We start from the raw sequence: 53,895 nt of genomic DNA on the forward strand, positions 1-53,895 counted from the left end.
TGGTTCAAGCACTGATGCCTCCACTCTTGGTATCAGCGTCACGGCGGTTGACGATCCTCCGGAAATTATTCTCTCTGGTGATGAGTTAACTGTTTATGAGCGTAATCTGGATGAGGGTACAGATCCTGATCCCTTAGGGCTGACTTGCTCGGGCACCTTTACCCCTAGTGCGCCTGATGGCTTTGTTTCACTCCTTGTCAATGGCGAGCCAGCTATAGCTATCGACGAGAATGGCGACATTGTCGAATCTGGTCCGTTTAATTCCTCTTCTGGGCAGTTAACTATTGTCGGCTATGACAAGATTAGCGGCGTTGTTGACTATCTTTATTCTCTCGACAAAAGCTCCGGCCATCCTGATGACGGCATAGATAGCCTCATTGATTCTTTCGAGCTCACGCTTGAAGACGCGTCGGGTAATACCGCTACTGAGTCTTCGGAGATCACTGTAGTCGATGATATTCCTCTTGATAGCGGTGGTAATATTGAGGTGAGCTCCGGAAATCGCAACGGTGCTCTTGATCCAGCCATCATTTATGACTGGGAGCCTGGTGCGGATCGTGATCCCATTGCCTCGCTGGAAAGCCTGAAGCTGACTGTGGATGGAGTGTTCTTGGATCTGGTGCGTGTGCAGGGCGCCGAGAATCGTTGGATGGCTGATGCTGGGGATGTCGATTGCTTTCTCGAGCTTTCCAGTGACTTGCTGAATGATGGCCGGCTCACGTTTGCCCTTTATCAGGTTGCAACTGGGGCCCCGGTTAATGATTCCAGTCGTGTTGATGTAGCCACGATCAAGCTCGATGCTGATGGCGAGGACTCCGTTGAGATCAAGGCGCGTGCATTTGATTTCACCAAGTTGGATACAGTTAGCGATGAAACCACGCCAGGTGCTCCAGTTGGCTCTATTTATTTGCCTGCTGGTGACTCCGCCGATGTGCTTGTTACGGCTCTGATTGGAGAAGACCCTGCCGGTGTGAACACGTCAGGGCAGGGCTGGGGTGTCAAATCCTCTACTGGTGGTGGTAATCCGGCCCAGACCGTGGATTCTGGTGAATCCATCATGATCCGCTTTTATCAGAATAATTCTCTTGGTGGTGAATCTCTTCCAGGTGAAGACAAGCTTGGCGGTGTCCAGGATTTCCGCTTTGTGCCTTCGGGTTTTACCGGCGGTATGCAAACGGCAAGCCTGTTTGTCACCGTTGTTGTCGTGAATGAATCGGGAGAATCGCAAACCTGCGATTTCGCGCTTTCCGATTTGCTCGAGGATATCCCTGTCGTGCTTTCTGACTATTTGGATCAGATTGACTTCGGATTCGCCGATGGTTATTTGATCCAGTCAGTCGTGATACTAAACGATGCTTCTTCTGGTGGCCTTCGGATTGATCAGCCTGCTTATCCCGAATATTTGGGCGATGTTCCGCCAGCTCTTGAAGCCTCCTTCACGTTGTCTATTGCCGATCGCGATGGTGATTTCGTGTCCACTGATTTTCAGCTAAGTGTTGCCGGTGAGGTGGGGGATGATCTCGATGTCGTTGTTATTCCGGATTCTTCAGCTCAGGTTCCAGAGGGATCTGTTGCCATCGCGCCCATCGTGGTCGATCTTGATGGTGACGGCTTCGGCTTCCTCTCTCGTGAAGCCGGTGTTCAATTTGATTACACCGGCTCGGGAGAATGTCAGGCCACTGCCTGGGCTGGCGCTGCAGTTGGTCTCTTGGCCTATGACCTCAATCAAGACGGGGCGATCACCCTTTCTAGGGAGTTTGTGTTCACCCAATGGGCGCCACAGGCTTCGACTGATCTTGAAGCGCTTGCGCTTGCCTTTGACTCCAACGGAGATGGCTTGTTGAGCTCGCTTGATTCCGAGTGGGGTAAGTTCGGTCTCTGGTCGGATGCCAACAGCAATGGAATCAGTGATCAAGGGGAGTTTCTTTCTCTTGACGATCTGGGGATTGCCAGTATCAGCCTTGGCTATCAGGTAGGCAGCTCCTCAGTCGTTGGGGCCGATGGTGATGTGATCGTTGCAGGCACATCCCTTGTCACCTGGGATGACGGCAGGGTGACCCAGGCTGCTGACGCCAGCTTTATGGCCGATGCTCCAGTTATGTCGGATGGACCTTCCCAGAAGGATCCCTTGACTGGTATCCCCGAGGATTGCTCTGTTCCCATGGTCAACCCAGATGGGTGGGGGTTCTCACTCCCAGGCCTTCTTGGTGACTGCGATTCCTCACCGGTTTCGCTTCAGGATATGTTGTCCAGTCTCCCCTTCGATGCTGATTGGCTGGCCATCCTCGGTGATCAGTGGTGTCTGGGTTCGTGTGACGCAACCGGCCTGATGGTTAAAGCTCCTCCGGAGCTTCTATCGATGACGTGTTTCACCTCTGGTGATGGTAGTCGGGTGATTCACGACGAGATGTCGCTCATCCCATGAGCGCTTAATTCGCTTGACAACAGTGGGTTGCGGAAACCGCTCGTCTACGTGGCGAGCGGTTTTTTATGCGCTCAGTGCGTCACTGCTTCAACCCTTTGTTTCATGCCGAGGTCATTTGCCTGGGCCTGGGCGGCCTCGATCAGTCCGCGGAACAGGGGGTGGGGCCGGCCGGGGCGCGAGAGGAATTCGGGGTGGTACTGGCAGGCCGTGAAGAAGGGATGGTTCTTCAGCTCGATCAGTTCCACCAGGCGGCCGTCGGGGGAGGTGCCGCTGATCTCGTAGCCCGATTCCAGGAACAGGTTGCGGTAGGCGTTGTTGAACTCGTAGCGGTGGCGGTGGCGCTCGTACACCACCTCATCGCCGTAGAGCTCGTGGGCCATGGTGCCGGGGGTCAGGCGGCATGGATACACGCCCAGGCGCATCGTGCCGCCTAGGTCGACCACGTCCTGCTGCTCGGGCAGCAGGTGGATCACAGGGTGGGCCGTCTCGGCATCGAGTTCGGCACTGGTGGCGCCTGTGAGGCCCGCCTGGTTGCGGGCCCACTCGATCACGGCGCACTGCATGCCCAGGCAGAGGCCCAGGAAGGGCACCCGCTGTTCGCGCGCCCAGCGGATCGCGGTCACCTTGCCGTCGACGCCGCGGTTGCCGAAGCCACCCGGCACCACCACCGCATCCATGCCGCGCAGCAATACATCGGCACCCTGCTCTTCGATCTGTTCGGCGCAGATCCAGTGCAAATCCAGGCCGGCCCCCAGGTCGGTGCAGGCGTGGCGCAGAGCCTCCACCACCGAGAGGTAGGCGTCGTTGAGCTGCACGTATTTGCCCACCAGCGCCACCTTCACCGAGGGGCCGGGGTTGCGCAGCTTGGCCACCATCTCCGCCCAGCGGGCCATGTCGCTGTCGTGGTCGGCCAGGCCGAGCAGATCGAGCACTTCGCGGCAGAGGCCCTCCTGCTCGAGGGTGATGGGCACGGCGTAGATGCTGTCGGCATCGAGGGCCGGGATCACAGCGCGGCGGGGCACGCCGCAGAACCCGCCGATCTTGCCCTTGAGGTCTTCGCTGATGGGCCGGTCGCTGCGGCACACCAACACATCGGGCTGGATGCCGATCGAGCGCAGCTCCTTCACGGAGTGCTGGGTGGGCTTGGTTTTCAGTTCGCCTGAGGTGCCGATGTAGGGCAGCAGGGTTACGTGCACGTAGGCCAGGTCGTTGCGGCCTACGTCGCCACGGAATTCGCGGATCGCTTCGAGGAAGGGCAGCGACTCGATGTCGCCCACGGTGCCGCCGATCTCTGTGATCACCACATCGGCGCCGGAGTTGGCGGCCACCCGATGGATGCGTTCGCGGATCTCGCCGGTGATGTGGGGGATCACCTGCACGGTGCCGCCGTTGTAGTCGCCGCGGCGCTCCTTGTTGATCACCGACTGGTAGATCGAGCCGGTGGTCACGCTGTTGAGGCGCGACATGGCGGTGTCGGTGAAGCGTTCGTAGTGGCCCAGGTCGAGGTCGGTCTCGGCGCCGTCTTCGGTGACGAATACCTCACCGTGCTGGAACGGGCTCATCGTGCCCGGGTCCACATTCAGATACGGATCCAGCTTGAGGATCGAAACGCTGTAGCCCCGGCTCTTGAGCAGGCGCCCCAGGCTGGCGGCCACGATCCCCTTGCCGATGCTCGATACCACGCCACCGGTCACGAAGACGAATTTGGCCATGGCATCCGTAGCGACCCTTCAATTTACCGGCCGGCTCGGGGCGCCTCCAGGCCGCTAGCTCGAGGGTTGGTCGTTGTCGAGGCTGCGCATGTAGTCCTGCACGCGGCAGCGGCGTTGAGGTTGGCGCAGCTTGAGCAGGGCGCGCGATTCGATCTGGCGCACCCGCTCCCGCGACAGGTGCAGGTCTTCGCCGATCTGGGAGAGGGTCTGGGGGGTGTCGTCTTCCAGGCCATAGCGCAGCCGGATCACGGCGGCTTCCCGGGCGGTGAGCTCCTCCAGGAGCGACTCGAGGTCATCGTGCAGGGACTCGCGGGTGAGCTCCTGCTCCGGGGTGGCGTGGCTGTCTTCGAGCAGATCGCCGAGTTGGGTGTCCTGGTCGCGGCCCACCCGCGTATCGAGTGACACCGAGCGCGGCACCCGCATCAGGGTGAGCCGCACCACCTCCTCGCTGAGGCCCAGCTCGCGGGCCAGGTCGCTCACCGAAGCCAGGCGGCCATGTTCGGTGGCGATCTGGCGCTGCGCCTTTTTGATGCGGTTGAGCTTCTCGGTCACATGCACCGGCAGCCGGATCGTGCGGCTCTGGGTGGCGATGGCGCGGGTGATGCCCTGGCGAATCCACCAATAGGCGTAGGTGCTGAAGCGGAAGCCGCGGGTGGGGTCGTATTTCTCCACGGCCCGCTCCAGGCCGAGGGTGCCCTCCTGCACCAGATCGAGCAGCTCCATGCCCCGCTGTTTGTATTTCTTGGCTACGGCCACCACCAGGCGGAGGTTGGCTTGGATCATGCGGTCGCGGGCGCGGCGGCCGTGATGCAGCGCTTGCTTCAGCTCGGCCACGCTGAGGTTGCTGTGCTCGGCCCAGGCCTGTTGCTTCTGGCGGATCTGTTCCCGTAGCTCGCTCACCGTGCACCGCTGCTGTTCAGCCCACTGCTGCACGGCTGGCCAGTGGCCCAGCTGCGACGCCAGGCGCTGTTGGTCGTCTTCCAGATTGATCAGCTCTTGCAGCGCTGGATGCGTTGCCGCAAGGCGCCGCCGCTCCCGCAGCAGCCGTTCCCGCCGCTGCACCTGGCGCGCCAGGGTGAGTTCCTCCTCATGGCTGAGCAGATCCACCCGGCCGATGTCCTGCAGGTAGAGGCGCACCAGATCCGTGCTGCCGCGCCGGCTGCCGGTTGAGGGCTTGGGGCTGGGAGGGCCCTTAGACACAGGCTTCGCCCGCAACAGCACCCTCACGATCGAGTCTCAATTGAGATCGACCCTCAAATCACGCGTTTCTGTTCGGGATTGCCGGCGAGGAGCTCAGCCTTCGGCCTCCTCCTCCACCCAGGTGCTGGCCACGTGCAGCTCCTCGAGCTGCTTGGTGGCCACACCGCCAGGGGCGCCGGTCATCAGGCAGCGGGCTTGTTGGGTCTTGGGGAAGGCGATGGTGTCGCGGATGGATTCCTCACCGGCCAGCAGCATCACCATGCGATCGAGACCAAAGGCCAGGCCGCCGTGGGGCGGGGCGCCCATGTCGAGCGCTTCCATCAGGAAGCCGAACTGCTGATTGGCTTCCTCCAGGGGGAGGCCAACGGTTTGGAGCACCTGGCGCTGCAGGGCGGAATCGTGGATGCGCAGGGAGCCGCCGCCCAGCTCCAGGCCGTTGAGCACCAGGTCGTAGGCCTGGGCGCGGGCGCCCGGCAGGGTGTCGGCCCAGGCGGCCGGGTCGTTGCCCAGGTCGCCTGCGTTGGGGGCGCAGAAGGGGTGGTGCAGCGCCTCATAGCGGTTCTCGTCTTCGTTGAACTCGAACATCGGGAAATCCACCACCCAGAGGAAGTTCCAGCTGTCGTTCTCGCTGTCGGGCTTCACCATGTCCAGCTCGCGGGCCAGGTACTGGCGCACCCGATCGAGGGCCTTGTTCACCGTGGCGGTGTCGCCGGCGCCAAACAGGATCAAGGTGCCGGGCTCGGCGCCGGTGCGCTGCAGCAGCTCGGCCTTCTTCTCGTCTGTGAGGTTGTCTTTGATGGCGCCGATCGTGTCGATCTCGCCGCCCTCGCGCACGCGGATGAAGGCCAGGCCACCGGCACCAGCTTTCTGGGCCTCGCTGAACACATCACCGCCGGGCTTGATGCGCACGTTGCTCACCGCATCGTTGCCGCCGGGCACGGCGATGCACTTCACCGAACCGCCGGCGGCCACGGCGCCGCTGAACACCTTGAAGCCCATGTCAGCCACCAGGTCGCTCACGTTGGTGAGCTCCATGCCGTAGCGGGTGTCGGGGCGGTCGGTGCCGTAGCGCTCCATGGCGTCATGCCAGGTGAGGCGCGGGAAGGGGCGGGGCAGCTCCACGCCCTTCACGGTTTTCCAGATGGAAGCGATCAGGGATTCGTTGAGCTCGAGGATCTGCTCCTGGTCCATGAAGCTCATCTCCATGTCCAGCTGGGTGAATTCCGGCTGGCGATCGGCGCGCAGGTCTTCGTCGCGGAAGCAGCGGGCCACCTGGTAGTAGCGCTCGATGCCGCCCACCATCAGCAGCTGCTTGAACAGCTGGGGGGATTGGGGCAGGGCGAACCATTCACCGCCGCAGACGCGGGACGGCACCAGGTAGTCGCGGGCGCCCTCGGGGGTGGAGCGGGTGAGCACCGGGGTCTCCACCTCGATGAAGCCCTGGTCTTCGAGGAAGCGGCGCGCCGCCTGGATGGTTTGGGCCCGCAGGCGCAGATTGCTGTTCATGCGCTCGCGGCGCAGGTCGAGGTAGCGGTGGCGCAGCCGCAGCTCTTCGCGGGTGTTCTCCTCGTCGTGCACCGACACGGCGAAGGGCAGGTTGCCCTTCACGCTGTTGAGCACCGTGATGGCGCTGGCCAGCACTTCCACCCGGCCCGTGGCCAGCTTCTCGTTGATGGCATCGGCGGGGCGCTCGCGCACCTTGCCCTCAACCTGGATCACCGTTTCGTTGCGCAGGTGCTCCGCCACGGCGAACATCTCGGCGCCGTTGTCGGGGTCCACGGTGATCTGCACCGTGCCGCTGCGGTCGCGCAGGTCGATGAAGATCACACCGCCGTGATCACGGCTGCGGTCCACCCAGCCGCACAGTTGCACGGCCTGGCCGGTGGCATCGGGGCGCAGGTCGCCGCATCCGTGGCTGCGCATGCTGAGGAGGGAAACGCAATCGGCGATTGTCCCATTAGGGCGCCTGGATCAGTGGCCGCGCCGCAGCTAAAGGGGTCCAGGGTTCTGTACAGCTTGTACGGGATCTTGGATCGTGTCCGGGCCGATTGATTAGCCCCGATAGAACGGTCGCTTCACCACCTGGGCGGGTTCGGCTTTGCCGCGGATCTCCACTGACAGCTGGCTGCCGAGCTTGGCGGCAGCGGTATCCACCAGCGCCAGCGCAATGCCGGCCTCAAGGCTGGGGGACCAGCCGCCGCTGGTGACCGTGCCGATCGGAGTGCTTCCCGCGTCGGCGCCGCGCGCCAGTACCGGATAGCCGTGGCGGGGGATGGCACGGCCCTGCAGCTGAAGGCCCACCAGGCGTCGCTCTACGCCGGCACTCGTCTGCTGCTCCAGCACCTCACGCCCCACAAAGGGCTTGGGCATCTCCAGATGCACCAGCCAGCCCAGGCCCACTTCCAGCGGTGAGGTGGAGCTATCCATATCGCTTCCATACAGATGCATGGCTGCTTCCAGGCGCAGCGTGTCGCGGGCACCAAGGCCGCAGGGCTGGAGGCCGCGTTCCTGGCAGAGGTTCCAGAAGCTCAGCCCGGCTTCACGCCCCAGCAGTAACTCGAAACCGTCTTCCCCGGTGTAGCCGGTGCGGGCCACGAAGGCCTCGCCGATGCCCGGCAGGATGAGGTTGCGATGGCCGAAGCGGGGCAGGCCGGCCAGGGAGGTGCCGCTGATGGCCTCCAGTTGGGCTGCGGCTTCCGGCCCCTGCAGGGCCAGCAGCACCCCATCGCCTTTGTGGTCGGCCACGCGGATCCCCGCGGGCTCCAGCTGGCTGCGAATCCAGGCGGTGTCGGCCTCGGCGCAGGCGGCATTGATCACCAGCAGCAGCTCGTGGGCCTGGGTGGTTTCATCCCAGCCACGGTCGTAGACGATCAGGTCATCGCGGATGCCGCCCTGCTCGTTGAGCAGCACCGTGTAGCAGGCCTCCCCCGGGCCAATCCGAAACAGATCGGTCGGCACGAGGCCCTGCAGCACGTCTTTGGCGCCGGGACCGCTGAGGCGCAGCACCCCCATGTGGGAGATGTCGAACAGGCCGCAGCGCTCCCGCACGGCTTTGTGTTCTTGAAGGAGGCCGGCGTACTGCACCGCCATCTCCCAGCCCGCAAAGGGCACCATGCGCCCGCCGGTGCTGCGTGCAGCCTCAAAGAGTGGCGTGCGACGCAGGGGTTCAGCGTGGAGCGAAGGGGCCCCCATGGCGGCTTGGCATCGATCTGGATCCTATGGAGCGCGAATCGAGGCGGTGTGATCCACCGCTGGGCTTCAACAGTCCGAAGAGAACCCGGAGGTTCGGTTTCTGCACTGGCCACAGCCTCTGGAGCTGCCTACGTTGAGCCCCCTTGCAGGCCCCCATGGGCAACCGCCCCTGCTGCCGCAGCTGTCGCCACTGCACGCTGTCCAGCGGCGCGGAAATGGGCTGGTGTCAGCTGCGCAAGCTGCCGATTGATCAGGAGCTTGCGGCAGAGCTGTGGTGCCATCACTGGACGGCGCGTCCACCGCGGTTGCCGGTGATGGGCGACAGCCCGGCGGAGCTGCTGCCTCAGCACGGAGAGCGGCAGCTGGCCCTCGCGGACGTGCTGGAAAGCTGAAGAGAAAGGGAAGATTCGGGTCTTGGTGGTGGTGAATGTGTTCCAGCACGCCAATGCACTTGTTGGGCGGTGCCAAGCTGGATCCACACGGCTTCATGGGGACATCGTTGATGGCTGTTGCCGCCGTTGCCAGTCCGATCGAATTGATGGCCACCCAGGTGGACAGCGAGACGGTGTCGTTTGCGACGGGCGCGGTGATCTTCAGCCGCGGTCAGGCGGCGGATGCCATCTACGGCGTGCGCCGCGGCATCGTTGAGGTGATCAACTCTCAAGGCGACAAGCTCTGCTATCGCCCCGGCGAGCTGTTCAGCTACGAAGACATCGTCTGGAACGAGGACGTGCGCCACAACGATGCGGTGGCTCGCACGCCTGTTGAGCTGGTACGGCTCGATCGGCTGCGCTTTCTCAACCTGCTGCACAACCACCCCACCATGGCGATCCTGTTGATCGGCCAGCAGCACGAACGCCTGCGGGAGCAGCGTTCCAGCGGCACCTGCGCCTACTGAATCGCGCCCTGCGCTCAGCGATCCAGCAGGAACAGCAGGCTCCGAACCACTTTTGAGGCGAGCACGCTGCTCACGCCGGTGGGATCGAGCATCGGTGCCAGCTCCACCACATCGGCAGCCACCAGATTGTGGTGGCGCAGCTCATCCACAAGGGCAGCGAAATCGCTCCAGAGGAATCCCCCGGGTTCGGGGGTGCCGGTGCCGGCCATCACGGCCGGGTCGAACCAGTCGAGGTCCACGGTGAGATAGAGCGGCTTGCCGCGCAGGGGCTTGAGCGCCTCGGCCATCCGTTCGATCGCCACCAGCCGGCCCGTCTGCCGCAGTTCGGAGAATTCCTCGCGGGTGCCGCTGCGGATCGCGATCTGCAGCAGCTGTTGGCTCGGCAGCACCTCCAGGCAGCGGCGCATCGCGCAGGCATGGCTGTGGTGCGCGCCGAGCCATTCATGGCGGAGATCGGCGTGGGCATCGAGCTGCACCAGCACCAGATCCGGGTGCTTCTCGGCGACAGCCGCCACGGCACCAGAGCTGATCGAGTGTTCCCCGCCGAGCATCAAGGGTTTGAGCCCCAGGGCCAGCACGGTTTCGGTGGCCTGCTTCACGGCCGCCACCACCGGTTCCGGTGCTCCAAAGGGAATGTCCACGGCGCCGAGGTCGGCGATGGCGAGCTCCTCCAGGTCGCGATCGAGCTGGGGGCAGTAGCTCTCCAGCCCCGGGCTCACCTCCCGGATCGCGGCCGGGCCGAAGCGGGTGCCCGGTCGAAAGGAGGTGGTGCCGTCGTAGGGCACACCAAAGACGCCAACACGGCAACCGGCGGGATCGCGCTGGCTGCCCATGTAGATGGCGCCGTCGGTATCGAAGAGAGAGAGGTCGGACATGGCTTCAGGCGCGGAGGGCGCGTTCGATGGCGGCGGGGATGGCGTCGAAGGCGCCGCGCTGCCAGCGGGGGCTCCAGATCTCGCAGCCCTCGGCCACGGCGGCGGCACGGGTGGGGTCAGGCTGCAGATAGCGGGGGGCATCGGTGGCGGCGAAGGTCCAGCTCCACCAACCGCTTGGATACATCGGCACCCAGCCATACATCGGATCGGCGTGGCCGAACACCTCGCGGATCACCTTCACCGTGTCGATGTGCACCTGGCGGAAGGCCTCGGGTGATTCGCTCTGGGTGGCGAACACGCCGCCGGGTTTGAGGATGCGCCGGCACTGCTCGAAGAAGGCGCGGTTGAACAGGCCCTCAGCCGGGCCGGCCGGATCGGAGCCATCCACGATCACCACGTCATAGCTTGCATCTGGAGCGTTCGCGGCCCATGCGATGCCATCGCCCACGGTGAGGTGGAAGCGCGGATCACTCCAGCAGCCAGCGCCGATGCTCGGCAGGTGCTTTTGGCTCCACTCCACCACCAGCCCGTCGATCTCCACCATGTCGAGGTGCTGCACGCCGGCGTGGCGTAGGCACTCCCGGGCGGTGCCGCCATCGCCGCCGCCGATCACCAGCACCCGCTCCACCTGTGCCGCACCGCAGAGGGCCGGATGCACGATCGATTCGTGGTATTGCCGCTCCTGGCGCTCCGCGGTCATCCAGCAGCCATCGAGCAGCAGACCCTTGCCGTAGCGCTCGCTCTCGATGATCGTGACCCGCTGGAAGGGCGACTGCTCCTCCGCGATGACGCGGCCGGCCAGGCCGTAGCGCACGCCATCAAAGACTTCATCTACCCAGCCGGAGGTGGGGGCGGGTGCGCTGCTCACAGGCCTGGGCTGATCGATCCTTCCAGCTAAGCCTCCCACCCGCCGGTTAGGGCTGCGTTAGGGAAGCCCACGCTGTAGAAGGCCACGCCATCGTTACGCCAACCCTGTTCGAGCCAGTGGCGCCGCTCCTGCCGGGAGGCCGTGGTGGCGTGCTGGCCATCGGGCGAGACCAGCTGCCACACCGGATCAAGGCCCCGCAGGGGCTCTCCATACGCCGTGAACACGCTGCCTTGATTGCGGTAGCCGGCCTGTTCCAGCCGGCTGATCTGGCGTGGATTAGCGGTGTACACCGAGTCGTTGCGCTGGCTGTTGCGCAGCTCCACCACATCGGTTGTGTAACTGTCGTTGGGGTTGGCCGCAAAGGGCACGTCCACCAACGTCCAGTCGCCGGAGCTCACCCAGCGGCTGGCCTGGCTGGAGCTGCTGGTCAGGCGCCATTCGCCGGTGATCGGATCCCGCAGGCGAAAGGCCACCGCCAGGTCGTCGGCGTTGTCGTAGCTGGCCAGGCTCTGATCGGCCCAGCTCACCGTGGCGGGGTCCTTCAGGGCGAACTCCACAGCGAGGGTCTGCCCCGGGGAAGGCTGGGTGTAGCGATAGGCGGGCAGGGGCGCGGTGCCGGGGCCGCCGGGGTTGTAGATGGGGCTGTGGGTGCCCAGGCGTGGATCGGGCAGCACCACGCTCTCCAGGGCCCGGATCGCCTTGGGGCTGGAGGCCTTGATGATGATGTCGAACTGGTTGTCGTGGTCTTCCGCATAGGTGTAATCCGGATCGGCGGAAAGCCCGTTGCCCAGATCGGCGATGCCCTTCACCTTGAGGGTGCCGCCCTTCACCTTCACGGAGCTGCCGGCTTGTTCGATGGTGATCGCCTCGCCAGCAGGGCCTTGGGCAGTGAGCTGGAAGAAACGCGCGAACTCCTGGGGCAGAAAGCCGCTCACGCCATCGGGTGAGAAGCCGCCGGAGGTGAACAGCCGCAGCCGGTAGAGCTTGTCGCTGGTGCCGTAGTACTCCACCCCATGGTTCGCCACCGAGTTGGGGAAGGCCGGTGCGGGGTAATCCCCGGCCAACGACAGCCGGCTGAGCTTGGCGCCCACCAGGGTGGGGCCGTTGAAGGGGTCGTAGGGGTTGTTGCTGGTCTGGCTGAGGCCGGTGCCATCCACGAGACCCTTGGGGGTGATCAGCTGAACAGGGGTGCCATTACCGTTCACCACCTCGAAGCGCACTGGATGCACGGCGTTGGGGTCGCCAGTTGGCAGGCGGTTGGCGAAGTAGCCAAAGGCCACCACGGTCTGGCGCTCGTTCAAGTCGAGGTTGGGGTTCTGGGCCACGTAGAGGGGCGTGACCACCTCACCGGTGTTCAGGTGGATGCGGAAGTTCTCGGGCAGCACCGTGCTCGGCAGCAGCGGGTGGCTGAATTCGATCGGCATCGCATCCATGAAGGTCTGCGTGGCCGTGCTGTTGCTGAAACCAGCAATCTGCACGCCTGCCGGCGAAACGCCTGAGGTGATGTTGCGCAGTGGTGCGGCGGGATCCAGGCCCAGTAGCTCCTGCACCACCCCCGCGCCTGCTGTTTCCGCCAGGCCGATCTGGTTTTCACTCAGCAGGCCAGGGATTCCGGTGATGCCCTCGAAGCCCAGTCCCGCCGCCAGGATCCGTGGTGTGCTGTTGGCGCCGCCATAGATGTCGGCTCGGATCACGATGTTGCGATGGAGCTGGTCGTAGCTCGAGCCCTGGCCCATGACGATCGCTGCAGTGATTGCACTGCAGGCATGCTTGTGGCTGGGCTTGATTTCGGCAACTGGATCTGCGACTGAGTGAGCGCTGGGTGATTCCTGCCTCGGAGCTGCGCTGGCGTTTCTCCCGATCCAGTGGGCCTGGCGGCCAGAACGTGAACACCACCGATTCGCGGGTGGAGCTGCTGTTCGATCTGGCGGCGACGCCGTCGCTGCCGCCCCATCTGCTGGCGCGGGCGTTGCGCCGTCTGGAGGCGCGGCTGGTGGAGGGTTGCGTGGTGATTGCTGCCAGTGAGCACCGCTCCCAATGGCAGAACCGCGTGGCCGCCCAGCGGCGTTTGGTGGAGCTGCTGCAGGAGGCGATCAAGCCACCGCCGCCGCCGAGGCGGGCTACCAAGCCCACGCGTGGCTCGGTGCAACGGCGACTGGAAGCCAAGAAGCAGCGCAGCGCTGTGAAGCAGCAGCGGCGCGGGCGGATTCAGCCGCCGGACGACTGAGCGGCCCGAATCTCAGCTTTTGCTTGCTGCCACAGGCCCTCCAGTTCGCGGATGCTGCGGCTCTGCAGGTTTCCGCCCAGCGCTGCCTCCACGCGGGAGAAGCGATCGAGGAAGCGGCGGTTGGTGCCGGCTAGGCCGGCCTCTGGATCAATGCCGCACCAGCGGGCCACGTTCACCAGGGTGAACAGCACATCGCCGAGTTCCTCCTGGGCGTGGGCCTTGTTGCCGCTGGCCACCGCTTCCTTGAGCTCATCGAGTTCCTCGTGCACTTTCTCCCACACACCGGCCATGTCGTCCCACTCGAAGCCGGCTGCGGCGGCTTTCTTGGAGATGGTCATCGCGCCGGCGAGGGCGGGCTGGCCGCGCACCTTGCCGGCGAGGCGATCGCTGAGGGGGCTGGCGGAGGGCTCACCAGCGGGATTCGCGGCCTTCTCCGCCGCCTTGATCGCTTCCCAACTGGCTTTCACCGCGGCGCTGTCGGCGGCCTCGGCGTCAGCGAACACATGGGGGTGGCGACGAACCAGTTTCTCGCTGATGCCTGCGGCGATCTCGGCCAGATCGAACCGCCGGTCTTCCTGGGCAATCTGCGCATGCAGCACCACCTGCAGGAGTAGATCGCCCAGTTCTTCTTTGAGATGGGCGTCATCGCCATGGCGGATCGCATCGGCCACCTCATGGGCTTCCTCCAGCACATAGGGCACCAGGGAGGCGTGGGTCTGCTCCAGATCCCAGGGGCAGCCGCCCTCCGGGTTGCGCAGCTGGGCCACCACGGCGATCAACTCGCTCAACGCTGCGGTGGTTTCGGGCGTGGCGGCCATCGGTTTGCTGCTCAGGCGTCGGCGCCACCCTCGCACTCCCGGACCAACCGCCGGCTCAGCCAAAGGTGGTTGAACAGGGCCTGCAGCAGCTGGATCGGCGGCTCCAGCCCGGCCTTGGTGAGCTGCTGCTCGAGCCGCTCCGCATCCATCGAGAACACCTTGCTGTTGCGGGATGCCATCACCGCTTCGATCGTGGCGCTATCCATGCCCAGGGCTGCAAAGCGGGTGCGGCCGATGGCCAGGCCCAGGTCCAAGCCCGGTGGTCCTGATTCGCTGTAGCTACTCAGCAGCAGGCAGCCACCTGGTGCCACATGCGCCGCCATCTGCCTGAGCAACTGCTCTTGCGCTGCCGGGGCCAGAACGTGCATCACGTTGTGGCTGATCACCACCTCGAAGGCGCGATGGGCGGCGGCATCGAGATGGTCGGGGCCCCACGCCACCCGTGCGGTGGCGCCGATGCCAGCGAGCAGATCGCTGCAGAAACCGCGCATCTGCTCGCTCGGTTCCACCAAGGTGAACGTGGCCTGAGGCAGTGCCTCCAGCAGCGCCGGTAATTCCGTGCCCGTGCCGGCCCCTACCACCAGCACCCGTTGCGCCTGGGGCTGTAAGGCCGCCGCGGTTGCGGCCGCGAGCTCGAAGATCGCGTCGTAGGCGGGGATCAGCCGGCGGATGCGCGCGTTGTAGGTGCGGCCGTAGTCACCGTCGAAGTCGAGCAGGGCCATGGGCTGCGAGGGATCCGCTCAGCGGAGTCTGCGGCGGCGGCGTCGCTTGCGCTGCAGCAGCCTTGGCAGGCGCGGCAGGGGATCACCGTCTTGGATCAGATGCAGCCAGGCGCTGGCTTCCACGCCGATCAGCACCGCCAGGCTCAACCCGCGCTGCTCCTGCCAGAGCATCTGCAGGCCCCGGCCCAGTTGCAGCGGGCTCGGTGCACCCCAGGGCTGCAGCAGCCAACACGCCAGCCCCACCAGCACGGCCAGATAGACCAGCCGGCCTGCACTGCCCAGAAGCGGTGAATGCGAGATCAGCGAGCGATGGCGCAGCAGCCGCCGGTAGGGCCACCACAGCAGGCGCAGCGGTCCCCAGCGGTGACTGGGGTTGGAGCGCGTGTCGAGATCGGGAGAGAGCCACAGCCCACCGATCAAAAAGGCCAGCCCGGCGGCGCTGATCCCCGCGAGCCCCAGCCAGGGCCCCCACAGCAGCCCGAAGGGCAGGGCCAGGATCCAAGTGGCGCGGTCGTGCTGCTGGCCGCTGGCCATACCGGCTGTAGGTGCTGCATTGCAGAATGGCGCAGCCGCCCGGTTAGCTCAGCGGTAGAGCGCCTGCCTTACAAGCAGGATGTCGCTGGTTCGAACCCGGCACCGGGCATTGGTTTGAGGGTCGAAGCTGATCGATCAGCGCGCAAAAAGCGCGCAAAACACTCTGTTGCTGGTGTTGTTCGGGAAGCCCTACCGCTACATCTGGCGCTGACTTGCCCTAGTTTGACTTGGTCAACCGACGACCACAGCTTCTGATCAGGGCGTGCTCCCAAGCCCCAGAGGTTTACAAGCGATGGATACGGCCTTGCTGCAGGACCATCGGCTCAAGGGAAGAGTGACTCAGCAAGGTTCTTCGGGGTTGGCAAGCCGAGGGGAGACGCCGAACGGAAGACAAGCGCCGGGAGTGGAAAGACCGGCAGCCCTCCTGTTTGTTCGGTATGAACTATTCGACTTCCTGGGCGCCTCAGCCAGAGGCCGCGGCCAAGTTGCACGTATCTGAGCGCACGCTCGTTCGTTGGCGTGCGTCTAATTTTCTTAAGCAAGGGAAGCATTGGCGCCGTGCCTTGCCTTCCGCTCGGGCTCGTGTGCTTTACAACATTGAGCAATGCGAGAAAGACGTAGTAAAAGCATGCTCTCGTGATGCATCATTGCTTGAGCGGGATTTGCATCTTGTTCGTTAGCATATTTGTGCACGCTTAAGCGATGCATGGCTATGGCAATAACGGCATGAAAGACAATCTTGGTGAACCTATTGGTACTCGCTATCTTCCTGAGCAGCTAAAGCTCATTGAAGAGGCGGCCGTGGCCTTGAAAATCCAACGCTGCGAAATCATCAGGACTGGCGCCGCCATCTACGCCAAGCAGCTTTTAGGCAAGATTTATAGCAACTAAAAAGCCCTTCTCCATGGAGAAGAGCCCAAGTTCTTTTTCTTACTTACCATCCCATCATAACAATGGAAGATTCAGCATTTGACCTAGATGAAATGATGGCCTCTTTCCAAGCCTCCGAGCCCTCCGAACCCTCCTTGCCAGAGTCAGTGAGGGAAGGACAGATTGCAATTGAGGCTTTCAAAAAGGATGTAGAGGCTGTAGTCAGTAACGACAGCCTTAAGCAATTAGACAGGCTTCCAATCCTGCGTCAGTTAAAGGACAAATACAACCTTAGGCTTCATGACAGCGACCTGCGCAAGATGATGCACGATGCGCGACGTAAAGGCCGCGCAGCTTATGAGCCAATTACAAGCGGACGTAAGCTGAAACGTGCCAAAAGCAAGTGGCTATGGGAAGGTCTGATTATGGACGGACAAATTAATATCTTCATGGCTCTTGCCAAAACTGGTAAAACACTGCTTGTTCTGCAGTTTATGGCTGCATTGATGAATGGAGAGGAAAGTTTCCTTGGGAGGAAACTTTCTGAGCAGAATCGTCGTCGCCATATTTTGATTTGTGGTCCAGATATGAATGAAGCTGACTGGGCTGAATGCTTAGATACGTCCGGCCTTCTCATTGATGATGAATTAGTAGGTGATGAGCGGATTGAGCTTTTGACTGCCGAAGATGTTTTTAGTTTGGATGATGATGGCATTGACTTTATTGCTCGCAAAGCGCAGCAGTACCCAGGGCTAATTGTTTTGCTTGATAGCTACACCAAGGCCATGGAAGGCATGGGCTATCAAGATAAAGACACGAGTTATGGCGATCCTTTGTCTGCTTTAGCTGATGCTGTGGCTCCCCATGGGGCCACAGTCATAGTCATTCATCATGTGAGTAAAGGTAATCGCAACGCCAGTCCCGTGTTGGCGGGTCGCGGATCAATGCGTATGGCCGAAATTGCTTCTTGGCTGGTCAAGCTTCAATTCTTAAAAGAGGAATCTGAAGATTCCTCTTCTGACGGTTTAATTACTGGCCCTCGCAAAATGACTGCTATTGGCCGTGGCCGTTCAAATGAGCTTGTAGCTGAAATGGATGGCAATGGACAGTGGACGAATGGTCAAGCCTTAGATTTAGTACTTCGGCAAATGGAAGAAGAGCAGCAGAAGGCTGCTCTTCTTAACAGCCTCAATGATCGTCAAAAAGAAGTATTGAAGATCTTGAAGGCTGAATGGTGCGATGGAGAAAAGTCCACTGTTGAGATGGTCGCCGGGAGGTTGTTTGGGGGGCCTCCAAATGAAGACAGCAAGCGGAAAGCTCGGGCAACACTCGATCAGTTGAAGGAGAAGGGTTTGGTCGACAAGGAAATTCTCATTGAAGAGTGTAGGCAATTCACTGTGTATTGGCCAATTGAGGATGTTCAGGCGGAGGCTTCGGAGGGTCCGGAGGCTTCCAGGCTAAAAGCTATCGACGAGGACTCTGACTGTCCTTTCTGAAGACGATCAAGTAGGTGGTGATAGTGGTGTCGATGATTACGACTCCACTATCAGGGATAAGAACAGCTTAAAGATAGTTGGGGGGCTTCAGGATGCTTCGGAGGGTGGTGCGGAGGGTTTTTCTGACTGCACGACAGATGACAACACTTGTCAGTTTTAGCTGTGAGTCACTAGGACATTGTATTTTCAAGAAAATCTAATCTCATTTTGGCCTTGAATTATGCACTCTCCGCATAGCAAATGGATTCACGACGAGATAGAGCTTCCTTGCCTTTCAGGAGGCCTGGACCCAAATTCGGGACCTTGGGCCTACCGAGGAGAAGAACATACTTATTCGCCAATAGACGCTCCCGGCGGCATCTGGCACTACGATAATCGTGGAATAAGAGTAGTTGATAAAGGGCCAGATTTTATCCATCTCGAGACCATTTTCCTCAAGAATGAAATCTCGCGTCGAATTAGGCTTGAGGATATTGCCGCTTTCGATGTATCTTCGGATCAAGGCGAATACATTCAGAGATCCGTCGTCAGCGAGAACTGCCCCATCTGGCTTTCGCGAGTCAACCCTTATCCGACTCTCTTTCTAAGTTTTTATATTTCATACCTCGTACGCGACATAGGCAGAGCCATAGTTGATTTGCATCCTGAAGTTTTAACGGGAGAAAAGTTTGTAGACGGAAGCAGTTGGTCTTCTCGCGAGACAATATGGATCAACAGACGAAAAAGAGGGGTTGTTGTGCAGCCCGGACCCGAGTGGTTTTCCGTTGATCGCCCCGAAGAGCCATATTCAGATCTCGGCATGACTGGGGAGCTGGCGTCCGGGGTGTCACGCATAGTTGCCAAGCTCATCAGAGATTCATCCGTTCCTGGACTAAAGTCTAAGCTTTTTGAGCTATTTCCGGAGTACTGGGAGAAACTTGCTTATAACTTGAGGATCTACAGCATTCGCGATCAGCATCTACCGCAAGGTGCGCCGTGGTTTTCTCTTGGTGCAACCAACTGCTTTGAAACAGTTAGATTCCATGCCTTTCATGCTAAGGATCTTTATTTGTCAGCAGAAGCTGCTTTCGACAGGGAGCTAATTCATCAATATGCAGATGCCTCTTGGGAATTAGCAGAAAAGCTTCTGGTGCTAAAAGAAGTTATCCAAAAGACCAAGGAAGAAAACTGTCTCGACAAGACTAAGGTGGGCAGATTTGCGATAGCCTGTCGCTTTGCACAAGGCGCAAGGGAGCGCATAAGGAAAGTTCAAGGAAAGGAGTATCGCGAGTCTTTTGATAGCGCTTCGTGGATCCAAGCCTATGGAGATATCATTGCTGACAAAATTCTAGAATTTCAAAACAATAATCATGGAGCTCTCTTTCATGTAGACCATATTGTTCCTCTTGCCGCGTTGCCGCGGGAGAGCTGGAGGACCCATGAATCTCTTGCATGGCATCCATCTAATCTTCAGATCTTGACTGCAGAAGAGAATGTAAGCAAGAGTTCCTCGTATCTAGGCAGGCGTCTTACTTATAAGAATTATGATGAGTCAATTGGCGCGCAAGCCCTTGAAGACTTGATTCGGCGCCATCGTTTATACATGCAGGATTCAGAGGGAGGCAGTGCCTAGTAATGACTGCTTGCATGTTTAGTGCATGCAGAGCCTCCTCTCGGGCGCACTTCTGAATTGTGCGACTCGCCCTCACGGCGGCAATACAGGCAAGTCTTCGTCGTTGCGATGTGCACATTTAGGCCAGTATCATGAAGTCGCATTCCAATTGAAAGAGGTTATGCATCATCTCGCTTAGGTGCTATTCCGTGTTATTGCTCTGGAAGCGCTTAGCTAATGCCGAGGCGGGTGATCATCCTTTTGATCTGAGTTGGGCTCAGTGGCTGACCATTACGCGTAAGGAATCCGGCACCAGCAAGGCCACTTGCCATTTCACGCAAGGTGCTGCCCTTAATTACCATTGCTTCCAGAATTGGACGGACGCGCTCAGCACTATCTGTGGCCCGTTGCTTGGCCGCTTCATTGCTTTTGATGGTGCCGGGCCTCACGCCACCCAGTTGCACGCCACGGGCCTTTGCAACGGCCAGACCGGCCTTTGTGCGCTGACTGATCCGTCGGGCCTCAAATTGGGCGAAGGCGGCCATTTGATTGATGAACAGCTCGCCTTCAGCGGTGGCGGGATCGACGTCGGGGAAGTCAGCGAACAGCAGCCCCCCAAAGCCGTTGCGCTCGGTTTCCTTCACCAAGCCGGCGATCAGCTCCACGTCACGGGCCAGGCGATCCAGCTTTGCCACGCATAACACCGCCTTGCGCCTGCGGGCTTCAGCCAGCGCCGCCTTGAGCTGCGGGCGATCCGCCCTGCGCCCCGATTCAACCTCGGTGAACTGGCCCACCAGGTTGTGACCCAGGCGCTGCAGCAGGGCCTCCACCGCCACCTGTTGAGCTTCCAGCCCGTAGCCACTCTCACCCTGGCGACTGGTTGAAACCCGGAAATAAGCGACCACCTCAGCCATGACACCAGCCCAGATCGCAACAGACTACGATCGTTGTGGGTGGTACTGTTAGCGGCTTGCCTAGTCAGTGCTGGCTAGTTTCCGCGTGAGCCGTTGGCTTGAGACCGCGAGATTGGACAAATGTCCAACGCTTATTGCGAATTGCCCATAGCGCCATCGTGCCGTGTTGTCGCTCAGATCGCAGGCGAGCAGGTGACTGATCTCTCTATGTCTTCAGAACGGCTGCAGAAGTTAGACCAGACTTGCATCATGGACAACAACCGGAAACATCAGCCTACTAGCCCCATGCAAGATCTAATCAAGATGCACTAGACAATGCAAGCAGATGAATCACTGAGCGGTAATCGACTCGGAAGACGGACAAGTACTAAGGTCTCCAATGCTCATTTCTCTGTTAGGGCAGTTTGGATTAAAGCTGGCATTGACATAGTCATTACCCCAAGCAAGAGTACCTCGACCCCACATGATTCCCTGATTCAAGGCCTCAGCTCCCCCCCCCCGCATCGGTGACCCTTACCGCCTAGTTCTTTCTGATTTCTTCCAAATATGCCAAGACCCTTGCAAACAACAGAACGGCATCTGCCGCCACCTGCATAACCGTATCCAGCGGGGCACTGATTACCAACCTCGGACAGCAAGCCAGGCCTATTTGTCTGGTCGATCCGTATGTTAGTTGTATTCTCCTTTGATGCTTCTCCAGAGAGCGTCTTGACGCACCCCGCATAGTCAACAGCCTTAAGGCATGAATCGTGATATGGAGGTAGAGGAGTTGCGGTGCTCGCTGGAAGAGAGACAGTAATCAAAAAAGGAACGAGAAAAAGCCCTTTTGCATTGAGGAGTTTCATAAAGAGAAGATCAGAAGAAACGGATTAGGCGAGAGGGTATCAGCCAACATCAGCGGCATTTCCACTAAAGCATGCTTGGCTGTCAGGATAGCAGCACCACGATATCGCATCTATACACATTTGGACCTAAAAACAATAGTTACGTATAGCTTGTTTTAATTCGATGGAATGAAATCAGTATAGTCTGTGTGCGAATGAACCGCTTCACCCAAAAAAACATCGGCAGTTTAATGTGGCTGCTCACAGTGCGATAAGCCGCTTCAATGGCACTAGCAAAGCCCACGGGCGCAGCCTTTCAGTGGGGCTTCCATTGACCACATATATCTGTTGCTAATGTTGTCGGCCACAGCCCTTTCTTGTACGTAACTTGTTCGGATCTGATTACAAACATATCCTGTTCGGCAATTTCTCTCCTGATTGCGGCCACTTGCTCCTCCACGCTTCTGATCTCCTGTTGGATTGCCTTGATTTCATCAAAGCACTTGCCTGTATTCCCGGGGTAGCGATTTAATCTCTGTAGTTCTTCTAAGAAACTTGTAGCATTTTCCAGGCTCCTGCGAAGATCTAAAAGCGCTGGATTCTCAACTTGAACCGGCACGAGAGCGATGGCATCTTCTGAGCCAATGGGTGGATTGAAATGACACGTGCCATTAGCGTATTCTCCTCTACTGCTCTCATCAGAGTGCCAGAAGGCACAATCTGCACATGGCGCCAAAGTACTATGTGATATTGAGTCCATATCATACCCGAGTGCGACCGATAGGCCCTTTAGCGCGGATCGTCTATGTATTGATCAATCTTTTTCGCAGTCTCTATGTAATTCTGGATGTCGTCTGCCAAGTCGACTATCTTTCTGAACGCATTTCGATTTTCAATAAAGAAAGAAAACTCGATATTGCCAAAAAACCGTTCGCTAAAATCAGGATTCATGGCGTATCTCTTGGCTAGCTTCTCTATGACTTCGTCTGATAGATAATCGCTTGCAGCTTCCTCGGTGTATGGAGGCTGAAAAAACTCTTTCGGCTTGGGTTCAGCGCAGAGGTGCTCTACTGCCTCGATTGAGAGTTCATGGTCTCGGCATTCTTCTTCGGTATTGAATTCGCGATTGTCTCTATCCGAGTAATAGCGTTTGTACATCTCTTGTGTGATGTGGTAGGTGGACGGTTATTGTACGGGCCTGCAGAAGTGCCATCTGTATTGCGGGTTCTGCTAGTCGTCGTATGGAGTCTCTTCTGAGGCCCATGCGTAATGCTGTTGATGAGTGGTTATTGAGTGCCCCATTGCAAGGCAGATAGTATTAAGGCGTAGGCCCCTTCTGTGTGCGCGAAAACTGTAAGTATCCCGAAGCGCACCCGGCTTGAGACTTAGCCTCATCTTTGTTTCGTATTTCTCGTTAAGACTCTGCCAGTAGCTCATCCGGGCGAGTCTATTGTTCCAAGCCTGCGGGTTTGTATTTGGAAGTGGTAGCTTCCCTTGGCGCATAGCTTCGACCAGGTCTCCCCACAATGCTGAGGATCCTTCGGGTGGCAACGCCCTCAGCCACCGGGGTTTTGTTCGGTCATTGCCTGATATTTTCTCGTATGCGCAGTACATCTGCCATCCTTTTGTTGGGTGTTCTCGCGGCTCGCAGTGCCAGGGTTCCTCCCTTCGGAGACCATAGGTGGCCACTAGAGCCACGTAGTTTGCCCATTCCGCACCATTCCTTCCTTTCCTGTTCTCTTCGAAAAGTCGTAGAACTTCCTCTTCTTCAAGATGAGCAAGGCTCTTCTTTTTGGCCGGTCTTCCTCTGATCTCTTTTAGTCTTTCTCTGGACAGGAGCCAGCTTTTTGCTGGCGCTCCATGGTGTTCTGTTGCATACTCAAGAAAACGATTAATCGCAATACAGCATTTTTCTAGGGCTCTTGGCTTCTCTCGCCATTTTTCCGCTGTTTGTTCGGCTAGCTCGCCACCGTTTCTCGGTGGCTTTTTGCTGGAGAGTAGTTCAATGGCATAGTCGATGTAAGCCGCGTAATCTTCGCGGTATGTCTGTTCTTTGATCCTGTTTCCGGAGGAGAGTAGTCTGGCTCGGAATGCTGTTGCTGCTGCTTCCCATTGAATCCTTTCCAGCCTGTGGTTGTTGTTGGCAATTAGAGCTGCATCCCGCAGTTCGTACCCGTCGGTCACCAATGCAAATATGTTTCTAGTGCGAGCAAGGATGTCGCCGACATTTCCTCGCGACCAGTCGAAGGGCAGCGTGATTGTTCCCTTCGTGGCCTCTGTGCGGGCTTCGAGCCGCGCTTTCCCGCGATCTTCGCGAACTGTCCAGCCACTGCCCAGTGAGCTGCGCACGGAGGCTCTGAGCCCCCTCTCCCAGTCCGCTGCATTGGTGATTCGGGGCAGGGTAGTAGGTCTTGCGCTCGCTTCAGATTGGCATTCGCGCAAAATGCGCGCAAGGGTGGCCTAGTAGGTCATGGCGCGTCGCTCATGGTCATGGCACAAGCCTTGCTACAACTGAATTATGCATGCAGGGGCCTAGCCGCAGACTTCCCTTACAAGCAGGATGTCGCTGGTTCGAACCCGGCACCGGGCATCAGGGAATCAGACCGCTGAGGCGATTTCGGAAATCGCCTTTGGGCATGCCGCCCTTCAGTTCGCCGTGGATGGTGAAGTCACCTTCTGGATCACTCACCACCAGATAGGTGGGCCAGCCCATGCCTTGTTTATCGGGGTATTGGGCCAGAAGGACGCGGCGGTAGCGGCGATAGGCCTCGATGTCCTGCAGCATCACGCTCACGAAGCTGCAGCCCAGTTCGCTGCACACCGCGGCGTCGTAATGACTCATGCGGTGGCAGGTACCGCAATCTTCTGAGCTGAACTTGAGAACGGTGTAGCTCATGCTTCGGGCTGCACTGCCCGGAAGCTAGCGATCAGGGGTGGATCTGGCTTCGCCTGTAGAGCCGTCGTTCACACAGCTCCAGCTGTTGGTGTGCACCAAATACCAGGCTGATCTGTTGGAAGGCATCGGCGCTGGTGCGGCAGCCGATCTGGAGGCGGAAGGCTCCCTCGGGTAGCCATTCGGGCACGGAGCAGATCAAGCCATCCACGAAGCTGGCTGTGAGCGGGTGAATCGCAAACTGATCTGCGCTGAAGGGTTCGCACGGGGTGAGCCGCTCGTGAGGCCAGCATTCCTGCTCACCGGGCCACCCCTCCAGATCCCTCAGCAGTTGCTCGGGGGTCTGCTCGGGCCGCGCAGGATCCTGCTCCTTGGCATGCGCACAACGAAAGGCGACGGCTCCGATCGCATCCAGGCTCCAGCCACAGGGTTCAACTTCGGGATGCTGTCCCCAGAGCAGCACCAGCATTGAGCGGGCGCGTCCGGCAAACAGGTTCACCTCATGGCCGAAGCGTTCGGTAGTGGCGTCGACGCGGAGACTCGATTGCCCCCCAGCACCGCTGAACTGCCAGCAGTTGCCGCCGTTGTTGTAGCTGGTGCGGCTCAAGGCCAAGCGGCGCCGCCCCTCTGGTGCGAAGAGCAAGCCACGGCCATCCCAGACGCCGTGATCTGGATCGCTGAACTGAATGTCGTAGCAGGTGTCATCGATGACGCGGCTGGGATGCAGGGGGTCGAGGGCTTCGCTGCGGAGGTACCAGTGGCTGCGGCCCTGCCAGCAGCCTTCGAAGTTGAGGCGGTTCAGGTCCCATTGGCGCTGCTGCTGATCCAACACACGCCTCATCGGCTCTCCCTAGCCTCCACCCTGCGCGGGGTCTTGTCGATGCGGGTCACCATCGTGGGCTGCGGCTATGTGGGTGAGGCCTTGGCGCGGCTCTTGGGAGCTCAAGCTCAGAGCCATCTCACCCTCACCACCACGAGGGAGCAGCGCCGTGCTGAGCTCGAACCTCTCGGTCATCGGGTGCTGGCGCTCAAGGCCAGTGACGCTCCGGCTTTGAAGCAGGCCCTGGAGGCTGCGGATGCGGCTGTGCTTTGCATGGCACCGGGAGGAGATCGCCAGGTGGATGCGGGCGTGTACGCCGCCACGTATCGCGACAGCATCACCACGCTGTTGGCGCTGTTGCCCGATCTGCCGCAACTGCGGCAGATCGTGTACACGAGCAGTTGTGGCGTCTATGGCGATGCTGCAGGGGGCTGGGTGGATGAGAGCGCCCCGGTGGTGCCGCGTGATGCCCATGCCGAGGTGCTTGTGGAGAGCGAACAGTTGTTGGCGCAGGCCCGCAGCGAGCAGCGGCGGGTGTGTGTGCTGCGTCTCGGCGCGATCTATGGCCCTGGCCGTGATTGGAGCCCTCGTTTCAAGGCACTCGCTGGTACCACCAGGCCCGGCGATGGCCAGAGCCACAGCCATTGGATCCATCGCGATGATGTGGCCGGTGCCATGGCAGCCGCGCTGGCCGGAGCCTGGGATCAGACCGTGAATGTGGTGGACGATCAGCCCTGGCGTGTGGCCGAGCTGCTCGACCGAATTTGCGCCGCCGCCGAGCTGCCACCCGTGCAATGGAGCGGTGCCTCGCCGGAGGCCACGCCGATGGTGGATCGTCGGATCAGCAATCGCCGGCTGCGCAGCCTGGGTTACGAGCTGCTGCACCCCACCCTCTCCGGCTTTTGAGCCTGCTGGGGCCGGTTATGGCTTGACCCGGCTGGCTAGGCCAAACACCACGGCCATCAGCAAATAGCCCAGGGCCCAGCTGCTGCCCACGCCCCAGCCCAGCTGCAGCACCGTGTCTGAGGTGGTGAAACGCCAGGCGTGCATCACCCCGAGCCAGGCGCAGCCGGAGGCCACCACGGCACAGAGGCTGGCGGCCAGGAAGCGGCGCTCAATCACGTACACCACCATCGCCGCCAGCAACATCGCCGTGATGATCTGGCCCTGCTCCAGGGCAAACGCACCTGCGGCCCACACATCGGCCTGTTGCAGCGGCCGGATCAGGGCGGCGGAAAACGGCTGCTCGGTGCTGCCGGCACCCCCAGCCCGCAGGCCGGCTTTCAGCAGCATGGCGCCCCAGCCGGCCAGGCCGGGCAGCAGTCCCAAGGCCACGGCGGGTGCATGGGCGCTGGGGGTGGCCTGAAAGGCCTGCGCGGCTATCACCAGGCCGATGTAGAGCACGATCGCCATCCCGGCCTCGATCGGCACCAGCTGGGCGATCAGCCCGAACAATCCGAGCAAACAGGCGCCGCCCATCACCAGGCCGTTGAGCCAGGAGTAGCCGATGCGGGCCCCCATGGCTTTCCAGGCGGGATGACCGATGTAGAGGGTGGTGGGGAAACAGCCCCCCAGCGCAGCCGCGGCGATGGTGCCGAGCCCATTGATCAGCAGCGAACTGCGCACCGGGTAGCGATCGCCGGCGGCTTCAGCGCTTTCGATGTTCTGCAGGGAGCCCAGCAGGTTGAACAGGCCCATCGGCACGATCACGCCCAACCAGGGCAGCAGCTGGCCGCGGGCCTGCCACAGCGCCACCAGTTCCAGATGGGGGGGGCGCAGCCCCACCTGACCCAGTTGCTGCTGCCAGAGCACAGGGTCGAGGCGGATTAGGCCCAGGCCCCAGGCCAGGGCCATGCCCACCAGCACGGCCAGCAGTCCACCGGGGATCGGCAGGCGCAGCTGTCCGTAGTAGGTGACCAGGATCAACGCCAGCACCGTGAGGCCCACCACGGGTTGGGCGTAGGTGCGCAGCAGGAATCCCAAGGCGATGTAGCCCAGGGCAATGCCCGCCAGGGTGGAGAGAAGCGCAGCTCGCGGCAGCCAGCGCCGCAGCAGCTGGGCGCTGAAGGCTCCCGCCGCCTCGATCAGGCCGGAGCCGAGGCAAGCCACCATGCCTGCCTGCCACGAAAGCCGCACCGCAGCCGCTGGACCCAGGCCGGCACTGAGGGCGCCCAGCTTCACCGGCAGCATCACCAGAAACACGTAGGCGAACAGGCTCACCGTGTTGATGCCGTAGGGGAGCGCTGTGCGATCGCTGCGCCCCTCCGCCTGCGCCAGCTGGTAGGCCTGCCAGGCATAGGCAAGGTTGCCCAGCAGCAGGCTGATGCCCGTTGCAGGCAAGATCGTGCCCAGCAACAGCTCACTGGGGTAGCCGAGTACGCCAGCGCAGAGCCCCATGATCAACAGGATCTGGATCAGGTTGTCGAGCGCCAGGCCGAGAAAGCCGTCGAGGTCGCCGGCGACAAACCAGCGGGGGCCGGTGGCCAGAGGAGTGGTCATGGCTCCACCATGGCTGTGCTGCGCCCCTAACGCTGCAGCTGCCGCCAAGCGTCTTGGGGATCGATGCCGCGCTGGCAGAGGTTCACCCAGGGGCGCAGCGGGCCGAGCCAGTCTTCGGGGTCAGGGCGGCGCAGCAGTGCAAGCACCGAGGGCGGGGTGGGGTTGAGACGCGGGGGCATGGCGGGCAGTGGCGCACTGCATGGAGCATTCCCCGTGGCTCCACGCTTCAGCCGCGGCAGAGCTCCTCACTCACGTCCCAGAGCCGTGTGCAGGCCGCGGCATCGAGTGCCGCCGGTGCGATGCGGCAGGCCTTGGGATAGCCCTTGAGGTTGCCCAGACCGCCGGGGCCGTAGAAGCCGCCGGGTTTGGCTGCAGGTGCCGTGGCGGCAAACAGCTGGGGTAGGGCGCCCATGGCGGCGCTCTGGAACAGCGGGTCCATCAGGCGGTAGGCCAGGGCTTCCACCCGGGAGCCGCGGGCCGCCACAGAGGTGGGCTGCAGGTTGGTGCGGGCCAGGCCGGGATGAGCCGCGATCGAACGCACCTCTGCACCCTGGGCATCCAGCCGGCGCTGCAGCTCGAGGGCCGTCATCACGTTGGCCAGCTTGCTCTGGGCGTAGGCGGCCCAGGCGTCGTAGCGCTGTTCGCCCTGCAGATCATCGAAGGCGATGCGGCCGAAGTAGCTCGCCCCGGAGCTCACATGCACCACCCGGGCCCCCGGCCGCAGCACGGGCAGGAGCTGCTGGGTGAGAGCGAAGTGCCCCAGGTGATTCACGGCGAACTGCAGCTCGAACCCCTGGGCGCTCAGCTGGCGAGGCGGGGCCATGACCCCGGCGTTGTTGATCAGCAGATCGATGGCGCTCCAGCGCGCGGCGATCTCGGCAGCTCCATGGCGCACGCTGGCTAGATCGGCGAGGTTGAGCTCGAGTGGGATCAGCTCGCCTCCGCCATCGCCGGCCAGGTCCTGACAGGTGGCTTCCGCTTTGGTCAGGCTGCGGCAGGCCACCACCACACGCGCCCCTCGCTGGGCCAGTGCCCGGGCTGTTTCAAGCCCCAGGCCGCTGTTGGCGCCCGTGATCAGGGCGGTGCGGCCGCTCTGATCGGGGATGTCGGCGCAGGTCCAGGGCATGGCGGCGGAAGTTCAGCTCGCCAATCGTGTCGCCCTCACTTCCAGCAGTGTGGGCCCCACCCAAAAGCTGCCGGGATCAGCGGCGGCTGCAGCGATCTCCTCGCTGGCGTCGGCGGCATCACCGCTGTTCCACAACGCCAGTTCCTGCAGGCGCGCGCCGTACACCTCCACAAAGCGCTGCATCCACTGGCCTGCCATCGAGTGGCTGTCGCCGGCAACGGGCAAGGGCTGCAGCGCTTCGATGCGCCAGCCCCGGGCTGCCAGCAGCGCGGGTAGCCGCCGGTTCACATCGGGATCGCCGCCGGCCTCGCGGAAACTGCGCTGGCAGGCCTGGCCGAAGCGAGCGATGGCGCGGCCACCGGGGTGAAGCCCGAAGCTGTCCCAATGGACGTATTCGTGCAGCACCAGCTGGCCGCCGAGGCGGAGGCTGTGCTCCAGCCCCGTGATCAGGGGATCCAGATCGGGAAGGAACATCGCGACCCAGCGGCACCAGGCCAGATCGAAGCCTTCAGCTGGCCACGGATCGCGCAACAGATGGTGTTGACGCAGCTCCAGTTGGGGCAGCTGGTCGCTGCGGGCCATGGCTTGTCCGGCAGCCACATACGCATCGCTGAGTTCCAGTCCCAGCACCCGGCCCGTGGGTCCCACGATCCGTGCCAGATCCATGGCCGCAAAACCAGGGCCGGCGCCCACATCGAGGACCCGCAGCCCTGGGGCGAGGCCGGCGCGCTGCCAGGCCGCCCGGGCCGCGGGCAGCCAGAGCTCGTGCTGGAACCGAAGGCGCTCCAGCTCCTCGGTGTGGGTACCGAGCAGGTAGCTGGAGTCGCCCATCAGGGTGGTGGAGCTCAGTCCTCAGGGAACAGCAGACCGGCCAGTTCGTCGGGATCTACGTCGTAAACGCGGGCCAGGCTGGTTTCAATCGCCGCGGTCACCTCACCGGGCAGGAAGCGCATGGCGCTGAGGGCGTCGTCGGTGATTTCGTCGCTGAGCAGCTTCTCGCCCTCGAGCTTTTCATCGTTGATCACCGCCATCACCCAGCTCTGGTAGGCGTACACCAGATCGGAGAACTCCAGATCGGGATCGTTGAAGTCCAGGGCCATCGCAGATGCGGGCGCAGCTCCCTGCAGTCTGCCGGCCAGTGGGGAGGATGGGCACTATGACGATGCAATCCCCTGACCCTGTGGCCCTCCAGGCCACCCTGGTGGACTTCGCCCTGGCGGAACTGGTGCGTCAGCACCGGGAGAGCTTTCCGCCGCTCTGGAGCCAGGAGAGCTGGGCCAAGCTGCTGATCTGGCTGGCCCTCAATTGCGGCTGCAGCGGAGATGAGGCGGGTTTGAAGGCCTTCGCCGAAGCGATCGGCTCACTGCAGATGGGTCGTCTGCGGCGGGTGTTTTTTGAACGGGAGCTGGGAGACCTTGAGCTGCAGCTCATGGCCGACCCGGCAGAGCAGCAGGTGCTGGTGCTTCCGCAGGGCCCGGCAGAGGAGGTGCTGCAGAACCAGCGCATTGCCCAGGCGTTTGAGCGGGTGGGTCTGACCACCCACCTGCCAGCCGATCAGGCCCGCTGGCAGCAGCTGGATGCGGTGGTGGTGGTGCCTTGGTTGGAGAGCCGCTGATGGAGCTGATCGCCCGATATCGCAATGGCGGCTTTGAAGCACTGGCTGATGGCGTGATGGCCTTCTTTGAGCGCCGCGCTGATCTGCAACGCCCCGGTGTGGCCTTCGGACCGGACGGCGGCGAGCCCGCCAAGGTGTCGACGGATATCAGCCTGGTGGCGCTTGATCGCAGCGACCCTGAGGCCTTCGCCTTGGCCGAGGTGATCCTGCGCGGCGTCAGCGCTGGTTTGGAGCGCTACCTGCAAGAGCGGCCCCTGTTTCGCGACTGCTGCCCTGAGCAGCAGTTGTTTGTGAATCCGATCTTCAATCTGCAGCGCTATGCCCCGGGCGAAGGGTTCAAGCGTTGGCACTGCGACTGGACCATGAGCGACGAGGCCACGGAGCCTGTGCACCGGGTGTTGGCCTGGATTCTCTATTGCAACAGCGTGGACGACGCGGGCACAGAGTTTCACTGGCAGGGCCATCACGAAGCGGCGGAGCGGGGCAAGCTCGTGATCTTTCCCGCCGGCCCCTCTCACATCCACCGCGGCCGGGTGAATCACAGCCACAGCAAAACGATTGCCACGGGTTGGATCAATGCCGGCAGCCGCGACGCATACCTTGCGCGCCTGGCCAGCGGTTAGCGGTGTTCGGTGTTGGGTTTGTGTTGCTCCGGCGGCCACACCATCGAATACTCCACCTGCTGCGGGAATGGGATCTCGATGTTGTGGGCCTTGAAGGCATGCCAGATGGCCTGGTTTACCTCACTGCAGATTCCTACGTTGTCCATCGGGTTGGCGATCCAGAAGCGCAGGGCGTAGTTGATTGCTGAATCGCCGTAGCTGAGCAGCAGTGCTTTGGGGGCCGGGTTGGCCAGCACCCGCGGCACCTGTTGGGCGGTGGCTTCCAGCAGGGCGATCACCTCGGCAGGCTCGTGGTGATAAGCGGCGCCCACGCTCACCTGGCTGCGCCGCATTCGGTCGCTGGCGGTGTAGCTGGTGGCGGCCTCGGTGAAAAAGGTCTGGTTGGGGATCAGCAGCTCGGCGTTGTCACGGTCGCGCCAGAGCAGCGTGGCCCGCAGCCCCAGGTGGCGCACCTCACAGGGGTCCCCATCGAGCATCAGCACCTCTCCAGGCCGCACGGAGCCCTCAAACAACAGCCAGATCCCGCTCACGAAGTTGGAGAACACTTCTTTGATGCCGAAGCCCAGGCCCACGGACAGCCCCCCGGCGACCGCGATCAGGGCTGTGGTGTTGAGCCCTAGTTGCACCGCAACGGCGACCAGCCCGATCCCCACGACCGCGTAGCGCAGCATCAGTTCCATCGCCTTACGGCTGCCATCGCTCAGACCCACGGCCCGCTGCACCAGCCAGGCCAGGGCTGCTGCTGGTGGCCCACAGCCCACCAGCACCAGGTAGATCACCACGACCGCCTTGAACAGTTCTCCAGTGCTGATCGAAACGCCGAACACGTCTCCGAGGCGCGTGACGGCCAAATCGTTCACGCTGTCCACCTCTTTGATCAGAGCCAGGGCCGACACCAGGAGAAACCCTGGCCGAAGCAGTCGGCTTTCGAGTTGATGCACCCGCTCCTCCGGCAGCCAACGCAACAGGAGCGGGTGCAGCAGATGCAGGCCATACCAGCCCAGCCAGATGATGCCCAGCTGCCGGCAGAGGCCATAGGGCTGGCCGAAGGCCGCCAGCGCCAGCGTGACTACCCCCAGCGCGCTGAGCCCCAGAGGCGCATAGGCCAGTGATGGCCAACCGGGAATCAGCCGGCGTCGACGGGCCAGGCGGGTCCCCAGCATCAGCCCAACCACCAACACCAGCTGAAGCAGCACCTCAGGCCGCTCTAGGTAGCCAAGCCAGCCGAAGACCTCCAGCAGTAGTTGTCTCATTGGGACCTCTGAAAGGCGGTCACCAGGGTTGCCGCCACCTCCTCAGGACTGCGTTCGCCGAACAGCAAGATGGTGAGTTCAGCCTGAACCTTGTTCATCCTGGAATCCCCGGCATGGATCGATTCCAGGAACGACGAGATCACATGGCTCTCCTGCTGCGACGTCTCCATGGCCTCCAGCACCTCGGAGCTCTGAACGGGCACCTTGACGAAGCGGTTGGCCGGTAAAACGGTTTGGGATCCGAGGGTCAGCACACGCTGGACCATGGGATTGGTGCTGAAACGGCTGAATGCCAGGGCTCGGGCGCGTCCGGCGCTGCTCGAGCTGCGGCCCAGGGCCAGCACCCGCAAGCGGTTCACCGGACTCGCTGCTCCTCCCACGCCATCGGGAAGGGGGCTAACCCCAAGATGGGGCCCCAGTCGCTGGCGTAGCCGCGGCAGGCTGACTGAGTTGCAGGGAATCCAATCCAGGCGACCAGTCAGAAACTCTGAGATCACGGTCTGCTGGTTGGGATAAAAAGTGACCCTTAGCTGATTGTTGGCGTTTTGCAACCAGGCCAGCCAGCGGATCAGCGTGTTCAGCTCCTGCTGCTCGATAGGGTTCCCTTTCACCACGTTGGTGATGCTCTCCACGGCTCCGAGACTGCCGGCCGTCCAGAAGAGATTGATCACATCGGCGCTCAGGCCGATCCGACGACCCTTCGCGCTGGCAGCCAGCAGCTCATCGAGCGTTGCGGGCGGTGTGGCCAGTTGTTTGCGGTTGAAGCAGGCCACCTGCGTCTGCACCAGCACCGGGATACCCGCCAGTCGGCCGCGACGGTCGCGGATGCGGTCGAGGTCCCCTGGGTTGAACTGGGCGGTGTCCCGCGCGTTGGCGGGGTAGGGGTCCACCAGGCCGTCGTCCAAGAGTTTCAGTGCCGTTGCCCCGTTCAAGAACAGCAGATCGGGGCCGAGGCCTGATTGGGTGCGATCGCGAATCGTTTTGCCGAGGTCGGTTTCGGGATACAGGCTGAACTGAAAACGTGTGGAGGGGTGCAGTTGGCGGTAGCCCTGCTCCAGCGGCGCGAGGCGATCCTGCACCTCTTGATGGGCTTCCCCATCAATCGCCTGATCGGCGCTCATCCCAATCGCCAGGTAGAGCACGTTGGGGAGCTGAGGCACTGCGCTGCAGCCCGCCAGCGCTGCACTGCTGATCAGGCTGGCCCACAGGCCGAGGTGACGGCTTCGCCGGGATCGCAGCGCGGAGAGCAGGCCCATGGAACCCTGTAGCGCGCCCATCATCCTGGCTCTGGGCCGTTTTGCGAGCATGGCCGGACATGCCATCACGCACCACTGTGACCGAGGCCGCCGCTGCTGCACCTGCCACCGCTGCGGAGGCCCTGCCCAAGACCTACGACCCGGTGGGCACCGAAGCGCGCTGGCAGCAGGCCTGGGAAACCAGCGGCGCCTTTCACCCGGATCCCAGTGCACCCGGTGAACCGTTCTCGGTGGTGATCCCGCCGCCGAACGTCACCGGCAGCCTGCACATGGGCCATGCCTTCAACACGGCCCTGATCGACACGATCGTGCGCTTCCAGCGCCTGCGCGGCAAGAACGTTCTGTGTTTGCCCGGCACGGATCACGCTTCGATCGCCGTGCAGACGATCCTCGAAAAGCAGCTCAAGGCTGACGGCAAGCGCAAAGAAGATCTGGGCCGAGAGGCGTTCCTCGAGAAGGCCTGGGAATGGAAGGCCCAGAGCGGCGGCACGATCGTGGGCCAGCTGCGCCGCCTGGGTTATTCCGTTGATTGGCAGCGCGAGCGCTTCACCCTCGACGCCGGCTGCAGCGAAGCGGTGATTGAGGCCTTCAACCGGCTGCATGAGCAGGGGTTGATCTACCGGGGTGAATACCTGGTGAACTGGTGCCCCGCCTCGGGCTCCGCGGTGAGTGATCTGGAGGTGGAGATGAAGGAGGTGGATGGTCACCTCTGGCATTTCCGCTATCCGCTCACGGCCGGCGGCGGCTTCCTGGAAGTGGCCACCACCCGCCCCGAAACCCTGCTGGGTGATACAGCCGTGGCGGTGAATCCCAAAGACCCGCGCTACGCGGCGTTGGTGGGCCAGACCCTCACCCTGCCCCTGGTGGGCCGCGAGATCCCGATCGTGGCCGACGACCACGTGGACGCCGAGTTCGGCACCGGCTGCGTGAAGGTGACCCCCGCCCACGACCCCAACGACTTCGCGATTGGGCAGCGCCATGCGCTGCCTTTGATCACGGTGATGGCCAAGGACGGCTCGATGAACGAAGCCGCCGGCCGCTTCCAGGGGCTCGATCGCTTCGAGGCTCGCAAGGCCGTGGTGGCCGCGATGGAGGAGGAAGGCTTCCTGGTGAAGGTGGAGGACTATCGCCACAGCGTGCCCTTCTCCGATCGCGGCAAGGTGCCGGTGGAGCCGCTGCTCTCCACCCAGTGGTTCGTGAAGACCGAGCCCCTGGCGGCCCGTTGCCGCGAGGCTCTGGAGAACGCCGATCCGCGCTTCGTGCCGGAGCGTTGGAGCAAGGTCTACCGCGACTGGCTCACCGACATCCGCGACTGGTGCATCTCCCGCCAGCTCTGGTGGGGGCACCGCATCCCGGCCTGGTTTGTGGTGAGCGAAACCGGCGGTGCCATCACCGACACCACGCCCTACGTGGTGGCCCGCAACGCAGCTGAAGCCCGCCAGAAGGCTGAAGCCCAATTCAGTGGCGGCACCCATGCCCATCCCGTGGTGCTCGAGCAGGATCCCGACGCCCTCGACACCTGGTTCTCCAGCGGCCTTTGGCCCTTCTCCACCCTGGGCTGGCCCAACGCTGAGGCCGCCGATCTGCAGCGCTGGTACCCCACCAGCGTGCTGGTGACGGGCTTCGACATCATCTTTTTCTGGGTGGCCCGGATGACGATGATGGCCGGCGCCTTCACCGGCCAGATGCCCTTCCAGGACGTGTACATCCACGGCCTGGTGCGCGATGAGAACAACCGCAAGATGAGCAAATCGGCGGGCAATGGCATCGACCCGCTGCTGCTGATCGATCGCTACGGCGCTGATGCCCTGCGCTTCGCCCTGGTGCGCGAGGTGGCTGGCGCGGGTCAGGACATTCGCCTGGACTACGACCGCAAGTCCGACACCTCCGCCACGGTGGAGGCCTCCCGCAATTTCGCCAACAAGCTGTGGAATGTCACGCGCTTTGCGCTGATGAACCTCGATGGCGAAACGCCGGCGAGCCTGGGGGAACCGGATCCCGCCGCGTTGCAGCTGGCCGATCGCTGGATTCTCTCCCGCCTGGCGCGCGTGAACCGCGAAACGGCCGAGCGCTACGGCAACTACGGCCTCGGCGAAGCCGCCAAGGGTCTGTATGAGTTCGCCTGGAACGAGGTGTGCGATTGGTACGTGGAGCTGATCAAGCGGCGCTTGCAGGTGCCGGTTGAGTTGGAGGGCGCTGCCCGCGAGGCGGCACTGGCCGATCAGCGCACCGCCCGCCAGGTGCTGGCCAAGGCGCTCAACGAGTTGCTGGTGATGCTCCAGCCGCTGATGCCGCACCTCACCGAAGAGCTCTGGCACGGTCTCACCGGCGCCAGTGAGGAAACCTTCCTCGCTCTTCAGCCCTGGCCGCAACTCGATGAAGCCGCCCTCAACGACGAGCTCGAGTCGTCGTTCGCCGATCTGATCGAGGCGATCCGCGTGGTGCGCAACCTGCGGGCCGTGGCAGGCCTCAAGCCAAGCCAGAGCGTGCCCGTGCGCTTCGTGACCGGTCGCAGCGCGCTTGCTGGGGTGCTCAGCGCCGCCACCGCTGACATCACGGCTCTCACCCGCGCCGAACGGGTGGAGGTGCTGGATCCGGCCGCGGCGGAGGCCAATCCCGCCACCAAGGCGCTGGCGGGCGTGAGCGGCGAGCTGCAGGTGCTGCTGCCGATCGAAGGCCTGGTGGACCTGGAGGCCCTGCGCGCCCGCCTTGAGAAAGACATCGCCAAGGCCGACAAGGAGATCAAGGGCCTCGCTGGCCGCCTCGCCAACCCCAACTTTGCGGACAAAGCTCCGCCGGAGGTGGTGGCGGAGTGCAAGGCCAACCTGGCTGAGGCGGAGGCCCAGGCGGAGTTGGCCCGCAAGCGCCTGGCGGATCTGGGTTGAGCCTGGTCAGTTGGGCGTGATCATCACCTTGAAGATCTCGCCCGAAGCCTGGGTCCAGTTGGTGCTGCCGTAGGTGGTGGGGTCATTGAAGTCGTCGGCTAGTTGCGACTTGATGCCTCCCACCGCGTAGCCGATCAGCACTGATTCCCCGGGGTCGCTCCGCCGGCGCAAGCGGTCGAGATCAACAACACCATCGGCGAGATAGCGAACCCGTGGGTCTTGCCCCTTCGCGAGCGGGATAAAGGCCGAGGAGGCGCCGAAGGTCAGCGGTTCACCGCTCGCGGTGCTGAGGGCTGGATAGCTACCTGGGATGGATTGCGACCATTCGCCTTTGGCATTGCGCTTGATCGCGGCGATCTGAGAGGTGAAGGGGTAGGGGTTCTCGCTGTTGAAGAAGGGATCGCCATTGGGATCGAGGGTGAGCGCTGAGATCCCGCCAAAGACCAGATTCGTTTGGCTGTTCTCTTGGCGCGAGAACAGTCCCACATTGGCGGCGGTGTATTGGTTGATTCCCTGCCGGAAGGTGGCGGCATCATCGGGGTTGGCCATGGTCGGCTGCCCCGTGATCAGGTCGATCTGGGCGGGAACGGTGTAGACCCCTGCACCGCCATAGAACACGCCGCCGATCGCTTCACCCTGTTGTTTGATTTGTTGCTTCTGATTCAGGGACAGCTGCGTGACGACATTGCCATCTCGCCGGTTGTACTTGCTCTGGTTGGGATCAGAAACGCCATTGTTTGTATAGCCAAGTTTTCGTTGGTCGCGGTCGTAGTGGATGGTGAAGTTGCGCACCTGCTGCGTATAGATCTGCACAGTTGTTGCTTCATCGCCGTAGCCTGTCTGGAAGTCTTGGCCGAAGATCAGCTGCGCCTGGTTGCTGTTCTCCCCTGCCAGCAGATCTCCACCTGTTACCGCGAAGTAATGCGTGTCCTGACCGTTCACCTGCATCGGCTTGCCTGCAGTGGAGAGCACGGCGTTGCCGGGTAGCTGTTTGGTCTTTCCCTTCACCCAGGCGCTCAGGGCGCTGAGGTCGATGGCGCTGAGGCGATTGCGTGTCTGGAAGCTGTCGTTGGCTTTGTCGTAGACGTAGCCGCCCACGTGGAACAGCACATCACCCTGTTGGAGGTCTTCGGCGTTGGTTGTGGAGAGCGACAGTTGTTTGCCGGCGCTCAGGCCTGATTTGGAGAGGGGTTTGGACCAGCTGCGATCACGCTGCGGGTCATAGACCCAGACCCGCTCGTTCTGGTAGGCGGGAGGGAAGGCGGTTTTGCCGTTGTCGGACTGGCTCGCCTCCGGAAAGTTGTGCAAGCCATTGGTGCGGCCGCCGAACAGCACCCACTCTCCGCGGCGCGTTTGGGCAGCACTGAACGACTGCAGGGTTGGGAACGGCGCACGTCGACCCGTGAGCTGCTGCAGCGTGACCCCATAGTTTTCACTCCAGCTTTGGATCGGGCTGGAGGTGGGTGTCTGATCACTTGAGCTCAACGGGATGTCGTTGCCGGAGCTGGCCATGGCTGCACGGGTGATGCCTGGCTCTCAATCTGGGAAGGCTCGACTGTCTTGTCAGCGCGTCATGCTGCAGTCGCCCAAGTTGTTCACAGGTGATCCCCGGCATCGATCTCCACGGTCATCTGTCGGCGTTGCAATCCCCCGCCGGGGCCATCGCCTTCGTGCCGCTCTATGCCCTCTGGGTAACGCTGCTGCTGCCGGGGGTCTGGGCCTCGATGCTGGCCGGAGCCCTCTACGGCACCTGGTGGGGCAGCCTGATCGTGTTTGTAGGGGCCTGCCTTGGGGCGGAGGCGGCGTTTCTGCTGGGTCGCACGTGGTTGCGTAGCTGGGCTCAGCAACGCTTGGCGGCGCTGCCAAAACTGCAGGCCGTGGAGCGAGCCGTGAGCCGTGAGGGCCTGAAGCTGGTGTTGCTCACCCGCCTCTCACCCGCCTTTCCCTTCTCGCTGCTCAACCTCGCCTATGGCCTCAGCGAGGTGAGCCTGCGCGATTACACGATCGGCTTGATCGGCATCCTGCCGGGCACGATCCTGTTCTGCGGACTTGGCGCGCTGGCGGGCGACGTGGCTCGCTTCGGCGACGTGCTGAGCGGTGAGGCTGATCCGGCCACCTGGACCCTGCGCATCGTGGGCATCGTTGCCACGGTGGCGGTCGTGTGGCTCGTGGGTCGGGCGGCCCGCCAGGCGCTTCAGGACGCGGAGCCGCCGGGCTGATTCGGCAGCGGCCAGTCGCGCAAGGCGGCGATCAGCACAAACCACCCCAGGCGCAAGCGGGCCAGCGCCCCGCGCCGCGTGGCCAGCTCGGCGTATTTGGCGCGGCCGCATTCGGTTTTGATCCAGCGGTGGATGGCAGGAGATGTCATCGCAGCGTTGCCCTGGCACCACTCCAGGATGGCGCTCACCCGCAGCCGCTGGCAGGATCAAGGCTCTGAGGCCATCCGCCATGGGACGTCGTCTGCTGCATCGCTGGCTCACCAACGCGGGCGCTCTGGCCGCAACTGCCCTCACCGCCGGTGCCGTGCAGGCCGCTGTGGTGTGCACCGGCCCTGGTTATCCGCCTGGTTGTGTGGAGGTGGAGGCGGCTCCGGTTCGGGTTTACGGCCGCCCGGTGGCGGCCCCTGGTGGTCCGGTGGTGAATCCCACGCCGGGCGTTGGCTACGGCGCCCCTGGTGCTGGTGTTCGTCCGGCGGCTGGCCCGGGGGTGGGCCCCAACGCCGGCGGCCCTGTGAACCGGGCCGGCTTCCGTTGAGCGCCTGCAGCGGAGCCTGATCAGGCAGCGTCGAGCAGGGCCTTGAGCCCTGCTTCATCCAGCACTGTGACCCCCAGGATTTCGGCTTTGCTGAGCTTGCTGCCGGCCTCCTCGCCGGCCACCACGTAGCTCGTTTTTTTGCTCACCGATCCGCTCACCTTGCCGCCCGCGGCTTCAATCAGCGCCTTGGCTTCGCTGCGGCTGAGCGAGGGCAGCGTGCCGGTGAGCACAAACGTCTGGCCGCTGAGGGAGCTGTTGCCGGCTGAGGCCCGTTCGGCCGCCGCTGCGAGTTCTTCGTCGCTGCTGGCCAGGGAGAATCCGAGGCGTTCAAGGTCACCCAGCAGCGCCTGGTTGGCAGGGGTGGCGAACCACTGCTGCAGGCTCTGGGCGATCTCGTCGCCGATGCCATACACCGCTGTGATCAGCTCCGGCGTGTCGCTGGCCGCGGTGGCCAGCTCCGCGGCGCTGGGGAAGGCGGCGGCCAGCGCTTTGGCATTCACCTCGCCCACGTGGTGGATCCCCAGGCCATAGAGCTGCCGATGCCAGGGCTGGGCTTTGGACGCTTCCAGCGCGGCAACAAGGTTGTCGGCGCTCCTGCTGCCCATCCGCTCCAGGCTGGCCAGCAGCGCTTCATCCAGTCGGTAGAGGTCGGCGATCGAGCCCACCAAGCCGCGATCCACCAGCTGCTCGATCAATTTGCTGCCGAGCCCATCCACATCCAGGGCGCCCTTGCTCACCCAGTGGCGTAAGGCGCCGCGCAGGATCGCCGGGCAGCTGCTGTTCACACAGCGGGTGGCCGCTTCCCCTTCCTCGCGCACCAGCTCTGAGCTGCATTCCGGGCAGGTGTGGGGCAGCTCGAGGCGCTGGGCGCCGGCCGGCCGCAGCTCCGCCAGCACCCGCACCACCTCAGGGATGATCTCGCCGGCTTTGCGCACCACGATCGTGTCGCCGGCGTGCAGATCGAGCGCCGCTAGGCGATCGGCGTTGTGGAGCGTGGCGCGGCTAACGCTGGTGCCGGCCAGGGGCACGGGTTCGAATTCCGCCACAGGGGTCACCAACCCCGTGCGGCCCACCTGGCAGGCCAGGCGCAGCAGCTTGCTGGGGGCTTCTTCAGCGGGGTATTTGAGGGCGATGGCCCAGCGCGGGGCTTTCTGGGTGAAGCCGGCTGCATCCTGCAGCTGCAGATCGTTCAGCTTCACCACCACGCCGTCGGTGGCGTAGTCGAGCTGGCGGCGCCCTGAATCCCACCTCTGGAAGAAGGCCTCCACGGCGGCGAGATCCGGCAGCAATTCGGCGTTGGGATTCACCTTGAAGCCGGCGGCCTTCAGCCACTGCAGCGACTCCCACTGGCTGGAGGGCAGCGGTGCATCGGTGCCGGAGGTTTGCCAGCCCGGCGGCAGATGCAGCGTGTAGGCGAAGAAATCAAGGCGGCGTGCTGCCACCACCTTGGGATCGAGTTGGCGCAGGGTGCCGGCGCAGGCGTTGCGGGGGTTAGCAAACAGGGCTTCGCCTCGCGCCTCCCGTTCCGCATTGATGGCCGCGAAGGTGCCATCAGGGATGAAGGCCTCACCCCGCACGTCCAGCCATTCCGGTGGGTGCTCCAGCTGCAGCCGAAGGGGCACCGATCCGATCGTGCGCACGTTGGCGGTGATCTCCTCGCCTTGTTCGCCGTCGCCGCGGGTAGCGGCCCGCACCAGAACCCCGTGCTCGTAGCTGAGCGCTAGGGCGTTGCCGTCGATCTTGAGCTCGCCCACCATCGGCAGCGCGGTGGTGGGTTCACGGTCGAGCACCTTGAGCAGACGCGCATACCAGGCCTGTAGCTCTTCGGGATTGAAGGCGTTGTCGAGGCTGAGCAGGCCGATGCGATGGCGCACGCTCTGGAAGCCCTGGGCTGGCACCCCTCCCACGCGTTGTGTGGGACTGTCTGGCGCGATCAGCTCGGGATGGGCGGCTTCGAGGTCGAGGAGCTCGCGGTAGAGCCGGTCGTAGACCGGATCCTCCATCTCAGGAGCATCCAGCACGTAATACGCATGAGCCGCGCGGTTGAGCAGCTGCCGCAGTTCACTGGCGCGGTGGTTGGCTGTGGCGCTGCTCACAGATGCTGATGGATCAGGCAGCGGCCTTCTGGATGCGGTCCACCTTCCAGTCCTCCTCCACCTTCACAAAGGTGAAATCGAGGGGTAGCTCATCATTGTTGTCGGCCTTGAGCTTCACCGTGAGGGTGATCTGGTCTTCCTGAATGCGCGGACGGCCCGACTTGAGGTTGCGGTATTTGTTCAGTTGCAGCCCGGCCAGGAAGCGGATGAACTGTTGCCGGTTCACATGCGAGCGGTAGTTCTTGGTGGTGAGCAGATAGGCGGCATCCACCCGGCCGGAGGCCACCTGGGTGAAGAACTGCTTGATCACCGGATTGATCCCGCGCGCGTTCAACACCAGCTTCACGGCGTTGATCGTCCAGTAGAGGAGCAGCGTGCCGGCGCCGGCCAGCAGGGCCTTGGTGCCGATCGATTGCACCAGTTGTCCGTCCATGGGCGCGCGGAAAGGAGTGGGGGTGATTCTGCAGGACCAGCCAACGGCTGCAGTGGTGCGGGTAACAGCACCAACCGCAGGTGTCAGCCAAACTGCCCCTGCTGCAGTCAGCCCTGAGCGTGCCCCTTGTTCCGCTGCTGCCGCTGTTTCATCGCCTGAACCGCGAGCATTTCGAGGGATCGCTGGCCAGCCCCGATGGCCAGGCTCTGGTGAACGTGCGCTGGAGTGACGGCCGCATGCGCCGCAGTGCCGGGTTGTACCGCTTCGGGCATGACCGCCAGGGCCGGCCCATCAGCGAGATCGTGCTGTCGCGGCCGCTGCTGGAGCCCTTGCCCCAGGAGGCCACCCTCAGCACCCTCTGCCACGAAATGATTCACGCCTGGGTGCACCGGGTGGTGCGGGCCGATGAGGTGCATGGCACCCATTTCCGGGCGCGGATGGCGGCGATCAACGCTGCGCAACAGACGTTTGAGGTGAGCGTGCGCCACCGCTTCCCGGTGCCCAGCGAACCGGCCCGTTGGTTGGCGTCGTGCCCCAGCTGCGGATTGACCTCGCCCTATCGCCGCCGTCGGCCTGGTGTGGCCTGCCGCTTGTGCTGCGAGCGCTTCCACGGTGGTCGCTGGCATGCCAGCTGCCAGCTGGTGTTCACGCCAACGGCCGCCTAGGTTGCCGCCATGGGCACCGCGTTGTGGGCACTGCAGTGGAGCGGGGTGACCATCGCCTTGGTTGGGCTGGCGCGGGAGCGCTGGCTGCGGGCCCGCCGGTTGCAGCGCTGATCGCCCCGGGCGGCGCCTCTAGCCTGGCGTGATGGTGGATGCCTACAACGACTGGCGTGATGAGCGCCCCGATGACCGCACCGAGCGCCGTGGCGCCCGCCGGGTTGAGCCCCGCAACGAACCGCGCCTTGAGCAGCGCCTCGATCAGTGGGTTTCCGCCGGCCGGCAGCTGGTGGATGGCGTCTCCGGTGCACGGCCCGGCTCACGGCCGGGGGGGCGCGCCAGCGGTCTGAAGCTCGACCACCTCGGCCGCTGGGTGGAAGACAAGCTCGATTGGCTCTTGGAAGACGAGGAGGGCTGGCGTGAATCCTGGGAACAGCCCCAGCCCAGGCCGTCATCCAAATCGCAACCGCGTCCGACGCGGCGCGAACCGCTCCAGGCGATCTCCCGCCGGCAGCCTGCCCGCCCCGAACCAGTGCTCGAACGCGCGTCCGCGGCGGTTGACGGGGAGGGCTGGCCGGATGACGACAGCTTCAGCGTCAGCCGCTGGCAGCGCCGCGATTCGGGTGTTGGGGCTTCCTTTGATCAGCCCGTCGAGCCCGCACCGCGGGTTCAGAGCAGCCGTGCTGTGCCGCGCTCGTCGCGCCGCCGTTCCGGCTGATGGTGATGGCGGGCGTGGCCGCGCTCGGCCACTTGAAAGCTGCAGCCGATGTGGCGCAGTTCCGCGTTCACCGGTTCCACTAGCTCACCGGGCAGGTCTGCGGCCATGTCAGCGGCGCTGGTGCTGATCGAGGGTGAGCCTTCGGTGAGGGCGCTGAGCAACTCGGCCCATTGCTGCACCAGGGTGGTGCGCTCGATGGGCTCGAGCCCCGCCCGTTGGAACACGGCCTGGCAATGGCTGCGATGCCACTGCGTGGGTCCATGGGCATGGGGTTGATGGCCCCGGATGGCACAACCGCTGCGCAAGGCATGGCGGCTGGGTTGGCCGCTCGCATCGCGCAGGCCCGCTTCGCTGAGCAGGCGTCCGCAATGCACAGCTGAGATGCCGTAGATGCGCCCCAGGTCGGTGAGGGACAGCCATTGGGGTTCGCTTGCCGCCGATGGCGGCGGCTGGCTGCCGCGGATCAGATGAAGCATGGGTCCTTGAGAAGTAAACCCATGCTCGGTGGATCACATACCCGCGCAACCTGTCAAGTTGTTTTTGTAGCCACTCGTAGCCTTTGTTGGGAAACGTTATGAAGGTGTGTGTTGCGCTGGCCCCAGCCAACGCTCGAGTTCCGGTGAGAACACCTCGCGGATCACGGTGAGTTCGCGCCCTCCCCGGAAAAAGCGGTAGTGGCGGCTCCAGTAGGGCCCTGGGCGGCCGAAGCCCGCCACGAGCGCCGGAGCCTCCACAAGTGCCAGGCCATCCACTTCGCGATAGAGCTCGGCCCGTTTGGCGGTGAGGCTTCGCCAGATCGGCTGGTTGCGTTCCTGAAGGTGGCGCTCGGCTTCAGCCTGGTTCCACCAGCTCTCCGCCCAGGCCAGGGTCTTGTCGCCGCAGCGCAGCCACACCTGGCGGCGGAGCAAGGGCAGATCCAGCTCGCTCACTTCCTTTGGGGCCTCATGGGCGAGGTCGGCATCAGCCTCCATGGCAATCACCTCCACGTCCACCGCCACACCGGTGAGTGATTGGAGGTGACGGGTGGGGCTGCCGTCCCCCAGGAGCAGCAGCCGCCAGGGGCCGCTCAGCACGCTGGGATCCCCTTCGCGCTCGCCGCACAGCCCAGCGGCGACGGCCTCAGGGGCTGCCTGCCATAACGGAATCGGGGACGGCCAGAGCTCAGAGGGGGGCATCGGCGCAGGGTTGAGGACCCGCCGGCCCCCTAGAAACCACTGCTGATGCTGACGCGGCGGCTGGCTCCACCGCGTTCGATCACGGCGCTATCGCCGCTGGTGGACACCAGCTTCCAGCCGCTGCCGCCGATCATTTCGCCCACCAGCGCATTGGTGGAGCTGCCGCCGAGCTGGAAGATCGCGGAGCCTGGTTTGCCCGGGATCTGCACCACCCCTAGGAGTTCGGGTGTTGCCGCAGCGGCGCTGGCGGGTGCTGCAGCACTGGCCGTGGCCGGAGGTGCTGGTGCCTGCAGGGTGCCGTTGAGGGGAACCTGCAGCGGCGCTACGGCGGTGGGAGATCCCCCTTCCAGCTGGCCGAGTTCCTCAATCCAGGGTTCGCTCGGCGGTGGAGGCGGCAGGCCGTCGCCGGTGGGGTTGGGCGCCGCTGCATCCGTGATGGTGGGTGCGCTCTCGAGGCTGCGGATGCCTTCCAGCAGGCGCAGATTGCGCTCCTGGCGCAGGTCGTTGCGGGCTTCGCTCCAGCCGTACCAGAGCCCCATGCTCCCCAGCAGGACGAAGCCGGCAAAGGCGGTCGCGGCCAGTTGCCAGGGCCGCAGTTGCTGCCCTGGCCAGCGCCAGCGCGCTTCGCGCACCTCCACCTCGATCGGCTCCTGCTCTACCGCGCTGGGTGGCTGTGGCTGAGTGGGCGCGCTGCGCTGGCTATGGAGGGGAGCTGTACTGGTGCGGCCGGCGTTCTCAAACACCCGATCCATCACCTGCTCCGCCTTGAGCTCCCAGTAGGCCCGTGAGGTGTGGGTGGGACGAGACGGGCTCAAGGCTTTGGGTTGGATCTGTACAAGCAGTCCGGAATCGCAGCGTCAGGACAGGGTGACGCGTTGAGCTGTGAGCCGCACCTTATCGATCCTGGCCGCTGTTGACGAGCTTCTGGCGCCGCGCTTCCAGCTCCAGCCACAGCATCAGAGCGGTCACATCGGCGGGGCTCACCCCCGGTACCCGCGAGGCTTGCCCGAGATTCACCGGTTGCACCGCGGCGAGCTTCTCGCGGGCTTCGCGCGAGAGGGTGCCGATGGCGGCGTAATCGATGCCTGCGGGAATCGCTTTGTGCTCCTGCTTCTTCACCTGATCGATCTGTTGCTGCTGGCGGGCCAGGTAGCCGCTGTATTTGATGTCGATCTCGGCGCCCTCGCGCACGTCGATCGGTAAGTCGGCAGCGGCCAGGCCATGGCGCACCAGATCGGCACTGTGGAATCCGGGACGGCGCAGCAGGTCCGCCAGGGTGATCGAGCCCTTGATCGCGGCGCCCGTCTGCGCCACCACGGCGTCGGCAGCTGGATCGCTCACCTTGAGCCGCACCGTTTCGAGGCGCTGGGTTTCAGCGGCAATCGCCTCCTGTTTGCGGGTGTAGATCTCCCAGCGGCGATCGTCGATCAGGCCGAGCTCACGGCCCAGGGGCGTGAGCCGCCGGTCGGCGTTGTCGCCCCGCAGCACCAGCCGGTATTCGCTGCGGCTGGTGAGCACCCGGTAGGGCTCCCGTAGGTCTTTGGTGATCAGGTCGTCGATCATCGTGCCGATGTAGCTGCCTTCCCGGGGGAAGTGCACCGGCTCCTGGCCGCGCAGCTGGCGCACCGCGTTGAGGCCCGCCACCAAACCCTGAGCCGCGGCTTCCTCATAGCCGGTGGTGCCGTTGAGCTGGCCGGCGGAATACAGCCCCTGCACCCGCTTGGTTTCCAGCGATGGCCTGAGCTGGGTGGCGGGCAGGTAGTCGTAGTCCACGGCGTAGGCGGGGCGCAGCATCACGCACTGCTCCAGGCCGGGCAGAGTGCGCAGCAGCTCCAGCTGCAGCCGCTCCGGCAGGCCGGTGGAGAAGCCCTGCACGTAGATCTCCGGGGTGTCGCGCCCCTCCGGCTCCAGGAAGATTTGGTGCGACTCTTTGTCGGCGAAGCGCACGATCTTGTCTTCGATCGAGGGGCAATAGCGCGGGCCTTTGCTGTCGATGAAGCCGCCGTAGATCGGCGTGAGGTGCAGGTTGTCGCGGATCAGCTGGTGGGTGGCCGCGGTGGTGCGGGTGATGTGGCAGCTCATCGGCTCGCCGCTCACCCAGCTGGCGGGGTCGAAGGAGAAGTAGCGCTCGTGGGCATCGCTGGGTTGTTCCTCCAGTTGATCGAGGGCGATGCTGCGCCGATCCACCCGGGCGGGGGTGCCGGTTTTGAGGCGCCCCATCTGGAAGCCCAGAGCTTCGAGGGCTTCGGTGAGGCCTTCGGCGGCCTGTTCACCGGCGCGCCCAGCACTCATCGATTGGTTGCCCACCCAGATCTGGCCGCCCAGGAAGGTGCCGGCGGTGAGGATCACGGCGCTGGCGCTGTAAGTGCTGCCGAAGTAGGTGCGCACGCCGGCGATGCGGGCGTCATCGCCGGGCGTTCCCTCCAGCTCGAGGCCCGTCACCATCGCCTCGCGCAGGGCCAGGTTGGGGGTGTGCTGCAGCAGCTGCAGCATCTGGCGGGCATATTGGCGCTTGTCGGTCTGGGCGCGCAGGGCCCACACAGCCGGGCCGCGGCTGGCGTTGAGGATGCGCTTCTGCAGGGCGGTGGCATCGGCCAGGCGGCCGATCACGCCGCCGAGGGCGTCCACCTCATGCACCAGTTGGCTCTTGGCCGGACCGCCCACAGCGGGGTTGCAGGGTTGCCAGGCGATCCGGTCGAGGTTGAGCGAAAAGAGAGCTGTGGAGCAGCCCAGCCGCGCCGCCGTGATCGCCGCCTCACAGCCAGCATGGCCCCCCCCCACGACGATCACGTCGAAGTGCTCGGTGGGCGGGGTTGAAAACGGCATGAGCTGATTCTTAATGCTCGTGGGGATCAGCCGAGCGCGACGCGCTGGAAGGGTTCGCGGCGGAAGCGTCGGTAGATCTCGAAGTCGCTGTCGAGCGTCAGGATCTCAGCGATGTCCAACCGCTCGGACAGGCAGATCAGCGTGAGATCAGCAAAATCGCCGGGCAGGTCGGCGTAGCGCTCGTTCAGCTCCGCCACCCGGGCGTAGTCCTCGGATAGCAGAGGAGTGGATGCAATGCCGCCGCCACTCACGGCGCGCAGCAAGTGGTTCTGAGCGGTCAAAACCCTGGCATCCCCGGGGTCGCCCAGCAGCCAGAGCACTTCGGCCACGCAGATCGGCGAGGTGATCAGCTGAGCGGCGGTCTGATCGAAGAACGCCACGACCGCCTCATGCAGGGGCTCGCGCTCCTGGTAGTAGCTCAGCAGCACGCCTGAATCCACCAGGATTCGCCTCATGGCTTCTATTTCCTGGCGAGGCGTTCCATCAGTAACCGGCGCCGCAGCGGCCGCTCGGCTCCGCCCTTGGGCAGGGTGTTGAGGAAGTGGCTGGGGTGGCCGCCGATCCGTTCGGTGATCGAGGGAGCGCTCTGGAGCTGCTGCCAGCGTTGGCGAATCAGTTCGCGCACCAGTGCGCTTTTGTCCTGGCCGGTGTCGGCTACTAGCTCATCCAGGCAGTGCTGGGTTTCGGGATCAAGCCGGACCGTGAGCGCCATGGCTCGAAAAGGTGGGCGTATTACGGATTGACCTCACTGTAATGCGACTGGTCGGCTCAGCCGCTCTGTGTCAGTCGTCGCTCAGATCAGTCCAGCAGCTCAGGTTGGCCTGGCTCACCAGCTCTTCCCCTGCGGCCAGTTCGCGATCGATCCGTTGTTGCAGCTGTTGCCGTTCACAGAGCAACTGCCGTTGTAACCGTCTGAGCGCTTCGTTCACCGCCTGCCCCAGCGGCAATCGGACTGTGATGCTTGATTCGTCCATCTCCCGTCTCGGGTTAAAGCGCCGCCAGATTGCGGAAGCGGGTGAACTGCGGCTCAAACAGCAGCTTCACCGTGCCCACCGGGCCGTTGCGGTGCTTGGTCACGATGATTTCGGTGATGCCGCGATCAGGGGTATCGGGGTTGTAGTACTCGTCGCGGTAGATCATCAGCACCAGGTCGGCGTCCTGCTCGATCGAGCCCGATTCCCGCAGGTCGGAGAGCATCGGCCGCTTGTTGGTGCGGGCCTCCACGCCCCGGCTGAGCTGGGAGAGGGCAATCACCGGCACGTTGAGTTCGCGGGCCATCTGCTTGAGGCCGCGGGTGATGCGTGAGAGCTCCTGCACGCGGTTGTCGGAGCCGCCGCCTTCCATCAGCTGCAGGTAGTCGATCACCACCAGCCCCAGCTCTTTGCCGGATTCGGCCATCAGGCGCCGGCAGAGCGAGCGCATCTCGAGCACACCGGCGTTGGGTTTGTCGTCGATGTAGATCGGCATCTGGCCAAGGGTGCTGATGCCCTGGCCGAGCAGCGGCCATTCCTCCGGTTGCAGCCGTCCCGTGCGCAGGCGGCCGCTTTCGATCCCCACCTCCATGGCCAGCAGGCGGTAGGTGAGCTGCTCTTTGCTCATCTCCAGGGAGAACACGCACACCGGCAGCTGGTGGAGCTGAGCCACGTTCTTGGCCAGGTTGAGCGTGATCGCGGTTTTGCCCATGGCAGGGCGGCCGGCAATGATGATCAGGTCGCTGCGCTGCAGGCCCTGGGTCATCGCATCAAGGTCGTAGAAGTTCACCGGGATGCCCGCCACGGCGGTGCCTAACGAGCGGCTCTCGATCTCGTTGAAGGTGGCGGTGAGGATCTCGGCGGTGGGGGTGAGGCCGACACTCGGCTTCTCCTGGCTGATCGCGAAGATCTTCTGCTCCGCCTCATCGAGCACCTGCTCCATCGGCTTGCTCTGATCGAAGCCCAGCTGGATCACCTCGTTGCCCGAGCGGATCAGCTGGCGGCGGAGGAACTTGTCCATCACCAGGCGCGCCACCTGGTCGATCGAGGCGGTGGAAAGGGTGCGCTCCACGAGCTCCACCAGCCGGCCGCTGCCGCCAACCTTCTCCAGGGCACCGGTATCCGCCAGCCAGGCGGTCATGGCGGTGAGGTCGGTGGGTTTTCCCTGGCCGTGCAGCATCAGGGCTGTGCGATAGATCTCGCGGTGGGCCGTGAGATAGAAGGCCTCGGGCTGCAGCACATCCGCCACCCGGCCGATGGCGTCGGGATCCAGCAGGATGCCGCCCAGCACCGCTTCCTCGGCTTCGAGGTTTTGCGGCGGCACGCCATCCGGCATCGCCTCGAAGCTGGCCTCGTCGCGGGGCCGCCCCCGTGAGCCCGGCCGGCGGCCCTGACCCTCCTCGGGATCGAGGTTGCTGAGGGGAACGCTCACCATGGCCGGGGTGCTGCCGAAGAGGGGTGGTATGGAACAAAAAACCGCCAGACCCTGTAGGGCCTGACGGCAAAGGGGATCACCATTGTCCCGCGAGGAATGCGGGGCGCAATTGCTTGCTTGGTGGACTGGATCAGTGGCTCACCACTTCCAGGTTGATTTCAGCGGTCACTTCGCTGTGCAGCTTCACCTGCACCTTGTAGGTGCCGGTGCGGTGGATTTCGGGAACGATGATGTCGCGGCGATCCACTTCCTTCTTGGTGGCGGCTTCGATGGCCTCGGCCACATCGCCATTGGTCACGGTGCCGAACAGCACGTCGTCGCCGCCGGTTTGCTTCTTCACGGTGAAGCGACCGATGGTGTCGAGGGCGGTGCGGAAGGCCACGGCCTCAGCCTTGAGGGCGGCTTGACGCTCGGCTTCCTTGGCGCGGCGGTGCTCCACCTGACGCATCACGGCGGGGGTAAGGGGCACAGCCTTGCCCTGGGGCAGCAGGAAGTTGCGGGCGTAGCCAGGGGCTACTTCCACCAGATCGCCGTCCTTACCCAGGCTGAGGACGTCCTCGCTGAGGACCACGGAAACGCGCTTGGCCATGGGATCTACGAGCTAACGATCAACGGATGGGCGATGGGTCAGCCTACGCCACAGGTGCCTCAGCACTTTGGCTGAGCGGCGCGGGCAGGCGCACCTGGGTGGCCAGGCCGAGGCGTTGCATGGCGCGGATGTGCAGCCAGGTGAGATCGGGTTCGTGGCGGCCCCAGCCGTGGCGGGCGGAGTGGGGGTAGGCGTGGTGGGTGTTGTGCCAGCCCTCGCCGAAGGTCACGGCTGCTACCCAGGGGTTGTTGCGGGAGCCATCACCGCTGTCGTGCAGCACATAGCCCCAGCGGTGGGTGGCGGAGTTCACCAGCCAGGTGGCGTGATACACGAGCACCAGGCGTAGGGGAATGCCCCAGAGCACCAGGGCCCAGCCGCCGGCTCCGGTGATGGTGCCGAGCCAGAAGAGCAGACCGGCCAGGGGCAGCTGCAGCAGCAGGAAATTGTTGTTCAGCCAGTGGTAATAGGGATCGGTGGCCAGATCGCCCGTGAGGCGCGGGATGGCTCCCTTGGCAGGGATCGGACGGAACATCCAGCCCATGTGGCTCCACCAGAAGCCGCGGTGGCTGTTGTGGTGATCCGGATCCGTATCGGAAAACTTGTGGTGATGGCGGTGCAGGCCCACCCAGTCGATCGGGCCGTGCTGGCAGCTGAGGGCGCCGCAGGTGGCGAAGAAGCGCTCCAGCCAGCGGGGCACTCGGAAGGCGCGGTGGCTGAGCAGGCGGTGGTATCCGATGGTCACCCCCAGACAGGCCGTGACCCAATAGAGAACCGCCAGGGTGCCGATGGCGGTGAGGCTCCAGAACTGGGGCAGCAGGGCCACCAGAGCGAGCACGTGGAGGGCGGCCATGAACAGGATCACGGCCCAGTCGCGCCCCTGGGGTTCAGGGGTGAGTGGGGTGATGCCGTGGTGCGCGCCACGCGGGCGGTGCAGATGCTGCACGCCGCCGGGGCTGGTGATGGTGGCGGTCATGGGCCCTCCGGATGTGTCCGATAAAATGGTAGCAGTACGGATCCGTATCAGATGGATTATCGAAGCGAACTCGAAGCGGGTCGTGATGCGTTCGGTCATCTGATCAAGGTGTGGCATGAGCGCAACGGTTGGAGCCAGCGGGTGTTGCCGGCGCTGGCGGATGCTCTTGATCTCGGCCGGGTGCACAACTCGCAGCTCTCCAACCTGCGCAACCGCAAGCTCGCCTCCCCCGGGCCGGAGCTGTTTGTGGCGCTGGGGCGGATCAACCAGCTGCTGGCGGAGGCTGCTGCTCAAGGCTTCGCGGGTGACTGGGCCGAGCCGCTGGCTGATCAGCCGGAGCTGCTCTCTGCCCTGCAGGCTTCGGCCCTGCCACTCCTGGCTGATGACGGTTCGGCCCTGGGCCCAGCCCAGCTGTTCGAGATTTTCGTGGGACTGCGAGCCTTGCCCGCCGGCTTCGATCTGCGCATCCAGGCGGCCGAAGCGGCGGGCTTGAGCGCTGCCCTGGCGGAGTTGTTCACAGCCGGCCGGCCCTGGCGGCTATGCCGCGAGCCTGTGATGGCGGCGTACCCAGTGGAGAAACGGCAGCGCCGCGAGCGTTTCGCCGAGGTGATGGCCGGCCAGCGCGACTTCAGCGCTGAGGAGTTGGATGCGGAGCTGAACGAATTGCGCCTCACCCTGGCGGCGCTGGGTGCCACCCAGAAGGAGGAGCTCAGCGCCGATCAGTTTCTGGAGCTGCTGCGCCAAAAGGCCCGGCTGCTGGAGCAACCGGGCCAGGAGGGTGAGGGGGTGGACTTAGCGGAGGCGATTCGCCAGGTGCTGCTGCGATAGCCGCAGAAGCTCACTACCAGAGGCCGCGAACGGCAGGCTCGTTTGTGGGTTGCGGGGCTGGATCGGGCTGCACCTCTGGTGCAGGAGCTGCGGCGGTCGTGGCCCTTGGGGAACCTCCAAAGCCCTGACGCCAGCCAAGAAACACACGCCAGCTACTGAAGTTGCCGAAACTCACGTCGTCGATCGTGCCGCTGGTGGATCCGAGATAACCGGTTTCCACAAAGGCTTGGCCGCGATCGCTAACGCGATAAGAGAGACCCACATTGCCTTGATAGGCAAACCCGCCGGTGCTGCCACCGCTGAAGCAACTGTCAGCGCTGCAGCTCGGAACGTTCAAGTTGGCATAGCCAACGCCGGCCCCGATGTAGGGGCTCCAGCGAGAGCGCGAACCGTCTTTGTTGGTGATGGGGAAGTCGTAATAGCCGTTGACCATCACCGTTGTGAGGTTCATTGAGCCATTGCTCGAACTAGTGAATGAGCCGTAGCGGTTTGAGCTGAAGGTTTGGTTGTTGACGCCATAGTTGCCATAGCCAACAGCCAACTCGGCACGGGCTTGATTGAACTTATAACCAAGGGCCAGTTCCCCGGTGAAGCCTCCATTTAGTTTGAGGGAGGTATCAACTGAGCTTCCCGGGACATCAAAACTACCATCATAATTCCAAGGAAAGCCGGCGCCAACTTTGATGCTGGCGTAGGGATACGTGGAAGAAGTTTCGGTCTGTTGTTCGTTGGTAGGGGCTTGTGCAATCTTTGGCATTTGAGCCGTTGGCACGGGCTCGAGTGCCATGGCGAGCAAGAACGGAATCATGTTTAGGTTGATGTTTGAGTGGATTCTAAGCGGGGTTTGGTCAGATGAATAACACCTGATCGGTGTTGTTGAGGGCAATCGACTGGGCGGCCTTGCCTTGTAACAAGGCGACTAAGTCGGTGCCTTGATAGATGCCCAGGCCGGTCTGGCCATCAATGCGGACTTGCTTGTGGGAGTAGCCCGCTGGGCTGCCACTGAGCAAGAGGCGATCTCCGTCTTGGAAGTCGGTGATGCGTGCATAGTCTTTATACCTATTCCCGACGTAGTAGCTGCCCGCAATGTCGCCCAACTGGAAATAGTCGTGGCCGTTACCACCGGTCAGCACATCACGCTGATTGCGATGGGGATTGAGCTTCAGGCTCGGGCTGTCGAGGCGATCGCCAAATCCGTTGATTAGGTCGCTCCCACGGCGACCATCGATTCTGTCCCTGATTTCATCGCCAATGATTGAATCATCTCCATTTGTGCCGTGGATGCTCTCGATTCGGTGCCCATAAAGAAGTGACTTGAAGTCCCCCCGCTCATCAAGCCCAGCAAGGCAAGCAATACGCTCTTGCTGGCCCAACTTGGACGTTTTGATCTCGAGTGAACCGGCGGCGACGTCGTTCAGCAAGATCGTATACGTGCCATCCGAAGTTGATGTGGTATTGCGTGTCTTTTTGCCTTGGTAATAGTTGCCGTAGGGTTGATTGCCTTCTTCGTCAGTGCGGGCATCTATCAGGTCAACGGCATATACCGACTTGCTGGGGTCGATGCTAATCTCCCTTGCGCTGTAATGCAATCCTTTGCGCAGTGCTGACCCGTCGACACTAATTAGCTTGAATGAATTGCTTTGGTTCGGCGAGGCTATGATGTAAGTAGATGGGAAGTTGTTGGCGGTTACCCTGTCTCCTATGGTGAGTGAGTCTGTGTCGAGGTAGAAAGGTGTATCAATGTCTTTTGTGGCATCCTTTAGGTTTTTGCCGGGTTCATTCGTGGTTTTGTCATCAATCGGATTGGTGATTGCTCCTTGGCCGTCATCAAAGAGAGAGACGAAAGCGGAGGACTCGTTGGGCTTGCCTGGGTTGACAACGAGTTGGAATTGCTCTTCGCCTTCAAAGACATCATCGTGTTCACCAGAGATGTCAGCGGCGACGAGGACAGGCAGGTTGCCAGCGACAACGGGAGTGCCGTCGTAGAGAGCCCAATTATCGCCACCATCTAGCGAGTAGTAGAGGGGAGCGTTGTTGAGACTGTCGCCTTGAGGGCGATCAGCTTCGTTATCGCCAGTGGGCTGGTTGTTGCCGTCGGCGTTATCACGGACGTCAAAGGTTAGAAGTTGACCAGGATTGGCATCAATAGTGAAGACTGCGCGAGGAGAGGCTTCGTTGTAGTTGCCACCGGTGACGTCAATCGGTCGATCATCGTCGCGTCTGGACTTGCGCAGATTCTTGCCGGGGTCATTCGTGGTTTTGTCATCAATCGGATTGGTGATTGCTCCTTGGCCGTCATCAA

General features: G+C 63.0%; 54 protein-coding genes, 1 tRNA gene and 1 pseudogene. 17 read left to right on the top strand and 39 right to left on the bottom strand.

The features are described 5' to 3' along the window. The coding region (locus tag H9532_RS08445) for a hypothetical protein (protein WP_296367333.1) at positions 1-2,425 on the top strand (2,425 nt) is incomplete at its 5' end. Between the two features lie 71 nt (positions 2,426-2,496). Here H9532_RS08445 and H9532_RS08450 read toward each other — a convergent pair. The 4 genes from H9532_RS08450 to gcvT form a co-directional block, all read right to left on the bottom strand. Beyond that, positions 2,497-4,137, bottom strand: coding sequence for a CTP synthase (locus H9532_RS08450; RefSeq protein WP_296367335.1), 1,641 nt, complete (start codon positions 4,135-4,137; stop codon positions 2,497-2,499). Between the two features lie 54 nt (positions 4,138-4,191). After that, positions 4,192-5,337 (bottom strand): RNA polymerase sigma factor, RpoD/SigA family, encoded by a 1,146-nt coding sequence (locus tag H9532_RS08455; protein WP_296367337.1) that lies wholly within the window; start codon positions 5,335-5,337, stop codon positions 4,192-4,194. A 93-nt stretch (positions 5,338-5,430) separates the two neighbouring features. Beyond that, positions 5,431-7,260 (bottom strand): aspartate--tRNA ligase, encoded by a 1,830-nt coding sequence (aspS, locus tag H9532_RS08460; protein WP_296367339.1) that lies wholly within the window; start codon positions 7,258-7,260, stop codon positions 5,431-5,433. A gap of 129 nt (positions 7,261-7,389) precedes the next feature. Next, positions 7,390-8,529 carry a glycine cleavage system aminomethyltransferase GcvT gene (gcvT, locus tag H9532_RS08465; RefSeq protein ID WP_296367341.1) on the bottom strand — a complete coding sequence of 380 codons (1,140 nt, stop codon included), beginning with the start codon at positions 8,527-8,529 and terminating at the stop codon, positions 7,390-7,392. 155 nt (positions 8,530-8,684) lie between these two features. Here gcvT and H9532_RS08470 point away from each other — a divergent pair, with 155 nt between their 5' ends. Continuing rightward, entirely contained in the window at positions 8,685-8,921 is a 237-nt protein-coding gene (locus H9532_RS08470; RefSeq protein WP_296367343.1) for a hypothetical protein, read from the top strand. 110 nt (positions 8,922-9,031) lie between these two features. Next, positions 9,032-9,427, top strand: coding sequence for a cyclic nucleotide-binding domain-containing protein (locus H9532_RS08475; RefSeq protein WP_296367345.1), 396 nt, complete (start codon positions 9,032-9,034; stop codon positions 9,425-9,427). Between the two features lie 14 nt (positions 9,428-9,441). On the opposite strand, the gene speB is transcribed toward H9532_RS08475, so the two are convergent. Genes speB through H9532_RS08490 form a run of 3 tightly spaced genes read right to left on the bottom strand, consistent with a single transcriptional unit; the run spans position 9,442 to position 12,906 of the window. Further along, a complete protein-coding gene (speB, locus tag H9532_RS08480) occupies positions 9,442-10,302 on the bottom strand; it encodes an agmatinase (RefSeq protein WP_296367346.1) in 861 nt (286 codons plus the stop codon). Between the two features lie 4 nt (positions 10,303-10,306). Then, entirely contained in the window at positions 10,307-11,170 is an 864-nt protein-coding gene (gene speE / locus H9532_RS08485) for a polyamine aminopropyltransferase (protein ID WP_296367348.1), read from the bottom strand. Positions 11,171-11,196: 26 nt separating this feature from the next. Then, on the bottom strand, positions 11,197-12,906 hold the full coding sequence (locus H9532_RS08490; protein ID WP_296367350.1) for a hypothetical protein: 1,710 nt from the start codon (positions 12,904-12,906) through the stop codon (positions 11,197-11,199). Between the two features lie 59 nt (positions 12,907-12,965). On the opposite strand from H9532_RS08490, the gene arfB reads away from it, so the two are divergent. Beyond that, positions 12,966-13,397, top strand: coding sequence for an alternative ribosome rescue aminoacyl-tRNA hydrolase ArfB (gene arfB, locus H9532_RS08495; RefSeq protein ID WP_296367465.1), 432 nt, complete (start codon positions 12,966-12,968; stop codon positions 13,395-13,397). Here arfB and mazG read toward each other — a convergent pair. The 3 genes from mazG to H9532_RS08510 are packed head-to-tail and all read right to left on the bottom strand — an operon-like array spanning position 13,379 to position 15,471. Next, complete coding sequence (gene mazG / locus H9532_RS08500) at positions 13,379-14,215, bottom strand: nucleoside triphosphate pyrophosphohydrolase (protein ID WP_296367353.1); 837 nt, start codon at positions 14,213-14,215, stop codon at positions 13,379-13,381. The two genes, arfB and mazG, sit on opposite strands and share 19 nt — an antisense overlap. An 11-nt stretch (positions 14,216-14,226) precedes the next feature. Further along, a complete protein-coding gene (locus H9532_RS08505; protein ID WP_296367355.1) occupies positions 14,227-14,937 on the bottom strand; it encodes a class I SAM-dependent methyltransferase in 711 nt (236 codons plus the stop codon). An 18-nt stretch (positions 14,938-14,955) separates the two neighbouring features. Then, positions 14,956-15,471 (bottom strand): metal-binding protein, encoded by a 516-nt coding sequence (locus H9532_RS08510; protein ID WP_296367357.1) that lies wholly within the window; start codon positions 15,469-15,471, stop codon positions 14,956-14,958. A 37-nt stretch (positions 15,472-15,508) separates the two neighbouring features. On the opposite strand from H9532_RS08510, the gene H9532_RS08515 reads away from it, so the two are divergent. From H9532_RS08515 to H9532_RS08530, 4 genes are all read left to right on the top strand, one after another. Continuing rightward, positions 15,509-15,580, top strand: a tRNA-Val gene (locus H9532_RS08515). Positions 15,581-16,197: 617 nt separating this feature from the next. Continuing rightward, on the top strand, positions 16,198-16,362 hold the full coding sequence (locus tag H9532_RS08520) for a hypothetical protein (protein WP_296367359.1): 165 nt from the start codon (positions 16,198-16,200) through the stop codon (positions 16,360-16,362). Positions 16,363-16,424: 62 nt separating this feature from the next. Continuing rightward, complete coding sequence (locus H9532_RS08525) at positions 16,425-17,837, top strand: AAA family ATPase (protein ID WP_296367361.1); 1,413 nt, start codon at positions 16,425-16,427, stop codon at positions 17,835-17,837. A gap of 220 nt (positions 17,838-18,057) precedes the next feature. Continuing rightward, positions 18,058-19,449 (top strand): DUF1524 domain-containing protein, encoded by a 1,392-nt coding sequence (locus tag H9532_RS08530; protein WP_296367363.1) that lies wholly within the window; start codon positions 18,058-18,060, stop codon positions 19,447-19,449. Between the two features lie 209 nt (positions 19,450-19,658). On the opposite strand, the gene H9532_RS08535 is transcribed toward H9532_RS08530, so the two are convergent. From H9532_RS08535 to H9532_RS08560, 6 genes are all read right to left on the bottom strand, one after another. Next, positions 19,659-20,342 (bottom strand): recombinase family protein, encoded by a 684-nt coding sequence (locus H9532_RS08535; protein ID WP_296367365.1) that lies wholly within the window; start codon positions 20,340-20,342, stop codon positions 19,659-19,661. Positions 20,343-21,482: 1,140 nt separating this feature from the next. Beyond that, entirely contained in the window at positions 21,483-21,785 is a 303-nt protein-coding gene (locus H9532_RS08540) for a hypothetical protein (protein WP_296367368.1), read from the bottom strand. 170 nt (positions 21,786-21,955) lie between these two features. Beyond that, complete coding sequence (locus tag H9532_RS08545; RefSeq protein WP_296367370.1) at positions 21,956-22,324, bottom strand: hypothetical protein; 369 nt, start codon at positions 22,322-22,324, stop codon at positions 21,956-21,958. A 72-nt stretch (positions 22,325-22,396) separates the two neighbouring features. After that, positions 22,397-23,350: a hypothetical protein gene (locus H9532_RS08550; RefSeq protein WP_296367372.1), complete on the bottom strand. Its 954-nt coding sequence runs from the start codon at positions 23,348-23,350 to the stop codon at positions 22,397-22,399. A 406-nt stretch (positions 23,351-23,756) separates the two neighbouring features. After that, positions 23,757-24,062: a thioredoxin family protein gene (locus tag H9532_RS08555; protein ID WP_296367374.1), complete on the bottom strand. Its 306-nt coding sequence runs from the start codon at positions 24,060-24,062 to the stop codon at positions 23,757-23,759. Positions 24,063-24,093: 31 nt separating this feature from the next. Further along, positions 24,094-24,900, bottom strand: a complete 807-nt coding sequence (locus H9532_RS08560) for a hypothetical protein (RefSeq protein WP_296367376.1) — start codon at positions 24,898-24,900, stop codon at positions 24,094-24,096. A gap of 39 nt (positions 24,901-24,939) precedes the next feature. On the opposite strand from H9532_RS08560, the gene H9532_RS08565 reads away from it, so the two are divergent. Then, complete coding sequence (locus H9532_RS08565) at positions 24,940-25,785, top strand: NAD-dependent epimerase/dehydratase family protein (RefSeq protein ID WP_296367378.1); 846 nt, start codon at positions 24,940-24,942, stop codon at positions 25,783-25,785. A 15-nt stretch (positions 25,786-25,800) separates the two neighbouring features. Here the strand turns inward: H9532_RS08565 and H9532_RS08570 are convergent, their stop codons facing one another. Genes H9532_RS08570 through H9532_RS08590 form a run of 5 tightly spaced genes read right to left on the bottom strand, consistent with a single transcriptional unit; the run spans position 25,801 to position 29,604 of the window. Beyond that, complete coding sequence (locus tag H9532_RS08570) at positions 25,801-27,378, bottom strand: NCS2 family permease (protein WP_296367380.1); 1,578 nt, start codon at positions 27,376-27,378, stop codon at positions 25,801-25,803. 26 nt (positions 27,379-27,404) lie between these two features. Then, complete coding sequence (locus H9532_RS08575) at positions 27,405-27,557, bottom strand: hypothetical protein (protein WP_296367382.1); 153 nt, start codon at positions 27,555-27,557, stop codon at positions 27,405-27,407. 47 nt (positions 27,558-27,604) lie between these two features. Next, positions 27,605-28,504: an oxidoreductase gene (locus H9532_RS08580; RefSeq protein ID WP_296367385.1), complete on the bottom strand. Its 900-nt coding sequence runs from the start codon at positions 28,502-28,504 to the stop codon at positions 27,605-27,607. A 12-nt stretch (positions 28,505-28,516) separates the two neighbouring features. Next, complete coding sequence (locus H9532_RS08585) at positions 28,517-29,335, bottom strand: methyltransferase domain-containing protein (RefSeq protein WP_296367387.1); 819 nt, start codon at positions 29,333-29,335, stop codon at positions 28,517-28,519. 14 nt (positions 29,336-29,349) lie between these two features. Then, the gene (locus tag H9532_RS08590; RefSeq protein WP_296367389.1) at positions 29,350-29,604 is read right to left on the bottom strand and encodes a hypothetical protein; all 255 of its coding nucleotides are present in this window, start codon (positions 29,602-29,604) and stop codon (positions 29,350-29,352) included. A 56-nt stretch (positions 29,605-29,660) separates the two neighbouring features. On the opposite strand from H9532_RS08590, the gene H9532_RS08595 reads away from it, so the two are divergent. Both H9532_RS08595 and H9532_RS08600 read left to right on the top strand, forming a co-directional pair. Then, positions 29,661-30,119 carry a protein phosphatase gene (locus H9532_RS08595; RefSeq protein WP_296367391.1) on the top strand — a complete coding sequence of 153 codons (459 nt, stop codon included), beginning with the start codon at positions 29,661-29,663 and terminating at the stop codon, positions 30,117-30,119. Further along, positions 30,119-30,742 (top strand): 2OG-Fe(II) oxygenase, encoded by a 624-nt coding sequence (locus H9532_RS08600; RefSeq protein WP_296367393.1) that lies wholly within the window; start codon positions 30,119-30,121, stop codon positions 30,740-30,742. The genes H9532_RS08595 and H9532_RS08600 overlap by 1 nt, the downstream gene beginning before the upstream one ends. On the opposite strand, the gene H9532_RS08605 is transcribed toward H9532_RS08600, so the two are convergent. Both H9532_RS08605 and H9532_RS08610 read right to left on the bottom strand, forming a co-directional pair. Further along, a complete protein-coding gene (locus H9532_RS08605; protein ID WP_296367398.1) occupies positions 30,739-31,995 on the bottom strand; it encodes a mechanosensitive ion channel domain-containing protein in 1,257 nt (418 codons plus the stop codon). The two genes, H9532_RS08600 and H9532_RS08605, sit on opposite strands and share 4 nt — an antisense overlap. After that, positions 31,992-33,251: an ABC transporter substrate-binding protein gene (locus H9532_RS08610; RefSeq protein ID WP_296367400.1), complete on the bottom strand. Its 1,260-nt coding sequence runs from the start codon at positions 33,249-33,251 to the stop codon at positions 31,992-31,994. Before H9532_RS08610 ends, H9532_RS08605 begins: the two co-directional genes overlap by 4 nt. A 59-nt stretch (positions 33,252-33,310) precedes the next feature. Between H9532_RS08610 and H9532_RS08615 the strand changes: the two genes are divergently transcribed. Then, complete coding sequence (locus H9532_RS08615; RefSeq protein ID WP_296367402.1) at positions 33,311-36,136, top strand: valine--tRNA ligase; 2,826 nt, start codon at positions 33,311-33,313, stop codon at positions 36,134-36,136. 6 nt (positions 36,137-36,142) lie between these two features. On the opposite strand, the gene H9532_RS08620 is transcribed toward H9532_RS08615, so the two are convergent. Further along, positions 36,143-37,648, bottom strand: coding sequence for a hypothetical protein (locus H9532_RS08620; RefSeq protein WP_296367404.1), 1,506 nt, complete (start codon positions 37,646-37,648; stop codon positions 36,143-36,145). Positions 37,649-37,737: 89 nt separating this feature from the next. Between H9532_RS08620 and H9532_RS08625 the strand changes: the two genes are divergently transcribed. Beyond that, complete coding sequence (locus tag H9532_RS08625; protein WP_296367406.1) at positions 37,738-38,355, top strand: TVP38/TMEM64 family protein; 618 nt, start codon at positions 37,738-37,740, stop codon at positions 38,353-38,355. On the opposite strand, the gene H9532_RS08630 is transcribed toward H9532_RS08625, so the two are convergent. Continuing rightward, on the bottom strand, positions 38,331-38,543 hold the full coding sequence (locus H9532_RS08630) for a hypothetical protein (RefSeq protein ID WP_296367471.1): 213 nt from the start codon (positions 38,541-38,543) through the stop codon (positions 38,331-38,333). The two genes, H9532_RS08625 and H9532_RS08630, sit on opposite strands and share 25 nt — an antisense overlap. Positions 38,544-38,584: 41 nt before the next feature. On the opposite strand from H9532_RS08630, the gene H9532_RS08635 reads away from it, so the two are divergent. Then, entirely contained in the window at positions 38,585-38,890 is a 306-nt protein-coding gene (locus H9532_RS08635; RefSeq protein ID WP_296367407.1) for a hypothetical protein, read from the top strand. 20 nt (positions 38,891-38,910) lie between these two features. On the opposite strand, the gene ligA is transcribed toward H9532_RS08635, so the two are convergent. Both ligA and H9532_RS08645 read right to left on the bottom strand, forming a co-directional pair. Continuing rightward, positions 38,911-40,986 carry an NAD-dependent DNA ligase LigA gene (gene ligA / locus H9532_RS08640; protein ID WP_296367409.1) on the bottom strand — a complete coding sequence of 692 codons (2,076 nt, stop codon included), beginning with the start codon at positions 40,984-40,986 and terminating at the stop codon, positions 38,911-38,913. 13 nt (positions 40,987-40,999) lie between these two features. Then, the gene (locus tag H9532_RS08645) at positions 41,000-41,419 is read right to left on the bottom strand and encodes a hypothetical protein (RefSeq protein ID WP_296367411.1); all 420 of its coding nucleotides are present in this window, start codon (positions 41,417-41,419) and stop codon (positions 41,000-41,002) included. Positions 41,420-41,538: 119 nt separating this feature from the next. On the opposite strand from H9532_RS08645, the gene H9532_RS08650 reads away from it, so the two are divergent. Both H9532_RS08650 and H9532_RS08655 read left to right on the top strand, forming a co-directional pair. Beyond that, positions 41,539-42,084 (top strand): SprT family zinc-dependent metalloprotease, encoded by a 546-nt coding sequence (locus H9532_RS08650; RefSeq protein WP_296367467.1) that lies wholly within the window; start codon positions 41,539-41,541, stop codon positions 42,082-42,084. A 142-nt stretch (positions 42,085-42,226) separates the two neighbouring features. After that, positions 42,227-42,796 (top strand): RNA helicase, encoded by a 570-nt coding sequence (locus H9532_RS08655; protein WP_296367413.1) that lies wholly within the window; start codon positions 42,227-42,229, stop codon positions 42,794-42,796. Here H9532_RS08655 and H9532_RS08660 read toward each other — a convergent pair. From H9532_RS08660 to H9532_RS08705, 10 genes are all read right to left on the bottom strand, one after another. Continuing rightward, the gene (locus H9532_RS08660; protein ID WP_296367416.1) at positions 42,748-43,272 is read right to left on the bottom strand and encodes a hypothetical protein; all 525 of its coding nucleotides are present in this window, start codon (positions 43,270-43,272) and stop codon (positions 42,748-42,750) included. The two genes, H9532_RS08655 and H9532_RS08660, sit on opposite strands and share 49 nt — an antisense overlap. Positions 43,273-43,368: 96 nt before the next feature. After that, positions 43,369-43,971, bottom strand: coding sequence for a chorismate lyase (locus H9532_RS08665; protein ID WP_296367418.1), 603 nt, complete (start codon positions 43,969-43,971; stop codon positions 43,369-43,371). Between the two features lie 29 nt (positions 43,972-44,000). After that, positions 44,001-44,786 carry a hypothetical protein gene (locus H9532_RS08670; protein WP_296367420.1) on the bottom strand — a complete coding sequence of 262 codons (786 nt, stop codon included), beginning with the start codon at positions 44,784-44,786 and terminating at the stop codon, positions 44,001-44,003. Positions 44,787-44,865: 79 nt separating this feature from the next. Next, positions 44,866-46,797 (bottom strand): tRNA uridine-5-carboxymethylaminomethyl(34) synthesis enzyme MnmG, encoded by a 1,932-nt coding sequence (gene mnmG, locus H9532_RS08675; RefSeq protein WP_296367421.1) that lies wholly within the window; start codon positions 46,795-46,797, stop codon positions 44,866-44,868. A 26-nt stretch (positions 46,798-46,823) separates the two neighbouring features. Beyond that, the gene (locus H9532_RS08680) at positions 46,824-47,252 is read right to left on the bottom strand and encodes a PIN domain-containing protein (RefSeq protein ID WP_296367423.1); all 429 of its coding nucleotides are present in this window, start codon (positions 47,250-47,252) and stop codon (positions 46,824-46,826) included. A 5-nt stretch (positions 47,253-47,257) separates the two neighbouring features. Then, entirely contained in the window at positions 47,258-47,509 is a 252-nt protein-coding gene (locus H9532_RS08685; protein ID WP_296367425.1) for a ribbon-helix-helix domain-containing protein, read from the bottom strand. A gap of 70 nt (positions 47,510-47,579) precedes the next feature. Then, complete coding sequence (locus tag H9532_RS08690) at positions 47,580-47,771, bottom strand: hypothetical protein (RefSeq protein WP_296367427.1); 192 nt, start codon at positions 47,769-47,771, stop codon at positions 47,580-47,582. Between the two features lie 13 nt (positions 47,772-47,784). Beyond that, complete coding sequence (gene dnaB / locus H9532_RS08695; protein ID WP_296367429.1) at positions 47,785-49,203, bottom strand: replicative DNA helicase; 1,419 nt, start codon at positions 49,201-49,203, stop codon at positions 47,785-47,787. Positions 49,204-49,333: 130 nt separating this feature from the next. Beyond that, positions 49,334-49,792 carry a 50S ribosomal protein L9 gene (gene rplI / locus H9532_RS08700; RefSeq protein WP_296367431.1) on the bottom strand — a complete coding sequence of 153 codons (459 nt, stop codon included), beginning with the start codon at positions 49,790-49,792 and terminating at the stop codon, positions 49,334-49,336. 43 nt (positions 49,793-49,835) lie between these two features. Next, positions 49,836-50,642, bottom strand: a complete 807-nt coding sequence (locus tag H9532_RS08705) for a fatty acid desaturase (RefSeq protein WP_296367469.1) — start codon at positions 50,640-50,642, stop codon at positions 49,836-49,838. A 174-nt stretch (positions 50,643-50,816) separates the two neighbouring features. Between H9532_RS08705 and H9532_RS08710 the strand changes: the two genes are divergently transcribed. Beyond that, positions 50,817-51,593, top strand: coding sequence for a hypothetical protein (locus H9532_RS08710; RefSeq protein ID WP_296367435.1), 777 nt, complete (start codon positions 50,817-50,819; stop codon positions 51,591-51,593). A gap of 13 nt (positions 51,594-51,606) precedes the next feature. On the opposite strand, the gene H9532_RS08715 is transcribed toward H9532_RS08710, so the two are convergent. Then, entirely contained in the window at positions 51,607-52,401 is a 795-nt protein-coding gene (locus H9532_RS08715) for a P44/Msp2 family outer membrane protein (protein WP_296367436.1), read from the bottom strand. Between the two features lie 40 nt (positions 52,402-52,441). Beyond that, positions 52,442-53,895: pseudogene (locus H9532_RS08720) on the bottom strand (hypothetical protein); the annotation flags it as partial.

This window comes from Vulcanococcus sp. Clear-D1 (assembly GCF_014654725.1).
Lineage (GTDB): Bacteria > Cyanobacteriota > Cyanobacteriia > PCC-6307 > Cyanobiaceae > Vulcanococcus.

Excerpts from the sequence above, each read along its gene's own strand:
- H9532_RS08450 (WP_296367335.1), bottom strand. The coding sequence starts at position 4,137 with ATGGCCAAATTCGTCTTCGTGACCGGTGGCGTGGTATCGAGCATCGGC.
- aspS (WP_296367339.1), bottom strand. The coding sequence starts at position 7,260 with ATGCGCAGCCACGGATGCGGCGACCTGCGCCCCGATGCCACCGGCCAG.
- gcvT (WP_296367341.1), bottom strand. The coding sequence starts at position 8,529 with ATGGGGGCCCCTTCGCTCCACGCTGAACCCCTGCGTCGCACGCCACTC.
- H9532_RS08470 (WP_296367343.1), top strand. The coding sequence starts at position 8,685 with ATGGGCAACCGCCCCTGCTGCCGCAGCTGTCGCCACTGCACGCTGTCC.
- H9532_RS08475 (WP_296367345.1), top strand. The coding sequence starts at position 9,032 with ATGGCTGTTGCCGCCGTTGCCAGTCCGATCGAATTGATGGCCACCCAG.
- speB (WP_296367346.1), bottom strand. The coding sequence starts at position 10,302 with ATGTCCGACCTCTCTCTCTTCGATACCGACGGCGCCATCTACATGGGC.
- H9532_RS08490 (WP_296367350.1), bottom strand. The coding sequence starts at position 12,906 with ATGGGCCAGGGCTCGAGCTACGACCAGCTCCATCGCAACATCGTGATC.
- mazG (WP_296367353.1), bottom strand. The coding sequence starts at position 14,215 with ATGGCCGCCACGCCCGAAACCACCGCAGCGTTGAGCGAGTTGATCGCC.
- H9532_RS08505 (WP_296367355.1), bottom strand. The coding sequence starts at position 14,937 with ATGGCCCTGCTCGACTTCGACGGTGACTACGGCCGCACCTACAACGCG.
- H9532_RS08510 (WP_296367357.1), bottom strand. The coding sequence starts at position 15,471 with ATGGCCAGCGGCCAGCAGCACGACCGCGCCACTTGGATCCTGGCCCTG.
- H9532_RS08520 (WP_296367359.1), top strand. The coding sequence starts at position 16,198 with ATGAAAGACAATCTTGGTGAACCTATTGGTACTCGCTATCTTCCTGAG.
- H9532_RS08525 (WP_296367361.1), top strand. The coding sequence starts at position 16,425 with ATGGAAGATTCAGCATTTGACCTAGATGAAATGATGGCCTCTTTCCAA.
- H9532_RS08530 (WP_296367363.1), top strand. The coding sequence starts at position 18,058 with ATGCACTCTCCGCATAGCAAATGGATTCACGACGAGATAGAGCTTCCT.
- H9532_RS08535 (WP_296367365.1), bottom strand. The coding sequence starts at position 20,342 with ATGGCTGAGGTGGTCGCTTATTTCCGGGTTTCAACCAGTCGCCAGGGT.
- H9532_RS08545 (WP_296367370.1), bottom strand. The coding sequence starts at position 22,324 with ATGTACAAACGCTATTACTCGGATAGAGACAATCGCGAATTCAATACC.
- H9532_RS08555 (WP_296367374.1), bottom strand. The coding sequence starts at position 24,062 with ATGAGCTACACCGTTCTCAAGTTCAGCTCAGAAGATTGCGGTACCTGC.
- H9532_RS08560 (WP_296367376.1), bottom strand. The coding sequence starts at position 24,900 with ATGAGGCGTGTGTTGGATCAGCAGCAGCGCCAATGGGACCTGAACCGC.
- H9532_RS08565 (WP_296367378.1), top strand. The coding sequence starts at position 24,940 with ATGCGGGTCACCATCGTGGGCTGCGGCTATGTGGGTGAGGCCTTGGCG.
- H9532_RS08570 (WP_296367380.1), bottom strand. The coding sequence starts at position 27,378 with ATGACCACTCCTCTGGCCACCGGCCCCCGCTGGTTTGTCGCCGGCGAC.
- H9532_RS08575 (WP_296367382.1), bottom strand. The coding sequence starts at position 27,557 with ATGCCCCCGCGTCTCAACCCCACCCCGCCCTCGGTGCTTGCACTGCTG.
- H9532_RS08580 (WP_296367385.1), bottom strand. The coding sequence starts at position 28,504 with ATGCCCTGGACCTGCGCCGACATCCCCGATCAGAGCGGCCGCACCGCC.
- H9532_RS08585 (WP_296367387.1), bottom strand. The coding sequence starts at position 29,335 with ATGGGCGACTCCAGCTACCTGCTCGGTACCCACACCGAGGAGCTGGAG.
- H9532_RS08590 (WP_296367389.1), bottom strand. The coding sequence starts at position 29,604 with ATGGCCCTGGACTTCAACGATCCCGATCTGGAGTTCTCCGATCTGGTG.
- H9532_RS08595 (WP_296367391.1), top strand. The coding sequence starts at position 29,661 with ATGACGATGCAATCCCCTGACCCTGTGGCCCTCCAGGCCACCCTGGTG.
- H9532_RS08600 (WP_296367393.1), top strand. The coding sequence starts at position 30,119 with ATGGAGCTGATCGCCCGATATCGCAATGGCGGCTTTGAAGCACTGGCT.
- H9532_RS08605 (WP_296367398.1), bottom strand. The coding sequence starts at position 31,995 with ATGAGACAACTACTGCTGGAGGTCTTCGGCTGGCTTGGCTACCTAGAG.
- H9532_RS08610 (WP_296367400.1), bottom strand. The coding sequence starts at position 33,251 with ATGGGCCTGCTCTCCGCGCTGCGATCCCGGCGAAGCCGTCACCTCGGC.
- H9532_RS08615 (WP_296367402.1), top strand. The coding sequence starts at position 33,311 with ATGCCATCACGCACCACTGTGACCGAGGCCGCCGCTGCTGCACCTGCC.
- H9532_RS08620 (WP_296367404.1), bottom strand. The coding sequence starts at position 37,648 with ATGGCCAGCTCCGGCAACGACATCCCGTTGAGCTCAAGTGATCAGACA.
- H9532_RS08635 (WP_296367407.1), top strand. The coding sequence starts at position 38,585 with ATGGGACGTCGTCTGCTGCATCGCTGGCTCACCAACGCGGGCGCTCTG.
- H9532_RS08645 (WP_296367411.1), bottom strand. The coding sequence starts at position 41,419 with ATGGACGGACAACTGGTGCAATCGATCGGCACCAAGGCCCTGCTGGCC.
- H9532_RS08655 (WP_296367413.1), top strand. The coding sequence starts at position 42,227 with ATGGTGGATGCCTACAACGACTGGCGTGATGAGCGCCCCGATGACCGC.
- H9532_RS08660 (WP_296367416.1), bottom strand. The coding sequence starts at position 43,272 with ATGCTTCATCTGATCCGCGGCAGCCAGCCGCCGCCATCGGCGGCAAGC.
- H9532_RS08665 (WP_296367418.1), bottom strand. The coding sequence starts at position 43,971 with ATGCCCCCCTCTGAGCTCTGGCCGTCCCCGATTCCGTTATGGCAGGCA.
- mnmG (WP_296367421.1), bottom strand. The coding sequence starts at position 46,797 with ATGCCGTTTTCAACCCCGCCCACCGAGCACTTCGACGTGATCGTCGTG.
- H9532_RS08680 (WP_296367423.1), bottom strand. The coding sequence starts at position 47,252 with ATGAGGCGAATCCTGGTGGATTCAGGCGTGCTGCTGAGCTACTACCAG.
- H9532_RS08685 (WP_296367425.1), bottom strand. The coding sequence starts at position 47,509 with ATGGCGCTCACGGTCCGGCTTGATCCCGAAACCCAGCACTGCCTGGAT.
- H9532_RS08690 (WP_296367427.1), bottom strand. The coding sequence starts at position 47,771 with ATGGACGAATCAAGCATCACAGTCCGATTGCCGCTGGGGCAGGCGGTG.
- dnaB (WP_296367429.1), bottom strand. The coding sequence starts at position 49,203 with ATGGTGAGCGTTCCCCTCAGCAACCTCGATCCCGAGGAGGGTCAGGGC.
- rplI (WP_296367431.1), bottom strand. The coding sequence starts at position 49,792 with ATGGCCAAGCGCGTTTCCGTGGTCCTCAGCGAGGACGTCCTCAGCCTG.
- H9532_RS08705 (WP_296367469.1), bottom strand. The coding sequence starts at position 50,642 with ATGGCCGCCCTCCACGTGCTCGCTCTGGTGGCCCTGCTGCCCCAGTTC.
- H9532_RS08710 (WP_296367435.1), top strand. The coding sequence starts at position 50,817 with ATGGATTATCGAAGCGAACTCGAAGCGGGTCGTGATGCGTTCGGTCAT.
- H9532_RS08715 (WP_296367436.1), bottom strand. The coding sequence starts at position 52,401 with ATGATTCCGTTCTTGCTCGCCATGGCACTCGAGCCCGTGCCAACGGCT.